At 43.6% G+C, this 57,671-nt stretch carries 52 protein-coding genes (2 of these 52 only partly in view); 30 read left to right on the top strand and 22 right to left on the bottom strand.

Annotated elements, in window-relative coordinates:
- From cydB to NST85_RS26960, 4 genes are all read left to right on the top strand, one after another.
- On the top strand, window positions 1-531 hold the 3' portion of the coding sequence (gene cydB, locus NST85_RS26975; protein ID WP_341190884.1) for a cytochrome d ubiquinol oxidase subunit II. 486 nt of this gene lie to the left of the window's left edge; the window shows 531 of its 1,017 coding nt (coding positions 487-1,017); its start codon lies off the left edge, out of view; its stop codon occupies window positions 529-531.
- Window positions 531-2,252: a thiol reductant ABC exporter subunit CydD gene (cydD, locus tag NST85_RS26970; RefSeq protein WP_341190883.1), complete on the top strand. Its 1,722-nt coding sequence runs from the start codon at window positions 531-533 to the stop codon at window positions 2,250-2,252. Before cydB ends, cydD begins: the two co-directional genes overlap by 1 nt.
- On the top strand, window positions 2,249-4,042 hold the full coding sequence (gene cydC, locus NST85_RS26965) for a thiol reductant ABC exporter subunit CydC (protein ID WP_341190882.1): 1,794 nt from the start codon (window positions 2,249-2,251) through the stop codon (window positions 4,040-4,042). The genes cydD and cydC overlap by 4 nt, the downstream gene beginning before the upstream one ends.
- 706 nt (window positions 4,043-4,748) lie before the next feature.
- Window positions 4,749-5,672, top strand: coding sequence for a LysR family transcriptional regulator (locus tag NST85_RS26960; protein ID WP_127193657.1), 924 nt, complete (start codon window positions 4,749-4,751; stop codon window positions 5,670-5,672).
- A 42-nt stretch (window positions 5,673-5,714) separates the two neighbouring features.
- Here NST85_RS26960 and gdhA read toward each other — a convergent pair whose 3' ends face one another.
- Complete coding sequence (gene gdhA / locus NST85_RS26955) at window positions 5,715-7,094, bottom strand: NADP-specific glutamate dehydrogenase (RefSeq protein ID WP_127193656.1); 1,380 nt, start codon at window positions 7,092-7,094, stop codon at window positions 5,715-5,717.
- Between the two features lie 265 nt (window positions 7,095-7,359).
- Between gdhA and NST85_RS26950 the strand changes: the two genes are divergently transcribed.
- A complete protein-coding gene (locus NST85_RS26950; RefSeq protein WP_341190881.1) occupies window positions 7,360-8,331 on the top strand; it encodes a GGDEF domain-containing protein in 972 nt (323 codons plus the stop codon).
- Between the two features lie 65 nt (window positions 8,332-8,396).
- Here NST85_RS26950 and NST85_RS26945 read toward each other — a convergent pair whose 3' ends face one another.
- The gene (locus tag NST85_RS26945) at window positions 8,397-9,044 is read right to left on the bottom strand and encodes a nitroreductase family protein (protein ID WP_127193654.1); all 648 of its coding nucleotides are present in this window, start codon (window positions 9,042-9,044) and stop codon (window positions 8,397-8,399) included.
- A gap of 443 nt (window positions 9,045-9,487) precedes the next feature.
- On the opposite strand from NST85_RS26945, the gene NST85_RS26940 reads away from it, so the two are divergent.
- On the top strand, window positions 9,488-10,465 hold the full coding sequence (locus tag NST85_RS26940; protein WP_341190880.1) for a Gfo/Idh/MocA family protein: 978 nt from the start codon (window positions 9,488-9,490) through the stop codon (window positions 10,463-10,465).
- 200 nt (window positions 10,466-10,665) lie between these two features.
- Here the strand turns inward: NST85_RS26940 and NST85_RS26935 are convergent, their stop codons facing one another.
- Entirely contained in the window at window positions 10,666-11,349 is a 684-nt protein-coding gene (locus NST85_RS26935; RefSeq protein WP_127193652.1) for a CidB/LrgB family autolysis modulator, read from the bottom strand.
- Window positions 11,349-11,717, bottom strand: coding sequence for a CidA/LrgA family holin-like protein (locus NST85_RS26930; RefSeq protein WP_370877700.1), 369 nt, complete (start codon window positions 11,715-11,717; stop codon window positions 11,349-11,351). The genes NST85_RS26935 and NST85_RS26930 overlap by 1 nt, the downstream gene beginning before the upstream one ends.
- A 138-nt stretch (window positions 11,718-11,855) precedes the next feature.
- Between NST85_RS26930 and cidR the strand changes: the two genes are divergently transcribed.
- The 6 genes from cidR (at window position 11,856) to NST85_RS26900 (ending at window position 19,491) form a co-directional block, all read left to right on the top strand.
- Window positions 11,856-12,746 carry a cidABC operon transcriptional activator CidR gene (gene cidR / locus NST85_RS26925; RefSeq protein ID WP_211350204.1) on the top strand — a complete coding sequence of 297 codons (891 nt, stop codon included), beginning with the start codon at window positions 11,856-11,858 and terminating at the stop codon, window positions 12,744-12,746.
- Between the two features lie 119 nt (window positions 12,747-12,865).
- Window positions 12,866-14,278 carry an amino acid permease gene (locus NST85_RS26920; RefSeq protein ID WP_127193649.1) on the top strand — a complete coding sequence of 471 codons (1,413 nt, stop codon included), beginning with the start codon at window positions 12,866-12,868 and terminating at the stop codon, window positions 14,276-14,278.
- Between the two features lie 121 nt (window positions 14,279-14,399).
- On the top strand, window positions 14,400-15,224 hold the full coding sequence (pdaA, locus tag NST85_RS26915) for a delta-lactam-biosynthetic de-N-acetylase (protein WP_341190879.1): 825 nt from the start codon (window positions 14,400-14,402) through the stop codon (window positions 15,222-15,224).
- 156 nt (window positions 15,225-15,380) lie between these two features.
- Window positions 15,381-15,854, top strand: a complete 474-nt coding sequence (locus tag NST85_RS26910; protein WP_246054277.1) for a MarR family winged helix-turn-helix transcriptional regulator — start codon at window positions 15,381-15,383, stop codon at window positions 15,852-15,854.
- 26 nt (window positions 15,855-15,880) lie between these two features.
- The gene (locus NST85_RS26905; RefSeq protein WP_127193647.1) at window positions 15,881-17,608 is read left to right on the top strand and encodes an ABC transporter ATP-binding protein; all 1,728 of its coding nucleotides are present in this window, start codon (window positions 15,881-15,883) and stop codon (window positions 17,606-17,608) included.
- The gene (locus NST85_RS26900; RefSeq protein WP_127193646.1) at window positions 17,605-19,491 is read left to right on the top strand and encodes an ABC transporter ATP-binding protein; all 1,887 of its coding nucleotides are present in this window, start codon (window positions 17,605-17,607) and stop codon (window positions 19,489-19,491) included. Before NST85_RS26905 ends, NST85_RS26900 begins: the two co-directional genes overlap by 4 nt.
- Window positions 19,492-19,556: 65 nt before the next feature.
- On the opposite strand, the gene NST85_RS26895 is transcribed toward NST85_RS26900, so the two are convergent.
- From NST85_RS26895 to NST85_RS29415, 6 genes are all read right to left on the bottom strand, one after another.
- Window positions 19,557-19,901 carry an EamA family transporter gene (locus NST85_RS26895; RefSeq protein WP_127193645.1) on the bottom strand — a complete coding sequence of 115 codons (345 nt, stop codon included), beginning with the start codon at window positions 19,899-19,901 and terminating at the stop codon, window positions 19,557-19,559.
- Window positions 19,885-20,232: a DUF2304 domain-containing protein gene (locus NST85_RS26890; protein WP_307398571.1), complete on the bottom strand. Its 348-nt coding sequence runs from the start codon at window positions 20,230-20,232 to the stop codon at window positions 19,885-19,887. The genes NST85_RS26895 and NST85_RS26890 overlap by 17 nt, the downstream gene beginning before the upstream one ends.
- Complete coding sequence (locus NST85_RS26885; RefSeq protein ID WP_127193643.1) at window positions 20,233-20,937, bottom strand: glycosyltransferase family 2 protein; 705 nt, start codon at window positions 20,935-20,937, stop codon at window positions 20,233-20,235.
- Window positions 20,934-22,226, bottom strand: coding sequence for an ArnT family glycosyltransferase (locus tag NST85_RS26880; RefSeq protein ID WP_127193642.1), 1,293 nt, complete (start codon window positions 22,224-22,226; stop codon window positions 20,934-20,936). The genes NST85_RS26885 and NST85_RS26880 overlap by 4 nt, the downstream gene beginning before the upstream one ends.
- Before the next feature lie 189 nt (window positions 22,227-22,415).
- Window positions 22,416-24,410, bottom strand: coding sequence for a ribosomal protection-like ABC-F family protein (gene abc-f / locus NST85_RS26875; RefSeq protein WP_341190878.1), 1,995 nt, complete (start codon window positions 24,408-24,410; stop codon window positions 22,416-22,418).
- 97 nt (window positions 24,411-24,507) lie between these two features.
- Window positions 24,508-24,672 carry an RAxF-45 family protein gene (locus NST85_RS29415; protein WP_425464355.1) on the bottom strand — a complete coding sequence of 55 codons (165 nt, stop codon included), beginning with the start codon at window positions 24,670-24,672 and terminating at the stop codon, window positions 24,508-24,510.
- Window positions 24,673-24,800: 128 nt separating this feature from the next.
- Between NST85_RS29415 and NST85_RS26870 the strand changes: the two genes are divergently transcribed.
- Both NST85_RS26870 and NST85_RS26865 read left to right on the top strand, forming a co-directional pair.
- Window positions 24,801-25,589, top strand: a complete 789-nt coding sequence (locus tag NST85_RS26870) for an amino acid ABC transporter substrate-binding protein (RefSeq protein WP_341190877.1) — start codon at window positions 24,801-24,803, stop codon at window positions 25,587-25,589.
- Between the two features lies 1 nt (window position 25,590).
- Window positions 25,591-26,262, top strand: coding sequence for an amino acid ABC transporter permease (locus NST85_RS26865; protein ID WP_127193639.1), 672 nt, complete (start codon window positions 25,591-25,593; stop codon window positions 26,260-26,262).
- An 82-nt stretch (window positions 26,263-26,344) separates the two neighbouring features.
- Here NST85_RS26865 and NST85_RS26860 read toward each other — a convergent pair whose 3' ends face one another.
- From NST85_RS26860 to NST85_RS26825, 8 genes are all read right to left on the bottom strand, one after another.
- Window positions 26,345-27,352, bottom strand: a complete 1,008-nt coding sequence (locus NST85_RS26860; RefSeq protein ID WP_341190876.1) for a DUF4097 family beta strand repeat-containing protein — start codon at window positions 27,350-27,352, stop codon at window positions 26,345-26,347.
- Complete coding sequence (locus tag NST85_RS26855; RefSeq protein WP_341190875.1) at window positions 27,345-27,968, bottom strand: DUF1700 domain-containing protein; 624 nt, start codon at window positions 27,966-27,968, stop codon at window positions 27,345-27,347. Before NST85_RS26855 ends, NST85_RS26860 begins: the two co-directional genes overlap by 8 nt.
- Window positions 27,961-28,293 (bottom strand): PadR family transcriptional regulator, encoded by a 333-nt coding sequence (locus NST85_RS26850; protein ID WP_127193636.1) that lies wholly within the window; start codon window positions 28,291-28,293, stop codon window positions 27,961-27,963. Before NST85_RS26850 ends, NST85_RS26855 begins: the two co-directional genes overlap by 8 nt.
- A 197-nt stretch (window positions 28,294-28,490) precedes the next feature.
- Window positions 28,491-29,453, bottom strand: a complete 963-nt coding sequence (locus tag NST85_RS26845; protein WP_127193635.1) for an ABC transporter permease — start codon at window positions 29,451-29,453, stop codon at window positions 28,491-28,493.
- A complete protein-coding gene (locus NST85_RS26840) occupies window positions 29,454-30,530 on the bottom strand; it encodes an ABC transporter permease (RefSeq protein ID WP_127193634.1) in 1,077 nt (358 codons plus the stop codon).
- Window positions 30,523-32,061, bottom strand: a complete 1,539-nt coding sequence (locus NST85_RS26835; RefSeq protein WP_341190874.1) for an ABC transporter ATP-binding protein — start codon at window positions 32,059-32,061, stop codon at window positions 30,523-30,525. The genes NST85_RS26840 and NST85_RS26835 overlap by 8 nt, the downstream gene beginning before the upstream one ends.
- 116 nt (window positions 32,062-32,177) lie before the next feature.
- Window positions 32,178-33,215, bottom strand: coding sequence for a BMP family lipoprotein (locus NST85_RS26830; protein WP_341190873.1), 1,038 nt, complete (start codon window positions 33,213-33,215; stop codon window positions 32,178-32,180).
- A 268-nt stretch (window positions 33,216-33,483) separates the two neighbouring features.
- A complete protein-coding gene (locus NST85_RS26825; RefSeq protein ID WP_341190872.1) occupies window positions 33,484-35,055 on the bottom strand; it encodes an FAD-dependent oxidoreductase in 1,572 nt (523 codons plus the stop codon).
- A gap of 223 nt (window positions 35,056-35,278) precedes the next feature.
- On the opposite strand from NST85_RS26825, the gene NST85_RS26820 reads away from it, so the two are divergent.
- The 4 genes from NST85_RS26820 to NST85_RS26805 all read left to right on the top strand — a co-directional run bounded on the left by NST85_RS26820 (window position 35,279) and on the right by NST85_RS26805 (window position 38,143).
- On the top strand, window positions 35,279-35,668 hold the full coding sequence (locus tag NST85_RS26820; RefSeq protein WP_307398796.1) for a Fur family transcriptional regulator: 390 nt from the start codon (window positions 35,279-35,281) through the stop codon (window positions 35,666-35,668).
- Window positions 35,650-36,477, top strand: coding sequence for a response regulator transcription factor (locus NST85_RS26815; protein WP_341190871.1), 828 nt, complete (start codon window positions 35,650-35,652; stop codon window positions 36,475-36,477). Before NST85_RS26820 ends, NST85_RS26815 begins: the two co-directional genes overlap by 19 nt.
- Window positions 36,478-36,620: 143 nt before the next feature.
- A complete protein-coding gene (locus tag NST85_RS26810; RefSeq protein ID WP_341190870.1) occupies window positions 36,621-37,472 on the top strand; it encodes a uroporphyrinogen-III synthase in 852 nt (283 codons plus the stop codon).
- 32 nt (window positions 37,473-37,504) lie between these two features.
- Entirely contained in the window at window positions 37,505-38,143 is a 639-nt protein-coding gene (locus tag NST85_RS26805; protein ID WP_127193719.1) for a ThuA domain-containing protein, read from the top strand.
- 30 nt (window positions 38,144-38,173) lie between these two features.
- Here NST85_RS26805 and NST85_RS26800 read toward each other — a convergent pair whose 3' ends face one another.
- Complete coding sequence (locus NST85_RS26800) at window positions 38,174-38,350, bottom strand: hypothetical protein (RefSeq protein ID WP_341190869.1); 177 nt, start codon at window positions 38,348-38,350, stop codon at window positions 38,174-38,176.
- Window positions 38,351-38,403: 53 nt separating this feature from the next.
- Here NST85_RS26800 and NST85_RS26795 point away from each other — a divergent pair, with 53 nt between their 5' ends.
- From NST85_RS26795 to NST85_RS26755, 9 genes are all read left to right on the top strand, one after another.
- Window positions 38,404-39,948: a DEAD/DEAH box helicase gene (locus NST85_RS26795; protein ID WP_341190868.1), complete on the top strand. Its 1,545-nt coding sequence runs from the start codon at window positions 38,404-38,406 to the stop codon at window positions 39,946-39,948.
- A 200-nt stretch (window positions 39,949-40,148) separates the two neighbouring features.
- Window positions 40,149-40,991 (top strand): M15 family metallopeptidase, encoded by an 843-nt coding sequence (locus tag NST85_RS26790; protein WP_341190867.1) that lies wholly within the window; start codon window positions 40,149-40,151, stop codon window positions 40,989-40,991.
- Between the two features lie 252 nt (window positions 40,992-41,243).
- A complete protein-coding gene (locus NST85_RS26785; RefSeq protein ID WP_127193628.1) occupies window positions 41,244-42,605 on the top strand; it encodes an FAD-dependent oxidoreductase in 1,362 nt (453 codons plus the stop codon).
- Window positions 42,606-42,864: 259 nt separating this feature from the next.
- A complete protein-coding gene (locus tag NST85_RS26780; RefSeq protein ID WP_341190866.1) occupies window positions 42,865-43,695 on the top strand; it encodes a formate/nitrite transporter family protein in 831 nt (276 codons plus the stop codon).
- A gap of 164 nt (window positions 43,696-43,859) precedes the next feature.
- Window positions 43,860-45,080 (top strand): MFS transporter, encoded by a 1,221-nt coding sequence (locus NST85_RS26775; protein WP_341190865.1) that lies wholly within the window; start codon window positions 43,860-43,862, stop codon window positions 45,078-45,080.
- A gap of 73 nt (window positions 45,081-45,153) precedes the next feature.
- Complete coding sequence (locus tag NST85_RS26770; RefSeq protein ID WP_341190864.1) at window positions 45,154-45,651, top strand: GNAT family N-acetyltransferase; 498 nt, start codon at window positions 45,154-45,156, stop codon at window positions 45,649-45,651.
- Between the two features lie 103 nt (window positions 45,652-45,754).
- Window positions 45,755-47,440, top strand: coding sequence for a glutamine--tRNA ligase/YqeY domain fusion protein (locus tag NST85_RS26765; RefSeq protein WP_341190863.1), 1,686 nt, complete (start codon window positions 45,755-45,757; stop codon window positions 47,438-47,440).
- 144 nt (window positions 47,441-47,584) lie between these two features.
- Complete coding sequence (locus NST85_RS26760; protein ID WP_307398589.1) at window positions 47,585-47,896, top strand: PadR family transcriptional regulator; 312 nt, start codon at window positions 47,585-47,587, stop codon at window positions 47,894-47,896.
- A 17-nt stretch (window positions 47,897-47,913) separates the two neighbouring features.
- The gene (locus NST85_RS26755; RefSeq protein WP_341190862.1) at window positions 47,914-48,531 is read left to right on the top strand and encodes a DUF2812 domain-containing protein; all 618 of its coding nucleotides are present in this window, start codon (window positions 47,914-47,916) and stop codon (window positions 48,529-48,531) included.
- A 142-nt stretch (window positions 48,532-48,673) separates the two neighbouring features.
- Here NST85_RS26755 and NST85_RS26750 read toward each other — a convergent pair whose 3' ends face one another.
- Entirely contained in the window at window positions 48,674-49,870 is a 1,197-nt protein-coding gene (locus tag NST85_RS26750; RefSeq protein WP_341190861.1) for an MFS transporter, read from the bottom strand.
- A gap of 398 nt (window positions 49,871-50,268) precedes the next feature.
- On the opposite strand from NST85_RS26750, the gene NST85_RS26745 reads away from it, so the two are divergent.
- On the top strand, window positions 50,269-50,991 hold the full coding sequence (locus tag NST85_RS26745; protein WP_341190860.1) for a TorD/DmsD family molecular chaperone: 723 nt from the start codon (window positions 50,269-50,271) through the stop codon (window positions 50,989-50,991).
- Between the two features lie 88 nt (window positions 50,992-51,079).
- Here the strand turns inward: NST85_RS26745 and NST85_RS26740 are convergent, their stop codons facing one another.
- On the bottom strand, window positions 51,080-54,223 hold the full coding sequence (locus NST85_RS26740) for an efflux RND transporter permease subunit (RefSeq protein WP_341190859.1): 3,144 nt from the start codon (window positions 54,221-54,223) through the stop codon (window positions 51,080-51,082).
- 78 nt (window positions 54,224-54,301) lie between these two features.
- On the bottom strand, window positions 54,302-55,222 hold the full coding sequence (locus tag NST85_RS26735; protein ID WP_341190858.1) for a TetR/AcrR family transcriptional regulator: 921 nt from the start codon (window positions 55,220-55,222) through the stop codon (window positions 54,302-54,304).
- Window positions 55,223-55,393: 171 nt separating this feature from the next.
- On the opposite strand from NST85_RS26735, the gene cls reads away from it, so the two are divergent.
- Together cls and fni are read left to right on the top strand one after the other, a co-directional pair.
- Window positions 55,394-56,902 carry a cardiolipin synthase gene (gene cls, locus NST85_RS26730; RefSeq protein WP_127194362.1) on the top strand — a complete coding sequence of 503 codons (1,509 nt, stop codon included), beginning with the start codon at window positions 55,394-55,396 and terminating at the stop codon, window positions 56,900-56,902.
- 52 nt (window positions 56,903-56,954) lie between these two features.
- On the top strand, window positions 56,955-57,671 hold the 5' portion of the coding sequence (gene fni / locus NST85_RS26725; RefSeq protein WP_341190857.1) for a type 2 isopentenyl-diphosphate Delta-isomerase. The gene runs 312 nt beyond the window's last position; the window shows 717 of its 1,029 coding nt (coding positions 1-717); the start codon lies at window positions 56,955-56,957; its stop codon lies beyond the right edge, outside the window.

The raw sequence follows: 57,671 nt of genomic DNA, 5'->3' as shown, positions 1-57,671 counted from the left end.
TTAGTAGGCGGCATTACTGTTGTTGTATTATGTCTTGTGCATGGCTTAATGTACACATCTTTGCGGACTACAGGAAGTTTGCAAGAGCGTGCTCGTAAATTAGCTCACAAATTACTTATTCCACTTGCGGCACTGTTTGTAGTGCTAGGTGTAATGACGTACTTCCAGACAGATATCTTTGAAGCTCGCGGTTTACTTCTAAGCATAATTGCTGTTATTGGTGTGGTAGTGTTCCTACTTGCCGGTCGGTTTATTTCTAAGAAGAGAGACGGATGGGCATTTGGTATGACTGGAGGGCTTATCGCATTGGGATTCTCCTCCATCTTTATTGGTATGTTCCCACGTGTTATGGTCAGTTCGATTAGCGATGCTTTCTCATTGACGATTCATAACGCGGCTTCAGGTCAGTATTCCCTTAAGGTTATGACCATTGTTTCACTGACCCTATTACCGTTTGTATTGGGATACCAGATATGGAGCTATTTTGTCTTCCATAAACGGGTTCATGAGAAGGAGCATCTGGAATACTAATGGGTCGCGGTTTAATGAAATGGGCAGGTATCAAATCGGTTCTTGTGGTCATGGCCGGTTTGACACTGATCCAAAGTGTTGCGATCATTATGCAGGCCAAATGGTTGGCGGAGGTTCTCTCCGCCCTGTTTGCCGGCGCTAAGCTGCAGGCGCAACTCGGGGGAATCGGGTTGTTCCTGCTTTCTTTTATAGTGAGGCAGTTATGCAGTTTAATTCAACAGAAGGTAGCTTACCGATTCGCGGAGCATACAGGAAGAGATTTACGTAAGCAGGTTATGGAGAAGCTATTTCAGTTAGGGCCTCGTTTTGCGGGAAAAGAAGGGACAGGAAATTTAGTTACGTTAGTCATTGAAGGCGTGATTAAATTCCGTAATTACCTGGAGTTATTCCTACCGCGGATGCTGGCAACGGGAATGACCCCGATACTTATTCTGGCTTATGTATTTATGCAGGACGTGGAGTCTGGTGTTATCCTGACGATCACGATGCCGATCCTAATTATCTTTATGATCTTGATCGGAATGACAGCCCGTAAACACATTGATCGACAGTTTGAGTCTTACCGGATGTTATCTAATCATTTCGTAGATTCATTGCGTGGATTGGAGACGCTAAAGTTTCTAGGACGAAGTAAGCAACATAGTGAATCCATCGACAGGGTCAGCGACTCTTATCGTTCTGCGACGATGCGAACGCTCCGTGTTGCGTTTTTATCTTCATTTGCCCTGGACTTCTTCACGATGTTATCCGTGGCTTCAGTAGCTGTTAGTTTAGGACTTCGACTTGTTGATGGTGAAATGACGCTGCTTACAGGTCTGACTGTGCTGATTTTGGCACCGGAGTATTTCCTCCCTGTACGAATGGTTGGAGCAGATTTCCATGCCACCTTGGATGGAAAAGAAGCAGGCGAAGCGATGGAAGCGATCATCAGCGCTGCGGAGAAAGAAACTACGGAGAAATCGACGCTCCCTGGCTGGACACAGGAGAGTACCTTGACCTTGTCCTCCATTGGTGTGTGCCATGAAGTGGACGGCAAACCTTCGCTTGATGGTGTTAAATTGCAATTTGGGGCTGTAGGGAAGATTGGTATCATCGGTGAGAGTGGGGCTGGCAAATCAACCCTGATTGATGTGCTTGGAGGCTTTTTGCGCCCGACTTCCGGAAATTTTGAAATAAATGGTGTTTCAGTAGGTGACTTGACTCAATCAGCTTGGCGAGAGCAAATTACTTACATTCCGCAAAATCCATATATTTTCAGTGGTTCTCTCCGTGATAATATCAGCTTCTATTCACCAGATGCGTCAAATGATGCGATAGAGAAGGCTGCTGCGGCAGCGGGATTGGACCAAGTAGTCCGTGGTTTACCTAGCGGGTATGATGAGCTTATCGGTGGTGGTGGTCGAGATCTAAGTGGTGGACAGGAGCAACGTGTGGCGTTAGCCCGTGCTCTACTCAGTGAGCGCCCGATTATTTTGTTAGATGAGCCGACTGCACATCTCGATATTGAAACAGAGTATGAACTGAAAGATACGATGCTGCCATTGTTCGAGGGTAAGCTTATACTTCTAGCCACTCATCGGTTGCACTGGATGCGAGATATGGATTACATCATCGTTATGGAACAAGGGCGAGTGGCGGAGATGGGAACGCATCAACAATTGATAAGCAGTAAAGGGGTTTATCATCAGTTGGTAGCATTACAACAGGAGGGGATACAATGAAGCAGGAGCAATGGATAAGACCGTACTTCCGGATGTATAGCGGACGCTTTGCACTCTATTTGATCTTGGGTGCACTTACACTGCTCTCCGCGTCAATGCTCATGTTCACCTCCGGTTTCTTGATCTCCAAGTCGTCCCTGCAGCCATACAATATTCTCATGGTATATGTGCCGATTGTCGGAGTAAGAACGTTTGGTATCGGTCGGGCTGTACTCCATTATGTAGAGCGGTTAGTTGGTCATGACACGGTGCTACGTATTTTGTCTAAAATGCGGGTGAAGTTATATAAAATTCTAGAACCACAAGCGCTATTCATTTCTTCGCGTTATCGGACTGGAGATATCCTAAGCGTACTGGCTGATGATATTGAGCAGTTACAAAACGTATATATCCGTACGGTGTTTCCGAGCTTAGTAGCTTTGATTCTTTATGCGGCAGCAGTTATTGGGTTGGGCGGATTTGATATTATGTTCGCGGCTTTGGTTGCACTGTACATTTTTATTTTGGTGGCGGTGCTTCCTTACATTTCCCTCATGCTGACTAGAGCTACGAATATCGAAGTGAAACGTGAGCGCAATGGTCTATATCAGAAGTTGACTGATGCCGTTATGGGCATTAGCGATTGGGTCATTAGTGGTCGACATGCAGAATTTCTAGAATCATATGAGCGGGATGAAGCGGTTGTAGCCCGGAAAGAGCGTAGACTACGGACTTGGGCCAGATGGAGAAGTTTAATCGGGCAACTGGTTGTAGCTGCGATTGTAGTTTCGATGGTGTATTGGTCTGCAGGGCAAGTGGCTATTGGAAGTATCGATCCCGTATTAATCGTAGCTTTCGTATTGGTCGTGTTTCCACTTGCAGATGCATTCCTCCCTGTATCTGAAGCGATGGAGCGGGTTCCTCAGTATGGTGAATCACTGAGTAGGTTGGACCGTATTTCGGGTACTACTTTAGAGGGTGGGCTGAATGCGGATAAAAATGGACAAGCGGATCTGTCCGTGACTATAGATGGTTCAATTTCTAGTGTTAGTAAGGATGCACTTAGCGCAGCATCTCGTAGCGCTGTACTGGAGCTCCGAGATGTAAAGTTTGCCTATAGTGCTGGTGACATTAATTCCGTTGACGGCGTTTCACTGGATATCCCACAGGGCAAGCGAATCGCAATTATTGGTCGAAGCGGTGCGGGCAAATCAACTTTGCTGAAGCTAATACAAGGTGCTATTGCACCTGGAGTAGGATCCGTTACGATCAATGGTCTTCCTGCTACGGATTTCGGGGATGATATCTCGAAGGTGGTTTCCGTACTGAATCAACGACCACATCTATTTGACACGACGATAGCTAATAATATTCGACTGGGTAGCCCAGAGGCTTCAGATGAAGACATTACTGAGGCGAGTAAGTTGGCACAGCTAGATGAGTTAGTGAAGTCACTCCCTGAGGGGCTTGACACCCCTATGCGTGAGACGGGACAACGTTTCTCTGGCGGAGAACGGCAGCGTGTCGCCTTAGCGCGCATCTTATTGCAGAATAACCCCGTACTTATCCTTGATGAGCCAACAGTGGGGTTAGATCCTCGTACAGAACGGGAACTGCTATCAACGATTTTCAGCGCAACGAAAGGGAAGTCGCTGATTTGGGTTACGCACCATTTGGTTGGGGCGGAGTGCATGGATGAAGTTATCTTCATGGAGAACGGAGTTGTTCTCATGCGCGGTACACATACCGAATTGATGGAACGAGAACCAAGGTACCGTAATCTGTATCATCTGGATCGACCAGAGATTTAAGGTTAGGAATACGTGTAAGTAGAGTTATCGGATATTTAACAAATTAGTTGAAGACACTTTCGGACCCACGTAAGAATGAAGTGGAGCCGAAGGTGTTTTTTTGTTTACTGGACAGTCAATTTCACGAAAGGTACTTATAAATGTTAGTTGAGAACTTGTGCGTGCGGACACTGAGTCCGTTATTTGCTGAAAATACCGCTGTTTTGTGATCTATGCGGACACTGGTTCCGCTATTCGCTCAATTATCTCTGATTATGACTCCAATTGGAGACGAATAACGGATCTCAGGTCCGCAAAACTCAAAAAAGACCTGAAAAGGGCATAATAGCGGATCCTATGTCCTCTCACCTTGAATCTTAGCTTATGGATTCGACTTAACGACATATCTCAGTCTCACATCTCTATCAGCGATTGATCTCCCCTTTTTTGGGTATAGGAATCTTGGGTTATTTTTTCTATGCCACTATTTTTCGACAAGAACTTTTGACTGTCTAGTAGTTTAAAAGTAGGCCCCATTAGTTAACCATAGTAAGATAAGATTTTTACTAATCGAAATCTAGATGCTTCTCTTCCTGCCAGTTAGCCTATATAATGGGGAATAAACCTATATAACATGACATGGAAGTTTTTTGATAAAGCGTGAGTTCCTAACTATTACATGAAATAGGAGCAGAGTCAGGCATGGTAAGAAGACGGAGGTGGCAAGGTGGAACTGAGGCAGATTCAATATTTTATTGAAGTGGCGAAGCTGGAGCATGTAACGGAAGCCTCTTATGTTCTGCATGTGTCACAATCGGCAGTCAGTAGACAAATATTCAAGCTTGAGTCAGAACTTGGCGTGGATTTGTTTATTCACGAAGGGCGTAAAGTTAGGCTGACCCCGATTGGGCGACTATTTCTGGCACATATGGAACACTTAATGAAAGTAATGGAGAATGCACAGCAGGAAATAAGTGAATTTCTCGATCCGGAACAAGGTATGGTGCGGATTGGATTTCCTAGTAGTTTGGCAGCACAGATGATTCCGAAAGTTGTTTCCGCTTTTCGTGAACAGTATCCGAAGGTACTATTTCAATTACAGCATGGATCCTATAAAGAATTAATCGAATGGGTTGTAAAGGGAGATATGAATCTGGCGATTATGGGGCCAGTACCTCTGCATGAAGCACATATAAAAGGCGAGGTATTGTTTCAGGAGAAATTTACGGCTCTACTGCCATCTAGCCATAAGCTGGCGGGTCAATCCTCCGTGAAATTGAGTGAGCTCAAGGATGATTTATTTGTATTGTTCCCTGAAGGTTTTGTACTACGGGAGATTGTTGTGAACGCTTGTGCCAATCTGGGCTTTAAGCCGAAGGTGACATTTGAGGGGGACGATTTGGATGCAATTAAGGGATTGGTTGCGGCCGGTCTCGGACTAACGGTTCTCCCTGAGATTGCTATAGGAGAGCATATACCATCTTCCATGGTAAGTTTGCCAATTGCAGAATCGAATGTAACTCGTGACGTCGGTGTTATTATTCCGACCAACCGTGAGTTACCTCCTACGGAGAAGTTGTTCTATGATTTCCTGAAGGATATGTCGCCGATGTTCGGCATGCCAAATGAAGAAGAAGCCGGGCCATTATAGGCCCGGCTTCTTTTATTCATTTTACTGATCAATTTGTCTGATTTAGATGACGCCGTGAGCGATCATTGTGTCAGCAACCTTCAGGAAGCCAGCGATGTTGGAACCAACAACGAGATTTCCAGGATGGCCGTATTGTTCAGCTGCATTTACTGAGTTGTTGTAGATGTTTTGCATGATTTGAACCAACTTAGCATCTACTTCTTCAAACGTCCAAGCAAGTCTCGCACTGTTTTGCGCCATTTCTAATGCAGATACTGCAACTCCACCAGCGTTAGCAGCTTTGGCTGGTCCGAAGTATACCCCGTTGTTCAAGTAAACGTCTATAGCTTCCAAAGTGGAAGGCATGTTAGCACCTTCGGCAACATACTTAACGCCATTGGCTACTAGGATCTTAGCGGATTCTTCATTAATTTCATTTTGCGTTGCGCATGGTAATGCGATATCACAAGGAATAGTCCAAATGTTCTCGCAGCCCTCAAAGTATTGTGCAGACGGATGAATATTTACATATTCTTTGATCCGTTTTCTTTCTACTTCTTTTAGAGTCTTAACTGTATCAAGGTTGATGCCATCCTTGTCATAAATGTATCCATTGGAGTCACTGCATGCAACGATAGTAGCACCGAGTTGTTGTGCTTTCTCAATAGCATAGATCGATACATTTCCTGAACCGGAAACAACAACGGTTTTACCTTCAAAGCTTTCGCCTTTCGTTTTAAGCATTTCTGCTGTGAAGTAAACGAGGCCGTAACCTGTAGCTTCAGTACGTGTCAAACTACCGCCGTAAGTAAGTCCTTTACCTGTCAGTACGCCTGCTTCGTTACCGCCGCGAAGACGTTTGTATTGGCCGAACATGTAGCCGATTTCTCTTGCGCCTACACCGATGTCGCCAGCTGGTACGTCTGTATCAGGACCGATATATTTGGATAATTCAGTCATGAAGCTTTGTGTAAATTTCATAACTTCATTATCGGATTTTCCTTTTGGATCAAAGTCAGATCCACCTTTACCGCCACCAATAGGCTGTCCAGTGAGGGAGTTCTTGAAGATTTGCTCGAAACCTAGGAATTTGATGATGCTGGCATTAACAGACGGATGGAAGCGTAGTCCACCTTTATATGGTCCGATAGCACTGTTAAACTGAACGCGGAATCCGCGGTTTACTCTAACATTTCCTTGGTCATCGACCCAAGGTACCCGGAAAGTAATTAAGCGCTCAGGCTCAACGATTCTTTCCAAGATGGCATTGTTTTGATATTTAGGTTGTTTAGCGAACACGGGAACGAGGGAATCAAGGATTTCTTTTACAGCTTGGTGGAACTCGCTCTCACCAGGGTTACGTTTCTTAACTGTCTCATATACCTCGTTAACATATTGTTTGGCCGTATCTAGAGTTGAACCTGTCTGTTGGGTAATTGCCATGATTAAGACTCCACCTTTCATTTGTCAGAAATTAGTTTGTTCTATTTTTCACGATTTCTCTAATCTAATTGTAATGTTTATGTGAGATATAAACAAAACTTTATTTAGATGAACTTGATGACCAAATGAGATGAACTTAACGAAGGATGTAAGGTTATTCTCCAGTAATAGCAGAGAAAAGTTAAGAAATAATCCAAATATTTAATATTCTCATAATACAGATTTAGTACTTTTGGTCTATAGTGGTACAAAGGGGGGGATTCGAATGATTTCACAGATCGGTGAGATTGCCGAGGTGATTCCGTATGTGTCTCAAGATACTAAATGTGAACAGGTGAATCAGGTTTTCAAAGATAACCCTCATTTGCAAGGTGTTGTTGTCATCCATAACGATTATCCTGTGGCCTTGGTGATGAGAGTGCAATTTTACCAGCAGATGGGCACACTTTATGGCTACAATATATATATGGGGCGCCCTATTGGATTGATTATGAAACAGGAACCACTGGTTGTTGATTATGGAGAATCTGTTGCTGAGGTCAGTAAACTAGCGATGGACAGGCCAGAAGAGGAGCTCTACGATTACGTGATCGTGGCGAAGAATAGTCAGTTCTACGGAGTCGTAAGCATCCGTAAATTGCTGCTAAGTTTCGCGGAGATTCAGACTAAGATTGCCACCTTTCTAAATCCACTCATAGGTCTTCCGGGTAATCTGTCGATTAAGGAGAAGCTGAAGCAGATTCTGGAGTGGGAACACTTTTGTGTGCTCTACATAGATCTTGATAATTTCAAGGTATACAACGATACTTATGGATTTACAGCAGGGGATAAGTTGACTCAGGCTACTGCCACGATCCTTAAAGGATTTATTTATCAGCCGGATAGTTTTGTAGGTCATATTGGGGGGGATGACTTCATTGCTATATTAAACCATCATGATTATCGGCAACTTAACCAATCGATTATAGAACAATTTGACGATATGATAGGGTCATTTTATAGTGATAGTCATTTGCGGCAACACTACGTGCTAGCTGAGAATCGAGCAGGTAGAATAGAGGAAATTCCGCTTGTGGGTATTTCAATCGCCATCGTAACTAATGAGTGGAGACGTTATGATCACGAAGACGAAATTGTGAATGAATCTACCCGGATTAAGAAAAGATGTAAAGCGGATAAGCATAGTTGTTACTATACTAATGATTGCGTCCCGGATGTGCTTGTTCCGTTGGCTTAGAAAAGGCTTTTTTGAAAAAACAGTGAGTAGCCCCAGGGAGCTACTCACTGTTTTGCTTATAACGCTTATTTAAAAGTGTTCCAATATGTCACTTGCTCCACTGGAAGGCGAGGAGTAGAATGAGCAGGTTTAGCCGCCTTGCCAATGGCCAACAGAAGGATAGGTTTTAGTGTTTCTGGCAACTCGAAGGCTTCTGCGAACTTCTCCGCATTGTAACCCCCCATAGGCACGGTGTCATATCCTTTAGCCTTGGCCACGAGCATGAGTTGCATGGTTATTAAACCAGCATCAAATGTATTGATAAGGTGCAGCCGTTCAGGAGGTAATCCACCATATGTCTTTTGCAAACGTTCGACAAAGCCTTGTTTGATCTCCTCTGTCATAAATCCGCCTTCAACTGATTTGCTATAGATGGCTTCGGCTTGTTCAAAGGATCTTAAATCACCGAGCACAGCAATAACAGCCGAAGCTTCAATAACTTGCTGCTGGTTATTGGCAATCGGAAGCAGCTTTTGTTTCAAGTCTGCATCATCAATGACAAGAAAACGCCAAGGTTGTAAGTTGGAAGAAGAGGGTGCGGTTGCGGACAACTCGAGCATTTCTGTCATTTCTTCCCGCGATATTTTGACCGTAGGGTCGTAAGATCGTACAGAGTGTCTCTCATTCATTAAAGTATAAATATCTTGCAGTTGTAATTCCTCTACATGACTCATCCAATACATTCCTCTCTGTAATAAAAATTAGACTCATAATTTAAGGAAAAATAAACCAGTTAAATGATAACCACAGTATATATCCAAACTGTAATTTTTGCAACCACAGTTATGGAGAGAAGAGATAACCATGAATTAGGTACATAGTTCAATGAAAACAGATGCCAATATAGGGTGTAATACTCTTGCAGTTTTTACTTGTAAGCGCTACGCTTAGAACAAAACAACATAACATACAGGCATCTTTGAGCAAGTTTTGTACGAACCGTAATCACCGAAGTAATGCTCACAAAACTAGGCATATGCTTACGATGTAAGTTTTGTACGGACCGTAATCATGGAAGTAATGCTCACAAAACTAGGCATATGCTTACGATGTAAGTTTTGTACGAACCTTATTCACTGAAGTAACGCTCACAAAACTTTTAGGAGGAATACATATTATGTCCTTGAATGTTGGGATTATCGGTACAGGTTGGTTTAGTAAGGTTCACGGGGATATCCTGGCAGGAACAGAAGGTGTACAGGTTGCTGCTATATGTGGGACGAGCCTTGAGAAGGCACAGGAGATGGCCTCACGTTATTCCGGAGCTCGGAGTTTTGCTGTATTAAGCGATATGTTGGATGCCCTGAAATTGGATGCTGTCTACATTTGCGTGCCGCCGATGTCGCATGGGGAGATTGAGGGAGAATTGATTGAAAGGGGAATTCCTTTTTTTGTCGAGAAGCCGCTGGGGATGAATTTAGATGTTCCTGTGGGGATTTTGGACAAATTGAGCAAGAAGCCACTGATTAATTCAGTGGGGTATCATTTTAGATACCAAGAGTCGATCCAATGGTTACGTGAATTGCTTCAGGGTCGTACGATTGGTATGGCACTTGGGACCTGGATGGGAGATATGCCTGGCGTAGCTTGGTGGAGAAGACAGGAGGGGTCGGGCGGTCAATTTATCGAACAGACGACTCATGTTGTCGATTTGCTTCGATATACGGCTGGTGAAGTTACAGAAGTGTATGCTGCCTATGGTAATCGAGTCGTTCAAGATAAATACGAGAAAGTAAATGTACCTGATATTGGTACAGTTACTTTGAAGCTGAAGAGTGGTGCTGTGGCGAATATTTCTAACACCTGTATTCTTCCAAGCGGTGTCGGTTCGGCCGGATTAAGTCTTTATACGGATAGTGGAATTCTGGATTGGAATTCAAATCGACTGGAAGTAGTAGAACAAGGAGTCAAAACAGCTTATACAAATGGAAACAATGCTTACGCTGCAGAGACAGAGGCATTTATCCACGCACTACGCTCTGGAGACACCTCGCGGATACTTTCTGATTATGCAGATGCGGTGAAAACACAGAGAGTAACTTTTGCTGCATTGGAATCAGCATTGTCCGGAAAACCAGTCCAAATCGGCGAGTAAGTTAATTAACTTTATACTATTTAAAGCCTCGGATTAGCCGGGGCTTTTTTTGTTTGCTGATCAGGACTTGCGGAGAGAGCGAAATGATTTTGAAGGAATGTCAGTTCTCCTAACTTATCAAAAAATGACCCTGCCCATGAGACTAAGGGCAAGGTCCAAACGGAGAATCTATATAAACAAGAGGAACCACATAGTAAGTTTTAATGCATTAAGAGCGAAATAATCATCGGGGCAACGCCCAAGGTGAATAAAGCAGCTAGTATCATTGAAATACTGGAAATAGTTCCGGTTAATGAACTAAGTTCGAAGGCCTTTGAAGTTCCTGTCCCATGTGCACTTGTTCCAAAGAGAACACCACGGGCGACTTCATTATCGATGTGAAACCACTTCATCACGAGCGGACCGATGACGGTTCCTAATAAACCAGTGATGATGACAAATACAGCGGTAATATTCGGAACACCCCCGATAATCTGAGAGACATTCATGGCGATAGGTGTTGTTACAGAACGCGGAATTAGACTGCTTACTAGCTCAGAATCAAGATGCATCCATTCTGCAATGAAAGCCGAAGAGAACATGGCGACGATGGAACCTGTAAGTACACTGACTAGAATTTCTATCGCATGCTTCTTTAGCACGTTGTAATACTTATACAGTGGTATGGCAAAAGCAATTGTTGCGGGTTGGAGCATCGAACTGAGCCATTGTCCACCTAAGTTATATGTCTCGTAAGGAACTTGTGTCCACATCAGAACAATGATTAGAAAGAGTGGAGTAATTAACAGTGGTGATAAGTAAACTTTCGGATGTACACGATATAATCGTTTGGATAACCCGTAAATCACAAGGGTGAAGAGGAGATATAGCAATCCAGTGATCATCAGATCCACCGCTCCTTTCGCTTAGCAATTCTAACGGCGATTAGACCTGAGGAAATCATGACGATCAAGGTACTAGAAACGACTACGATAAGTATACGAACCCCATCGCTTTCAAGCATCGGTATATATTTCATCACGCCGACAGCAGAAGGAATAAAGAAGAGTAGCAACTCAGCTAACAGCCAGTTAGCTCCTTGCTCAATCCAGGCCAGCTTGATCAAATTTGTTTTCAATAAAGTAAATATGACGATGATTCCAAGAATCGATCCGGGAATCGGTAAATGGAGCAGCTGAGATATTTTGTTCATAGCTATGGATATAAAGAACAGAACCGTAACTTGCAAAACACCTGTACTTATTTTTTTGATTGTATTCACGTTGGTTCACTTCTTCCTTGCTACGTTTGTTTGTAATGAAAACAATACAGCATTTGTTTTCATGAGTAAAATGAATATACTGAATGTATATCATTCCGTTTATCTATGATGTGGCCAGGGGGAATTTATATCGATATAAGGCAATTGCAATATCTAATAGAAGTAGCTCGCCTCAAAAGTTTCACCAAGGCAGCCGATGCGCTCTTTATTACACAGCCTACAATTAGTAAGACGATCAAAGGTATGGAGGAAGAGCTAGGGGTTATTTTATTTGAACGAACAGGCAAACGGATACAGCTAACGGATGCTGGGCAAATTATTGTGAATCAGGCTGGGCAAATCGTTACGGCCTTTCATAACCTAAATGCAGAGTTAGATGATTTACGAAATCTTAAACAGGGTCATATTCGAATTGGCTTACCTCCAATGGTTGGCGCTAGCTTCTTTCCCAAGGTAATAGGGCAATTCCATAATCAATATCCGGATATCAAAATTCAATTATTTGAAGACGGGGCGAAAAAGGTGGAACTCGATGTTGCCAATGGATTACTCGATGTAGGAGTTGCCGTGTTACCAACTGGACAAGAAGGATTAAGTAGTATCCCGTTTGTAGAGGAGAAGCTAAATTTAGTTGTACACCCTACCCATCGTCTTGCAGAACAGAGTGAGGTCAAGTTGTCTGAGTTATCCGAGGATGGATTCGTTCTGTTCCGAGAGGATTTCACACTTCATGATCGGATTATTGCCGAATGTGTCCGTGTGGGCTTTCAACCACATGTGATCTATGAGAGCTCACAATGGGATCTCATTAGTCAAATGGTAGCTGTGGGTCTAGGTATTACATTGTTACCGGAGACAATTTGCCGAGAGATTGATGAAGAGCAGGTGCGGGTCATTCCACTGGTAGAACCCGTGATTCCATGGGAGCTTGGTATTATATGGCGGGATGAAAGGTACCAGTCCTTTGCAACACGAGAATGGATCCGATTTGCTGAGCGGGTATTGGCAGATAAAGGTTGATTTAGCGTGATGCTTCGTACTTTTCATGGGCTTGTAGTATATTTTACAATGCTGAAAAAATCGGATAAGTCGTTAAAGTCCGATTGATATTACCACAACTAGGGCAGGGGACAACATAGATGAGTCTTTTCAGAAGGAAATCAATTACTGCTATGCTTCAGGAGAAAAACAACGCAAGCGTAGGATCTTTAAAAAAAGAACTGGGCGTATTTGATTTGACAATGCTTGGTGTTGGTTGTGTTGTCGGAACGGGGATTTTTGTACTCACAGGAGTTGCAGCCGCCGAACACGCCGGACCAGGACTTATATTATCTTTTATACTTGCAGGTATCGTGTGTGCTTTCTGTGCATTGTGCTATGCTGAATTCGCCTCGATGGTTCCGGTATCAGGTAGTGCGTACGCCTATAGTTATGCCACCTTTGGTGAATTAATTGCTTGGATACTTGGCTGGGATCTCATCTTGGAATATGGTTTTGCTGCTTCCATGGTAGCCAGTGGATGGTCAGGTTATTTTCAAGGGTTGATGTCTGGATTTGGTGTGGATATACCTAAGGCACTCAGCAGTGCATTTGATCCAGCAGCAGGTACTTACATTGATGTGCCAGCTGTATTAATCATATTACTTTTAACCTTTGTTGTGTCTCGTGGGGCCAAGGAATCGACCCGACTTAATTCGATCATGGTCATAATTAAGGTTGCCGTCATTGTTTTATTCCTCATTGTAGGTGCCTTTTATGTGAAACCATCTAACTGGACTCCCTTTATGCCGTTTGGCTTTAGTGGTGTCGTAACCGGAGCTGCTTCAGCATTCCTAGCCTATATTGGGTTTGACGTGGTGGCTACGGCCGCTGAAGAGGTTAAAAACCCGCAGAAGGATTTGCCTAGGGGGATCATCTGGTCATTGGTTATTTGTTCTTTGCTCTATGTACTGGTAACGGCGGTATTAACGGGTATGGTGCCTTATGAACTACTAAATGTTAAGAATCCTGTAGCCTTCGGTCTGCAGTATATTAATCAGAATTGGGTTGCTGGCTTTATCTCTCTGGGGGCAATCGTTGGTATTACTACGGTGTTGTTCGTACTTCTCTTCGGTCAAACCCGGTTATTATATGCCATTGGCCGTGATGGGCTTCTGCCAAAGAGACTAGCGAAGCTTCATCCTAAGACGGAAACTCCAGCGACAAGTACTTGGATTACCGGCATTATTGTTGCCGTGTTTGCAGGATTAATTCCACTCGGTAAACTGGCTGACCTGGTTAGTATAGGTACACTATTTGCCTTTGTTTCGGTATCGCTTGGAGTTGTTATTCTGCGGAAGACGCGTCCTGATTTAGAAAGATCCTTTAGGGTTCCACTCGTTCCACTCATTCCATTAATTGCCGTGGTAAGCTGTGGGTATTTGCTCATTAGTTTACCAGGGATAACTTGGATTGCCTTCATGATCTGGATGGCCATTGGCTTATGTATCTATTTCTTTTATGGACATAAGCATAGTGAGTTGGGAAAGCAAAATAACTCTAAAAAATCATAAAGTTAATAATTGATATCTAGCCGTCGCAGCGAATGCGGCGGCTTTTATGTATATTACAGGTCAAAGAGGCAGAAATTAAGCACAGTACGAACACTATAAGACCTTAAGGAGAGTATGCAGTATGAAACATGCCTTGATATCGGTGGTGATGGTCTGTCTCCTCTTTGCACTGAGTCCAGTAGTAGCAATGGCTGGGGACAGCGGGGTGGTTTCCGCGGCCGATGGCGCTTTTCATTTTGGCTTTAAACGTAGCGTAGATGGTAAGCTTCCTTCTATTAACGAAGAGGGATTTAAATCGATCGTGGATAAACACGGCGCTGTTTTCCTAGGGGACACTACTCGTAAGGAGATGTTCCTAACATTTGATAACGGATATGAGAATGGATATACACCTGCGATCCTAGATACGCTTAAGGCGAAGAAGGTACCGGCCATATTTTTCGTAACAGGGCATTATGTTAAAGATCAGCCAGCGCTTGTTAAAAGAATGGCGATCGAAGGACACTTGATAGGAAACCACTCTTGGAGTCACCCAGATATGACCACGATATCGGACGCCAAAATTAAGGAAGAGTTAGAGTCCGTCAAGCAAGGTGTTACCGCTATAACGGGCAATTCTGAGATGACGTATCTTCGTCCACCTCGGGGTATTTTCAATGAACGGACTCTCCGGGTAACGAAGGAGCTTGGCTATACAAACGTCTTCTGGTCGGCTGCTTATAAAGATTGGGACGTAAAGGCGCAGAAGGGCTCTTCTTATGCTTTCCAAAAGGTGGTCTCTCAGTTTCATCCGGGCGCTGTTCTCCTGCTTCACTCCATCTCCGCAGACAATACCGAAGCCCTAGGAGCAATTATCGACGAGGCACGCCGTCAAGGGTATCAGTTTAAGAGTTTGAATCAGCTTCACGGTGACGTATTACCTTTTCTGACTAATGGAAATTATTGAGTAATCTCAGAACCTGACGGAACTTCCGCCAGGTTCTTTTAACTCTATACCTCCTCTCTTTAGCTCAACTTGACTTTGTATTTATACGCTTTTATAATTAGGCTTACGAATAAATAGGTGAGCTAATTATTAAACTGTTTAAATAAATGAGGGGGAGTGAAAGTTGTGATCATGGGCGACGATACGAAAGCCCAGAGACTTCTAAAGGCATTTAATCGCTTGCACCGTTCAGAATGGAACAGGATGCCTTTGGCAAACTGTAAAGGAAATGAGATTAGGGTATTATTCTATATTAAGAGGGGTTGTGCTCAAGATAAAAGGGGTGTAACTATCTCTGCGCTCAGCTCAATGATGGAGGTTACTTCACCAACAGTAACACCGTTGATCAAAGGTCTTGAATCCAGTGGTTTAGTATTGCGCTATAACGATCAAGAGGACCGGAGGGTCGTACGCGTCCAATTGACAGAGTCAGGCGAGGAAGTTACACAGAAGGCCATGAAGAATTTTGAGAGCAGATTTACAGGTCTATTTGACTTTTTGGGCGAAGAGAAAAGTGATCAACTCGCGGACCTGTTGGAACAAGTGCATCAATATAAAGAAATGATGCTAAAAGCGGAGCAGGAGAAATAAGAAAGAGAAAGTGGAGATGATAGGGAATGTTAAAGCTTTTCCGAAATTTAAAACCATACCGTTTACTAGTCATCGCGGTGCTTGTACTGGTATTCTTCCAGTCACTCTCCGAATTGTATTTACCGACGCTGATGTCCGATATTATCGACACGGGTGTCGTGAAGGGTGATACTGCTTATATATGGAATATCGGTATATTCATGTTACTTGTGGCTCTGGGTGGGATGGTCTGCTCGATTGGAGCGAGTTATTTCTCCTCCAAAGCAGCATCCGGGTTCGGTAAATCATTACGTGCCAAGGTGTTTAACCATGTTGAGAACTTCTCACTTGAAGAATTTGATAAATTGGGAACAGCATCACTAATTACACGGACGACGAATGATATTACTCAAATTCAACAGGTGCTTATTATGATTCTACGGATGATGATTATGGCCCCAATGTTATGTATTGGTGGAATTATTATGGCCGTATCGAAGGATGCAACCTTATCCCTAGTATTCATTGTCGTTATTCCAGGACTTGCATTGGCGATCTTACTTATTGCCCGTAAAGGGATGCCATATTTCAAAGCGATTCAGCTGAAAATTGATAAGTTAAATCTCGTTATGCGTGAAGGATTGACGGGCATCCGGGTTATTCGCTCGTTTAATCGAATTGACCATGAGAAGAAACGTTTTCAAGCGGCGAACTTAGACTTGACCGAAACATCGATCAAAGTAAATAAAATAATGGCGCTGATGATGCCGATCATGATGCTCGTCATGAACTTTTCTTCTGTAGCTATTATTTGGTTCGGTGGATTACGCATTGACTCAGGTCATATGCAAGTCGGCGATCTAATGGCCTTTTTACAATATGCTATGCAAATTATGTTCTCGCTCGTTATGGTATCGATGATGTTCGTACTTATTCCTCGGGCATCGGCTTCAGCCATACGGATTAACGAAGTGCTGGATATGGTTCCTATTATTAAGGATGCCGAAGTACTGAAACCAGCTACTGGTAAGAAAGGGTACGTCGAATTCCAGAACGTAACCTTCAGTTATCCTGGGGCGGAGCAACCTGCCATTCAAGATATTTCCTTTGCAGCTAATCCGGGTGAAGTAACGGCGATCATTGGCGGTACGGGTTCGGGTAAATCCACGCTGATTAGTCTCATTCCGAGATTCTATGAGGTGGATAGTGGTCGTGTGCTGGTGGATGGTACTGATGTTCGAGACATGTCACAGGAGGAACTCCGTAAGAAGATCGGTCTTGTTCCCCAAAAATCAGTCTTGTTCACTGGTACTATCAACGATAATATTCGTTATGGTAAAGAGGATGCGACGGATGAGGAAATCCGGCATGCTGCTCAAATTGCGCAAGCGTCGAATTTTATCTCTGAAATGGAGGATGGCTACGATTCTGTTATTGCTCAAGGGGGATCAAATGTCTCCGGCGGACAGAAGCAACGCCTTTCGATCGCACGGGCCTTGGTTCGGCAAGCTGAAGTTTATATTTTTGATGATAGTTTCTCGGCACTGGATTTCAAGACAGATGCTAAACTTCGTGCTGCACTGAAGCAGGAGACACAGGAATCTACGGTTATTATTGTGGCACAGCGGGTTAGTACTGTACTGGATGCAGATCGTATCATCGTGATGAACGATAGCCAAATTGCTGGTATCGGCAATCATCGTGAACTGATGGAGACCTGCGATGTTTATAGAGAAATTGTGTATTCACAGCTTTCAGAGGAGGAGATCGCATGAGCCAGAAGAATACGAAAGGCGGAGGCGCTCCTGTTGGACCAGGTGTTGGACCAGGCGGTCCGGGTGGTATGGGCAGACCTGTAGAGAAGGCTAAGGATTTCAAGGGTACGCTAAGACGATTGATCCGATATTTGAGTCCTCATAAACTGCTATTATTAGCAGTGCTGTTCATGGCAGTTCTGAGTACTTATTTCAGTGTTTTAAGCCCAGAAGTTATGGGGAGAGCAACCACCAAATTATTCGAAGGTATTATTGGGAAGATGAATGGCGTCCCGGGAGCAGAAATCGACTTCCAGTACGTGGGACAAATCATTATGCAATTACTCGGTCTGTATTTATTAAGTGCATTGTTCAGTTATTTTCAACAATACATTATGGCCAGTGTTGCTCAGAAGACGGTATTTGATTTGCGTCGTGATGTGAACGATAAGTTAACACGTCTGCCGCTGAAATATTACGACGCACGTACGCACGGTGAAACGCTGAGTCGGGTAACCAATGATGTCGATAATATAAGCAGCACATTGCAGCAGAGTTTAACCCAACTCATCACGGCAGTACTAACAATTATCGGTGTTATCATTATGATGCTGAGAATTAGCCCACTGATGACGTTGATTGCCGTTCTGACTCTGCCGTTAAGCGTAGTTGCGATTACTTCGATTGCTAAACGATCACAGAAACAGTTCATCAGACAGCAAAAGGAATTGGGACAGCTTAATGGACATGTAGAAGAGATGTATACAGGACACAAAGTCATTAAAGCTTTTGGACGTGAACGCAAATCATTGCAACAGTTCGAAGAAATTAATGAACGGTTATATGAGGCTGGTTGGAAAGCACAATTTATTTCCGGCGTAATCATGCCTATTATGAGCTTTATCGGGAATATCGGTTATGTGCTCGTTGCAGTTGTTGGTGGTATTCTGGTGACCAAAGGAACAATTAAAGTCGGAGAAATCCAGGCGTTTATCCAATACTCCAGACAATTCACAATGCCAATTACTCAGACGGCCAATATTGCTAATATTATTCAATCCACTGTTGCTTCGGCGGAACGTGTCTTCGAAATTCTCGATGAAGAGGAAGAAGTCGCTGAAGAGAAAAAGCCGGTTGTTCTGGAACAACCGCAAGGTAATGTCGTCTTTGATCATGTGAAGTTCGGATACGATGACAAGAACATCCTGATTGAGGATATGAACATCACAGCTAAACAGGGAGAGACGATCGCTATTGTAGGACCGACTGGTGCCGGTAAGACGACACTGATCAACCTGCTGATGCGTTTCTATGAAGTAACAGATGGAGCTATCACTGTTGATGGTGTTAACATTGCTCATATGAAACGTGGAGATTTACGGAGCCTGTTTGGAATGGTGCTGCAGGATACGTGGCTGTTTAACGGTACAATCCGTGATAATATCGCCTATGGACATGAAGGTGCGACAGAAGAAGAGGTTATCCGTGCAGCCAAAACGGCACATGCCGACCACTTTATCCGTACCCTTCCACATGGCTATGACACCATTTTGAACGAGGAAGCTTCGAATATATCGCAAGGACAGAAGCAACTTCTTACCATCGCACGCGCTATTCTTGCTGATCCAGCCATTCTTATTCTGGATGAAGCGACGAGTAGTGTAGATACACGGACAGAAGTTTATATCCAAAAGGCGATGAATGAACTAATGAAGGGCAGAACAAGCTTCGTCATTGCCCATCGACTGTCGACAATCAAGGATGCCAATCTTATCCTCGTGATGAATCACGGTTCTGTTATTGAAAAAGGGACTCATGAAGAGTTGTTGGCTCAAGGCGGGTTCTATGCGGACCTGTACAACAGTCAGTTCTCTAAAGGTGGATTCGATCTTGAAGTTGGATAATCTAATGTAACATCTAGTATTCAAAAAGGGTGCCCCCATTAACGGGGGCACCCTTTTATCTTTGATTATCTTGCAAGCAGATAAACACCGCACATAATTACGGCGACACCAGCTAATTTGGTTGCAGTGATATCTTCGCCAAATAAGAAATAGGCGGGAACCATGGAAAGAACATATGCGAAAGCCTGCATAGGGTACGCAACGCTAAGCGGCAATCGAGTTAGAACTGCAAACCAGAGCAGGGTGGCGATACCGTATAGAAACAAACCGCCAATAATAGTAGGGGATGTTATTATTTTATCCCAATGAAGTCCACCGGATTTCCCAAGCCCAATCTTGAATAGAACTTGTCCTGTCACGAGCAGCAGAATATTACCTATTAGTAGAAGATAACTAATCATTTTGTCCATGAGAGACCTCACGTTCCTTTAGAATGGTCACTTCCTGAGCCAGTCGCAATACATGACTTGTCAGCTTAGTAATCACAATCGTCAGATGAAGTATAAATGCGAAACAGAATAGGAGTCCGAATAGGAAGAGAATGGCGGGAGCGTACTTCACTCCAAGTTGATCCGCAACCCACTCAATAATAGACACGTTAAACGAAATGATGAGCAGTGTCACACTAAATAGGATCCAGAGCAAGGAATACTGCTCTTTTAATTTCTGCCTCCGTACAAGTTCAAGAACGATCAATAGAAATGCAAATGCAATTGAGACAGAGAGAACATAAATGGCCATTTATTTAGACACCACCGTTCTATCATAGCGCATAGCGCTCATGAGGACGGATAACGTCACCTTTACCATATAATATATGGATTTAAGCGGTGTAATAGATGATTTGCCAGTTTCGCGTTTGCGCATTTCTGTCGCTACTTCTGTTATTCGACAACCCTTACGTTTTAGGTAAATGAGTGCCTCAACTTCAGGATAATCTATCGGATAGTATTGTGAGTACAAGTCGATGACCTTGGGTCCTGCGGCACGGAAGCCACTAGTCGTATCGGTGAAGCGTTGGCCCGTGACCATACTAACTAGACCTGAGAAGAAGATCATGCCAATACGTCTCAAATGTGAAGAACGATAGGATGTGCTCTCTACATATCTTGAACCAATTACAAGGTCATAGTGCTCTGCCTTGGCGATCAACTTAGGGAGTTCTTCGGCAAGATGCTGTCCGTCGGCATCCATTTGTATGGCAATATCATAATTATGTTGCTTGGCATACATATAACCAGTTTGCATGCCTCCACCAATGCCGACATTGTAAGGCAGCGTTAGTACACGCGCACCTGCATTTATCGCACATTGTTCGGTTCGATCCGAGGAGCCGTCATTAATGACGATGACGTCGACAGACGGAGCATGCTGGTGAATATCCCTAATGACAGCAGCAATGCTGCCTTCTTCATTGTAAGCGGGGATAATAATAAGGGTCTTCATGAAGCAGATGTCCTCCTTCCCTCTAAACGGTCCGAGGGATATTTGATGAAGTGATTTAGAACCTGGTCAATGGCATAGGCACCGAACATAATCAATAAGACCATGTTAGGGTATCCGTAACGGTTAAATGCTACAAACGGTACATAAATAACAGTGAAGTACCCTAGTGCTAGAAGCAATGGGAGCAGGCGAGTGAATTGATGTTTCAAGAGTGCCCACACGATACCAACCATATTAATTAACATAAGAATAACTTGTAGTACATTCATGAGAGGACGCGTCACTGGCCATATGGGACGAGAATAGAAAGGATGGAAGTAGAGCTCAACCCATCTTCCAAGCGTGAACCAATACAAATATTTCAGTGGTTCATGACGGAAACCATAGGATATAATATCCAGTCCCTTTTGAATCGCCGTACTGTCCGATCCTTGGAACAAAGTCTGTGGATCGTATTGAGGATATTCCTCGAAGAATCCGGCGGGCGGAAGCTGGCCATAAATTCGAGTGCCTAGCAGGAATGGGCTTCCTCCTGAGTTGGTGAACAGAATAAACTCATGGAAGGTTATCCAGTTACGAATCCACCAGGGAGTCAGCAATGCCACATAAGTAGCGGCCATAATAATTGTATATTTCAGCATGACCCTTAAGGGGATCTTCTGTTTCCACCATAACACAAGAAATACAGCAGGATAGAGTGATGCATGTGGCTTGAAATAAGCCGCAGCAGCTGTCAAGACACCAATCAGCAGATACAGCGCAGATCTGTTTTGTTCTATAGCAAGAATCGTTACACAGACCAGCAGCAGGATTATTGTTCGAAACGTTGTCTCAGATAGGATAACTCCTGAGGAGAAATAATCGGGTAGATATATGGTGCTTATGGCACAAGCAATCAGTGCGACTCGCGTATTAAAGATTCGCCTGCCAATCCAGAAGATCAAATAAATACAGAATGCTTGCTGAAGACACTGGAATATCCGGTAGGCGATCACGCCTCCCTGATCTTGCCCAAATATCGCCATGAATCCGGCTAGAATAAACGGTAGCCCGGGCATGATGAATGCTGAAGGCTTGTCCTTGGTATTATACGCCAGCACCCCCTCATTTAAGAGGAGGCGGGACGTTTGAATATATTTGACATCGTCATTGTTCGGTTTGATCGGATCTCCAAGGAAGAAATAGTCGTTATAAGCAAGGACAATAATACAAGAGACTATTCCCACAAAGGCTATCATCCCGAGCAATGCCAACTTGGTAGGACGATTAAGTCCTGATAATGAGAACAATTAGCTCAACTCCGTTCTTTATTTTCGGATCCCTATTTATATAGTCAACTTAAAGACCCTATTTTAAAACGGTAGGCATCATTTTTTTGATTTTCAAGGGAATTCACGTACCTAAAAATTACCTATTATCCTATCTTAGCGTAAAAGTTTAGAAACAGCCATGCTAGATTTAAACGTTTCTAAAGGTTATTATGTTACATTGTTTTCCATTGTTTGAAAATACGCCTCCATCATCTCATCAAGTTGAAATTGAATCTCATTCCGCTGATTCTGTAGGTCGATCAACCGCTGTGCGTCGTAAGCGGCCTCCGGCTCTGCCATTGCTAGATCAATTGCTGAAATCCATTGTTCCGCCTCTGTGATATCGCGTTCTAGCTTCAAGATGGAAGCTGGATTGGTCATCTTGGATGGACTCGTTTGCGATTTAACCTTCAAGGGCTTCAGGGATGTAGCTGAGGCTGAGGGACTGTTAACTGAAGTAGCCCTGTTACTAGTGTCACTCGGCGCTTTGGCGCTGTAATTTTGTATGCTTGATGTGTTTGAACTTTGTTTCTTCTCTTGTTCAGCATGATAGCTCTCAAAGTTACCTAGGGTTACATACATTTTCCCATCCTCAAGCGACCAGACCTGCCCGGCGATTTTATTAATGAAATAGCGATCATGAGAAATGGCCAATAACGAGCCTGGATACTCTTCGAGCGCTTCTTCAAGTGCCTCACGTGAATCAATATCCAAATGATTGGTTGGCTCATCAAGCAGTAGTAAGTTCGGCTTTTGATACATTAAAATAGCCAGTCTTAACCGAGTCCATTCGCCACCTGAGAGGCTGCGGACCTTCTTGAAGACATCAGCGCCGAAGAAGAGAAACCGGGCAAGCTGGTTTCGAGCTTCGCCACTTTCCATTCCGATCTCATCTCGGAAATATTGTAATACGGTCTCCTTATGATCGGAAGGTGCCGATTCCTGGGCCAGATAACCGATCTCTACTCGGGAGCCAAGTCGAATTTCGCCCTCATCAGGGGGCTCTAACCCAATAATGCTTTTGAGCAAGGTGGTTTTACCTGTTCCGTTAGCACCGATTAATACAGCCATTTCGCCGTAGCGCAGTGTATGGCTTACATCACGATATAGACGTCGTGCGCCCATAGATTTTCCAACCTCTGTAAGTACGAGAGCGTCCTTTCCTGAACGGTCCGACTGTTGAAGTTGCAGGTCAATGGCTTTGCGCTCCAGAATAGGTCGCTTTAGCTTTACCATTCGATCAAGAGCTTTCTGCATCGATGCAGCACGACGATGAAATCCTGGATTCGGTGGGTTAGAGCGATTACCCCAATCTATTAGTTGTTTGATCGACTCCTGCATCTTCTTGATCTTCTTCTGCTGCTCTTGGTAATGCGCAAACTGTAGAAGTAGTTTTTGTTCCTTCTCAATTTTATAGGCGCTGTAATTACATGAGTAAGTGAACGCCTCACCGTCCTCGATTTCGATAATCTTTCCAGCCACGGTATCCAGGAAATAACGGTCATGCGAAATGACCACTATAGTACCTTCGAATGAATGCAGGAAGGATTCTAGCCATTGGATTGCTGTCATATCCAAATGATTAGTTGGTTCATCGAGTAATAGGATATCCGGGTTTTGCAGCAGGATTACAGCGAGTCCAACCTTAGTTTTCTCTCCGCCAGATAAAGAAGAGAAGGGACGATCATATTGAATCGAAGGAATACCAAGTCCGCTAGAGATTCGCAAGATGGAAGGCTCAATCTCATACCCTCCGCCGCGCTCGAAGGCTTCCTGCAAGCGGCCGTATTGTTTGAGTAATGATTCCAGCAGAGTTCCCTCACCGTCAGTAGGGCAAGCAGCCATCTCTATTTCAAGCCGCTGCATCTCATCTTTGGTATCTAGTAAGTGCTTAAAGGCAGACTCCAGTACGCCATAAACGGTACTTTGATTGCTGTAATTTGGTATTTGCGCTAGAGCACCAATCCGAGCATCTTTGGAAATGGAAATAGAGCCTTGATCAGGATTGTCACTACCGGTGAGTAGTGACATCATTGTCGACTTGCCGGTACCATTACGCCCGATAAGTCCAACCTTTTCTCCCTTTTTAATTTCGAACGATACATCGCTTAGTACCAACTCGGCACCGTAATATTTCTGTATATTTTGACACTGAATCATCATGATTAGTTTCTCCTTCGGCCTATACCGCTACACCGAAGCACCCACAATAACAAAAGAAGACTGCAGGAAAACCTGCAGCCTTCTTTCACACAAACAACTAGTCCGTGAGGGTAAGGTAGGAGCGGCATTTCGCAATTTTTAATGGATATCGAATTGTAAAAATGGACAGACTTATCCCGTAAAGGACAACATCATAAAATATTCCAAACATTGCCATTGGAAGTTGGCTTATTCGATTCCACGAATTATTACGATGATCCACTCTACCCACCTCCTTTTACTAAAGATATACAAATTATATGCTCCGTAAGTGGAAAGATCAAGCGAAATGACGAAACACATTGCTTATTGGAATGATCAGATCAGCAAATAGAAGGGAGTATGATCACAATGAAGAGAATAAGCTTGTTGCTGTTAATCCTAGTTCTAACTACAATGCTTGCTGCTTGCGGAGGCAACTCGAATAACAACAAGAGCAACTCTTTGGAAGCTGTTAAGGCGAGTGGGAAGCTGAGGATCGGAACGGAAGGCACCTATGCTCCCTTTACCTATCACGATGCAGATGGTAAGTTGATTGGCTTTGATATTGAGATTGCTGAAGGAATATCACAGCGTCTGGGAGTAGAAACGGAATTCATTGAGACACAGTGGGATGGAATCTTTGCTGGTCTGGATGCGAATCGCTTTGATGCGGTGTTTAATGAAGTGAAGATTCGTGAGGATAGGAAGGAAAAGTATGATTTTTCCGATCCTTATATCGTTTCACGGGCAGCGCTTATTGTTCGAAACGATAATACAGATATCACGAAGTTTGCCGATCTGAAAGGGAAGAAGGCAGGACAATCACTCACAAGTAATCTAACGGATATCGCCAAAGAGAATGGCGCGGAGATCGTGGCAATAGAGGGATTTAATCAAGCCATCGATTTGTTACTCTCCAAACGGATTGATGCTACTGTCAATGAAAAGTTGTCCTATTTGGATTTGATGAAACAGAGACCTGATGTGGCTTTGAAAGTGGTTGATGAATTACCGGAGGCTGATGAGAGTGCAGCTTTGTTTAAAAAAGGAAATGTTGAATTAATTGATGCAGTTAACCAAGCGCTAGCGGATATGAAGAGCGATGGAACTTATTTAGAAATCTCGAAGAAATACTTTGGTGAGGATGTATCAAAATAATATGGATGATAGAAAAATTCAGATTTTTATCGATTCATTGCTACCTTTGCTCCAGGCAGGGGTGGCTTTTACCATCCCATTGACCTTGATTTCTTTTGTACTAGGTCTAACCTTAGCAGTGCTTACTGCCATTGCACGGTTATCGGGCTGGAGCGTGCTACGATTAACTGCACGTTTGTATGTCTGGATCATCAGGGGAACTCCGTTACTGGTGCAATTATTTATTATTTTCTACGGTCTCCCCGCCGTTGGAGTAACGCTAGAACCCTTTCCGGCAGCTGTAATCGGCTTTACACTTAGTGTGGGAGCATATGGATCAGAAATTATCCGCGCAGCTATTCTATCTATAGATGAGGGGCAGTGGGAGTCAGCATATTCTTTAGGTATGACACGTATTCAAGCCCTTCGGCACATCATTCTGCCTCAAGCTGCCCGCGTATCCGTGCCCTCGCTAGGGAATTCTTTTATTAGTCTTGTAAAAGATACCTCACTTGCGGCGATGGTAACATACTCGGAAATGTTCCGCAAAGCCCAGGAAATCACCGCGACAACCTATGAGCCACTGCTTGTATATTCCGAAGCGGGTCTCATTTATCTATTGTTCAGTACTGTATTATCGGCGCTTCAGAATCATTTGGAGAAACGATTCGATCGTTTCACTGCAAAGTCATGAGATAGCATTAGACAAGAAAGAGGCTAAACGCGGTAAAGTATGCTACCCGGATTAGCCTCTTTGACTTTGATGATTATGACGATCAATCTTTAATTTTTATGTTTCCCGAGGTGGCGCGGATTTTGATAATATCCTTTGTAATTTGGGGTGATTCAGGAGAACTGATATTACCTGAGGTTGTCTTGAGATCATAGAAACCTTGGAATTCCGGATCTTTTGACAATGTTACATTACCCGAACTAACTGAAATATCTAAAGAGTCAGAACGTTGATCCATTAGAGTGATGTTACCCGAAGTTAATTTGAATTTACCAGATCCGGTGAAATCGATGAACTTGAGATTACCGGAAGACCCCGATGCATCTACGTTTCCTTGAACTTTATTCACGGTAATGTTACCTGAAGTTGCATGGGTGGAAAGAGGGCCTGTAAGATCATTCACTTTAATGTCACCAGATGTTGTACGAGCAGTAAGAGAACCTGTAAGAGTATTTACTTTAATATTGCCCGATGTGACTTTGGCATCTGTATCTCCTTGGATTTGATTAGCCGTAATATTGCCTGATGATGCATGAAGTTTTACTACTTCTGCTTGTATTGAATCAGCCTCGATATTACCGGAAGATGTAGTGATCTCAACGTTCTGACTGCGTAGGTTCTGGAAATCTCCATTATTAGCACTTAGATCTATTAAGATGGAATCTAAAGATTTCGCTTTGTAAAGTGCTACCGTTATATGTTGTCTCTCGGATTGAAAGTTAATGCTTAGAAAACTCATCCTGAATTTTTTCTCCAGTGGCAGGTTTAAAGTTCCATTAGAAAGGGTTATTTGTTGCAGCTTATCGATGTTCTCCTGCTCCATATTTCCGCTCATTTCAATGTAGTCCGTTCCATCGGGACTATCAATAAACTTTAGGTCGATGTCGTAGTCACTATCTGCAACTAGTGATTTAAATTCTCCCTCGTCAAATACCCATTTGTGATTATAGGATGGCAGTTCATCGCCAAACTCGAATTCTTGATAGGCCATCCCCACAAAACCGAGCACGATGAAGATGATGGCAATGAATGACCAATTTCTTTTATTCATACTGCTGTTCCCCTCTCACAGTGCGAGCATGCCAAGCCCAAAAACGCTTAGTTAAATTCTTAAAGTTGATAAATGTACGTTTTGATAGGATAACGAATAATATTCCAATACCTACGAATGCCAATGTGGCAAATGCTTTAGCTTGGTATAATTCACCATACCACAAATACTCTAAACCTAATAAGAGTGGGCTAATGAGTCCAACAAACGCCGTGATGGCCAAGCTGAACCAAACGGACCATAAAGCTAGCAACAAAGGACCGATAATGATATCTACAAAAAAGAGTCCTGTGTAGACCATAGCAGTTGCAAAACTCCCCCGATGCGGGGTAACTGGTGTTACGGGTGGTACGGGACCGGGGTCAGGTACGTGATTAGAACTAGGACTTCCTGGTCCAAACCAATAGATAGGTTCTTGAGGAAGTCGATTACCAAGGGCCTCCTTAGCTAGCTCAGCAGGGTGACCTAATTCTAGTATGACATCTGCTTCGCTTCTACCGTTCTGGAGAGCAAAAGCAAAATGGGCCTGATAGTCTTCCATTAACTCATTACGTTCCTCAGGTGGAAGATCTGATAAGTGGCTATGAAGGAGCGCTAAATATTCGCTTTTATTCATCACTAGATGTTCCTTTCTCAATCAGGGTTGATACATTTCTGACAAATTGTTTCCACTCGATCACTAGTTTGTTCATATGAATCTCTCCAGCAGGCGTCAGTTTGTAATATTTGCGTGGTGGACCGCCTGTGGACTCCTGTAAGTAAGTCGTACAGTAGCCCTCGATCACTAGCCTTCTCAGCAGTGGATAAAGTGCACCTTCGGCTACCTCAATATGCTCAGAGACGGATTGGGCCAATTCATATCCATAACGATCCCGTTCATGAATAAGTACCAGTACGCAAAGCTCCAAGGCGCCTTTTTTGAATTGGATACTTATATCCAAAAGTCATCGCCTCATTTTCTTTGTTTGATAATTAACAGTACTGAACATTGATTAGTATCGGTAAATGGATAGTACCATACAGTACTGATTAATGCAAGATAGTGTGTCATAAATAATGGAAAATAAAAAGCCGCTTGAACAGCAACGTAGAAATTACGTCCTGATCAAGCGGCGAACATTATTCATGGAAATGTTATTTATCTCTTTCCTGGATCGTAATGCTGTCCTAGTGCAGAAGGTGCAGCGGATCGACCAACTGCAGCAACTAGCACGATAATGGTTAATACGTACGGAAGCATATAGATAAATTCTGTAGGGATGCTCTTAGACCAGTCAAATAGTGTGACATAACTACGAATAGCTTGAGAGAATCCGAAGAAAGCTGCAGCCCCAAAGGCGCCAAGGGGATTCCATTTACCAAAGATCATTGCAGCAATGGCAATGAAACCTTGTCCAGAAATCGTATTATGCGCAAATGTACTCGTTGTTGTCAGTGTTACTGTAGCTCCCCCGAGGGCTGCCAACGCTCCACTGATCATAACGCCAATATACCGCATACGCTTAACATTCACGCCTGCTGTATCAGCGGCACTTGGATGCTCACCTACCGCACGAAGTCGCAGACCAAAGGAAGTTTTAAACAGAACGAAGTATGCAACGAATACGAGTATGATCGCCAAATAGGTGGTCGGATAATTGTTGAAAAGACCCTCACCGATAATTGGGATTTTTGAAAGCCAAGGAATTGCTACTTTATTGAACACATTTTTAAGTAAAGCAGTCTCACCATCTCCATGAAAGATAAGTTTGACCATATAAAGGGTACTTCCTGTGGCCAGGAAGTTTATGACGATACCACTGACAACCTGATCCGCCTTGAATGTAATGGAGGCCAGTGCATGAATAAGAGAAGCTAGAACTCCCATAATCAAAGCAGAGATAATCCCTATCCATGGAGAAGCGGCTCCCATACCAGCTTCTTGTGCGAAATAAGTACTGACCGCAGCTGCAAAGGCTCCGAAGGTCATTAATCCTTCAATACCGATATTCGTAACCCCGGAACGTTCCGAGAAGATGCCTCCCAAGGCTCCGAAGATGAGAGCTGTTGAGAATACCAGCGTCGTATTCATTAGTTGACCGAGCGTAGTTACCCAATCCATTTACAACACCTTCTCTTTCTTGCGTTTGGCGTAGAGGGGCTTTAGAACATAACGAACGATACCAGGTGTAGCTATAAAGAAAATGATCGAGCCAATAACTATTCGGATCAGTTCTGGAGGAACCCCAGCTCCGAAGCTCATTCCAGCAGAACCGTACGTAAGTGAACCGAACAAGAAGCCACCTAACAAAACCCCGAAAGGATGATTCATACCAATTAGCGCTACAGCAATCCCATCAAATCCTATACCTGGTGTTCCGGACATCACAGATTGATAATGGAATACGCCGAGGATCTGAACAGCACCTGCGAGTCCAGCGAACATCCCACTAATGAACATAGACTTTATAATATTTCGGCCCACATTCATACCTGCGTATTCGGCAGCATGAGGGTTCAAACCAACAGCTCGAAGTTCGAAACCTTGTTTTGTTTTCCATAATAAAATATAGAAGAATACGGCAGCTAACACAGCAATTAATGTTCCCCAGTGCATTCGGGCATTCCCCAGTAACTCGGAAAGCCACTGAATGGATATGGATGCGCTATCCTGAAGATTCTCAGAACGTTGTTGACCTTTGAGGAGTAGAAAATGCCTAACAATATAGTTAGCCAAGTATAAAGCTGTCCAGTTTAACATAATGGTCGTGATAACCTCATTAACTCCGCGCTTTGCTTTGAAGTATCCAGCAATCGCAGCCCATAAACCTCCACAAATCCCACCAACAATGAGAGCTAGTGGAGCATGGATAATCATTGGAAGCCCAGTGATCTTGATGCCGACAAATGTAGCGGCAGTCATCCCGATAATAAACTGTCCTTCACCACCGATATTGAACAGACCTGCTCGGAAGGCGAATGCTACAGCTAGTCCCGTTAGCACCAAAGGTGTAATTTCCCGGAATGTTTCTCCGAGATCATATAGATTTCCAAACACTTGGCTGAACAGAGATTGGTACGCTAGTAATGGATCGTACCCTCCAAGTAACATGATGAGAGCTCCGACAAGAAGCCCCATCACAATAGCTGTTAAAGGGACGATAATGCTGCCAGAGAAAATCTTAACTATTTTATTCATGCCCATGACCTCCAGCAGCCAAGCTACCCGCCATCATCAGACCCAATTCCTGGTCATTCGTATGCTCCGGCAGGACTTCTCCTACAATTTTGCCCTCATAGATAACTATAATTCGATCTGCAACGTTCATTATTTCATCAAGTTCAAAGGAAATAAGTAGTACGGCTTTTCCTTGATCACGTTGTGCTATCAATTGTTTCTGTACAAATTCGATAGCGCCTACATCAAGTCCTCGTGTAGGCTGTGCCGCGATCAGAACATCAGGGTTCTTATCGATCTCCCGTGCTATGATAGCCTTCTGCTGATTTCCGCCCGATAAAGAGCGAGCTAAGGTACCGATTCCCGGGGTTCTAATATCAAACTCTTCAATAAGGCGTTGTGCTTGTTTCTTAATAGTATCGAAGTTTAAAAATCCACGCTTGCTAAAGGGTTCCTTATAATAGGTTTCAAGTACAAGGTTCTCACTCATAGAGAAGTCAAGTACAAGACCATGCTTATGACGATCCTCTGGAATATGAGCGATACCACTTTCGGCGAAAGCACGAGGCGTAGAGCCTGCAATTTCTTTCCCGTGGATTTTGATGGAGCCTTGATCCGCCTTACGTAATCCGGTAATAACTTCGATTAGCTCCGTCTGACCATTACCATCTACACCAGCGACTCCTAATATTTCTCCTGCTTTAATATCAAAGTTCAGGCCATTTAAGACGGATACTCCGTCTTTTCTCATTAACCTTATATCGTTCAACGACAGTACGGTTTCTCCCGGGGCTGCCGGCTGCTTGTCCACTTTAAATGTAACATTCCGTCCAACCATTTTCTCTGCGAGTAAATTTGGATTGGATTCTGAAGTCTTTACTGTGTCAATAACCTTGCCTCGGCGGATGATCGTTACCGTATCCGAAATATGCATGATTTCTTTCAACTTGTGAGTAATGAGAATAATTGATTTACCTTCGGCTACTAAGCGCCGCATAATTTCCATTAATTCAGTAATCTCTTGGGGGGTAAGCACTGCAGTTGGCTCATCAAAAATAAGGATTTGTGCTCCGCGGTATAAAGTTTTTAATATTTCCACCCGCTGCTGCATACCAACGGATATGTTTTGAATCTTGGCATTTGGATCAACCTTCAATCCATACTGCTCCGATAATTCCTTGATTTTGTTAGCCGCTGTTTTTTGATCTAAACTGAGGCCCTTTTTAGGTTCCATCCCAAGAATGATATTCTCAGTTACAGTAAAAGGCTGAACCAGCTTGAAATGCTGGTGGACCATTCCGATTCCGTATTCAATTGCTTTATTTGGATTGTCGATATTAACGGGTTTGCCATCGATTTCAATGCTACCCTCGTCCGGCTGGTATAATCCAAACAGGATGTTCATTAACGTGGATTTTCCAGCTCCATTCTCACCAAGCAAGGCGTGAATTTCGCCTTTGTGTAACTTTAAGCTGATGGAGTCATTAGCAACAACACCTGGAAAGCGTTTCGTAATGGATTTTAATTCGACGATAGGGTTGGCTGCAATCATGAGGAACCCCCTTCTATTATTTTACCTAACTGTCTGTTAACAAACGACAAGGCTAGTTGTAATAACCAGCCTTGTCATTAATTATATTTGATTATTCTTGTACTGTGAATAGAAGATTATTCAGCTAAAGCACTAGGAACTACGATCTCACCACTAATGATTTTTGCTTTGAACTCTTCTACTTTAGCAAGAATTTCAGCAGAGACATTTTTGCTTGAAGTTTCAGCAATACCTACACCATTGTCTTTCAAACTAAGAGTTTCAACTCCACCTTTAAATGTACCGTCAACAACTTCTTTGCTGACACGTTTAACAGCTTCATCTACACGTTTGATCATGGAAGTCAAAGTGATTTCGTCACCGAATTCAAGAGATTGGTCCTTGTCGACCCCAATAACCCATACATCTTCGCCTTTTTGCTTACGTGCTGTACCTTCATTGAAGACACCAGTTCCTGTTGCACCAGCGGCTGGGAACAAAATGTCTGCTCCATCATTATAATAAGTTGCTGCTTGTGTTTTACCTAGGTCCGGTTTGTCGAATGCGCCTGTATAGCTGATCATAACTTGGGCATTCGGGTTAACAGCTTCGATACCAGCTTTAAATCCAACTGCAAAGTTTTCAATAACCGGGTTTTCTGCTCCGCCGATGAAGCCGATTTTATTTGTCTTAGTAGTAAGACCTGCTACCACACCAACAAGGAAAGATCCTTCATTTTCCGCGAAAGTAATAGATTTAACGTTTGGAGCATCTACAACTGCGTCGATAATAGCTAGATTAGCATCTTTATTTTGGTCAGCGACTGTTTTGATCGCTTCTCCCAAATCCATACCAATACCCCAAGTTAGGTTATATCCACCTTTTACGAATTTATTGAGGTTGGTTATATAATCATCAGGCTTAGTGCTTTGCAAGTAATCAACACTAATTCCATCCGAATCTTTAACAGCTTGAAGGCCTTCCCATGCTGATTGGTTGAATGATTTGTCATTAACTCCACCTACGTCTGTAACCATTCCCACTTTAACATCAGATTTTGTACCATTTCCTTCAGCAGCACCGCCATTGTTCGCTTCGTTCTTCTTGCCACATGCGGACAAGACTAGGGTTAATGCAAGTAGCATTACCATAGTTAGTTTGATTGATTTCTTCATCTATACTTTTCCCCCTTTAGAGTATAAGCCATACTTTTGGATGGCTCTAAGCACAATGAAGTGCTTGTCTGACAAATCTGATTATACAATTAAAAAAACGCAAAATCCAGATGTTATTGACCGTGGTTAAATAAATGTTCGGGATATTTATTGAGTAAGCGTTTTATTAGGAAAACCCTAACATTCAATGTTCGATTACAGGAAGTTTTAACCTAAATATTAATTAAATAAATCTGCCCTGAAAACTGAGGATTACGTATTTTTTTTGTTAAGGCTCAGGTTGTACGGTTAGTGGTTTCAGATCTTTTGTGGCCGGGCCCTCTAAGACATGCCCTTTATAATTAAATCTCGATCCATGGCAGGGACAATCCCAAGAACGTTCGCCGTCATTCCATTCCAACTCACAACCTAGATGTGTACATGTCGTATCCACCAGAAAAATTTTCCCGTCACTATCTCTGTATGCTCCGGCCCGTTTTCCGCAATGCTTCACAACAGAGCCCTCGTCAGTGCCTAGATCCTCTAGCTTCATATATACGTTTTCTATCTTTCCTGAGACCAACTCTTTCGCAACTATGGTGTTTTGCACTGCAAAGTTCTTGATGCTAGGATTCATTTTGAATCGTGAGGGGCTAAACAACTCCGTATAACGGTTCTCTTTACCAAGGATAAGGTCTCTGATCAAGAGTGCAGCGAGTGTTCCGGTAGTCATTCCCCATTTGCCATAACCAGTTGCTACGAATATGTTGGGGTGACGTGTGTTAAGGGCTCCGATATAGGGCACATCATCTAGTGTGATGAGATCTTGGGTAGACCAACGGTATGGAACTTTTGTGGCTTCAAACATCGCCCCGCCAAACTTTTCAAGTTCTTGATAATGACAGAGGGTACACTCGTTTGAACCTGTTCTATGAGATTCTCCTCCTATTAGAATAACCTCTTTACCGTTCATTTTGGCAGATCGTAGTGATCGTTTTGGTTTTTCACAGTTGATATACATTCCACCAGCATAAGAAAAATGGTTCTTCGGTTCCAGTGCTATGGCATAGGAGCGTTCCGCATGTAATCTTGTGAAGTACAACGAACCTCCATCAAAGAAAGGGAAGTGAGATGCCGATACAGCGTGATTACAAGTGATGATATGACCTGACATTGTTTTTAATGCGATGGAACCATCTTCACCTTGCTTGGCATAATCCTCCATCATCGTATTTTCGTATAGGATCCCACCATGCTCAGTAATGTAGTTAGTTAATGATCGTAAATAGAGAAGGGGATGGAATTGTGCCTGATTCCCCAGGCGGATCGCCCCCTTGGTTACTAGTGGAATAGGGAGGGTTTCAGTCCATTCTCCAGGAAGTTCAAGCTGCTCATAAGCCTGCCATTCCTTATGTAGTTGTTCAGCTTGTTCATCTGAGTCGGCGTACAGATAGGCATCCTCCTGTTGTAAATGGCAATCAATGTTCTCTTCTTGAACCGTATTTTTAATGAATTGAAGTGCTTCTTCATTGGCCTCGTAATACAATCTGGCGGACTCTTCCCCGAAATGATGAATCAATTTACTATAAATCATTCCATGTTGGGAAGTAATTTTGGCGGTTGTATATCCAGTTGCCCCATCAAGAATCGTAGCAGCATCAAGAACTACGACTTTTAGTCCGGCTTTGGTTAGTACATAAGCCGTAGTAATACCTGTAATACCTGCACCAACAACAGCGACATCAGCTTTGATATCCTTATTTAGTTGGGGGAAGGAAGGTAAGGACGAAGTTTCTCTCCAGAGAGATTCCGGGAATTTAGGCAAGGCAGGTAAATTTTGCAGTAAATCATCATTGTTCAAGTTATGTTCCTCCTTATTTTTAAAAGTAACTCATCTTAAAAACCGTATTGATGAAAAACTTCGCTCACTAGTGAGTTCACTTACTTTTCATAGTATGAGGAAAATGTGCATGGAACATACGGCCGTGGAGACAAACTAAGCGAGGATCAACCCATTGACGACGCATGCAATAAGACTTATACTAATTCTAAATTAAAATAAAATTACAGGGATGATATATAAGATGAGAGCATTGAATCTAACAACACAACGTAAGGCCGTATTTGATGTGATTCGTAATGCTCATGACCATCCGACTGCGGCAGAGGTAATGAATCGTTTGGTAGAGCAGGGTTTCAATTTTGCCTATGGAACGGTTTATAACTCACTGAGGTATTTGGTTGATAAAGAGATGATTCGCGAATTAAACTTGGGCGAAGCTGCTAGTCGTTACGATGCTAAGCTCGACGATCACCAGCACATTCTTTGTGAGGTGTGTGGGCGCGTTGATGAGGTGATGACCCAAATTCCTGAGGAATGGAACAATGAAGTTTCCAAAGAGACGGGATATGATGTGCATCATGCTCATGTCGTTTTCGGGGGGGTGTGTTCGGAGTGTCAGCAGAGGAAGTAAAGAGTACAGGACATCATTCTGGGAACATTACTCCGTTCCAGCGGCGTCCGATAGATATGGATGGAGCAACTTTAGACTCGGAACAATTTATGGAGATGCCGGATGCTTGTCCGATTACCCAACGGGTCATTATCGTCAGCTCATTTCCGAGTGGAATTCATGAGTTGGTTCGGGACCTTTCTGATGGTTGTTTCGATGTGCTTGTATTCCATCATTGGGAGCAGGGGATACGGAACGCCTTAGGAGCAGACTTGTTGATTTTTGATTTAACACCTTACGTTAACAACGAAGAGATGTTTGCGATCAAATCATTAGTACTGCAGGAAACAGAGGACATCCCTTCTTTGATCCTTGTGAAAGAATCTATGCTGTCCCGATTGGATCAAGGGCTGCAAAATCAGGAACTGTTAGTATGGCCTGCTCGTCCTCAGGAAGTTCTCTATCATGCTCAGCGTATTATCCGTAATGGTGAGAAGCGCAAATCAGCTTCAAGGCTACTGGTAGGAACATCGCCGGCTATCTACAAAGATCTGTGGATTGACCGTAAGAAGATGTCAGTGTACCGTAGTGGGTCCAAGATTGAGTTGACGAAGACCGAATACGAGTTATTGGTCAAACTTTTGGAACAAGAAGGTGCGGTTCTATCACGTGAGGAACTGCTGGAACAAGTTTGGGGCACCTCTTTCCTGGGTGGAAGTAACGTTGTTGATGTGCATATTAAGAGCTTGCGTAAAAAACTAGGTGATCGTGCCGCAAATTCAGTCTATATCACGACCGTTCGCGGCGTGGGATACCGATTGGCCGATTGATGGGATATTACAATCATGATCTTCGTTAAATGGCCGTCCATCTCAATTGATGGACGGTCTTTCTATATTTACTTCACATCCCGTGTCGTTTAAGCTGGAATTAGGGTAAGTTGCTTTTAGTAGCTGAAGCGGGGGGAGTATTTATGTCACGAAGATTAGAAGGTAAAAGGATAGCATTGACAGGGCCACGTCGAGCGGAGGAATTGGGTAAGCTAGTAGAGAACCTGGGCGGGGTTCCGTTGTATCGACCAGCACAGGGGACAGTACTCCTAAAGGACATTGATTTACGAAATGCTATTCTCTCCTGGGTAAATGATCCACCAGATTGGTCTATATTTACTACAGGTGTGGGACTGGACGCTATGTTTGATATGGCGGAAGATATGGATGTAGCACAGCAACTTTGGGACAACCTAAAGGTAACGTCTATCGCTGCTCGAGGATATAAGACGGCTAATACATTGAAGAAACGTCAACTTACACCGCTGGTCCGTGATGATGACGGTAGTACGGAAGGGTTAATTCGTGAACTTGGCGCACATGATCTGCGAGATAAATCAATCATGTTACAGCTTCATGGGGATCCTGCTCCACGCCTAGTGAGTTGGTTAGAAGAACAGGGCGGTAGATGTACTCCAATTCTCCCTTATCGTCATATTGCACCCCCTGAAGGTGCACTCGAGCAGCTTCTATGTGATATTATGGAGGGCAAGGTTGATGCTGTAACCTTTACAAGTGGTCCACAAGTTAAGTTTCTATTGGAGTATGCAGACAAACAGGGGTGTTTACAAGGGTTGATTGAAATGCTGCATGGCCCGGTTATTGCCGTAGCGGTCGGCAAGGTAACAGCACGTGGGCTTTACGAGGCTGGAGTTCCCCGAGTAGTAGCACCCAAGGAAGAACGAATGGGCAGCATGATGATTGAGCTAGCCCGTTATTACGCCGGTGAAGTCGCACCCTTATCCATGGAAGGGTCGCATGAATCGGACAATTAGCAGGTCTAGGGTTATAGGAGGACATACACATGATGAACAAGAAAAAAGCACTTTTGATTGGCGATTACACTCATCCCAAATTTCATCCTCTTCAGGGAGTAGATGAAGAAATTACGCGTATTTTGCAAGAGAGTCTTACAGTGCAATGTAGTGAGAATAAGCAATTATTGGAGAAAGAGAATATAGAAGCCTTCGACTTATGTATTTCCTATCATGATAGTTGGGCAGAAAAGGTTTCCTCTAAGCAAGCGGCAGGGCTGCTGTCTTTTGTTAGTGGCGGTGGTGGTTTACTCGTTCTTCATAACGGCATTGTACTTCAGAAGAAGTATGAGCTCGCTCAATTGATTGGGGCTAAGAATACAATACATCCAGCTTTTTGTGATTTGGAAATGAGGATCACCGCTCCAGAGCATGATATTATGCTGAATATAGAACCATTTGAAATTAAAGATGAACCTTACCGGTTTGAGTTTGATCCTTTTAATGAAACAACGATTCTGATGGAATATAATTTGGATGGAGAATGGCATCCAGCGGCCTGGGCTCATCGTTATGGCTTAGGCCGGGTTGTATATCTTCTACCTGGACGTGATCAGGCGGCATTTCAGCATCCAGAATACCGTAAGTTGGTTCTTCAGAGTGCGAAATGGGCAGCAAGATGTCCGGGTTAGAACCCAACACTATATTGGGAATTAAATCAATTAAAATGCTTCAGTAACAGATAATAGGCAGTTTTGTCCGGCATTCCGGCCGTTATCGGAAATTGCCATGGCGCTAGTCGCCATGGCTTTGGTTATTAAGGAAAAGTATTTCGGGTCAATCTCTGTTACAATAAAAAGGTCCCGAAGTCCAAGCGTTCCTTTCTGAATAATGGACAAAGGTGCACGAAGATGCGAACAATCGCATCTATCAAAATATGAGGTGAGTACTTTTGACAACATTTAAACAATGGGGCATCACCCCCGCCCTTCTTGATATATTAGATAAACAAGGCATCGTAAAGCCTACACCGGTCCAGGAGGCCGCAATTCCGGCCCTACTATCGGGAGAGGATGTTATTGCTCAAGCCCAGACGGGTACGGGGAAGACATTGGCATTTTTGCTGCCAATCATAGAGAAAATTCGTGTAGATCGCAGTGATGCACAAGCGCTGATTATTACACCTACACGTGAGTTAGCGATTCAAATAACTGCCGAGGCGCGTAAATTAACAAATGCCAAGGAAGGACTGTCTATTCTAGCGGCTTACGGAGGACAGGATGTAGAGCGTCAACTCCGCAAATTGAAAAGTGGAACCCAATTAGTTATTGGTACACCAGGTCGATTGCTGGATCATTTACGTCGTGGCTCACTCAAGTTAGGATCCATTAAAATGTTGGTATTGGATGAAGCAGATCAAATGCTTCACATGGGTTTTCTAGCAGAAGTAGAAAGTATTATTCGTATGATACCGAGAAGTCGCCAAACCATGTTATTCTCTGCGACAATGCCTGACAATGTGAAGAGACTGGCCAAAACATATATGGACCAACCCAAGGATATCCGGATCACTGAAACTTCACGTGTAACACTGGATAGTATTCAGCAAATTGTGGTGGAAGTTACAGATCGGGGGAAACAACAAGCCCTGATTGAAATGATTCGTACTAATCGTCCATACTTAGCGGTTATTTTCTGCCGGACGAAACGACGGGCTAGTATGCTTAATGAGGCATTACAAGAGGCGGGATTCGCTTCGGACGAGTTGCATGGCGATTTGTCGCAGTCCAAGCGTGAGCAAGTTATGCGTGCTTTCCGCGAGGCGAAGTTGGAACTGTTGGTTGCGACGGATGTTGCTGCCAGAGGCATCGATGTTGAAGGTGTGACTCATGTCTTCAATTACGATATCCCACAGGATGCAGATAGCTATATCCACCGGATCGGCCGGACGGGGCGTGCTGGAGAGAAGGGGATCGCTGTTACATTTGCTTCCCCGAGAGATATTGAATCGTTGCGGCTTATTGAGAAGGGGATCTCCGCTCGGTTGGAGCGACCAGGTGGTAGTAGCAGTAGCAAGACAGTGGATCGGGCAAGAAATGTCTCTGCGAGTCGGGATGCAAGTAGATCTGAACGTGGCCGGACAAAGAGCGAAGCTGGAGGCCGGGATAAATTCCGCCGTGGAGAAAGTAAAGACAGTTCTCGCGGAAGACGCAATTCGACTAGTGGATCGCGTGATGATCGTAGTGGAGGTCAGGGTGGAGAGAGCCGTGTAGCACGTGGTGGGGAAGGAAGAGGCCCTGCTGGACCAAATGATACTAAACGTGGCCCGGGTGGTCAAAGCAAACCGGATGGTTATAAACGTGGACCAGGAGGTCAAGGCAGACCTGATAGTGTGAAGCGGGGATCAGGAGGTCAAAGTAGACCTGATGGCGCTAAGCGTGGACAGGGTGGTAACCGGAACAGTGGTAGTGATCGTGGAGCCCGCAAAGGACGTTAATGCTAAATAGCTTACGATAATTACCCCAGTGTAAATTTTTCTTGAGTGTAACCTAATAGTGCATGAATACGTCTGAATTAATCAGATGGAACTAAAGTCTTTACTAACAGAATCCCATCGGGATGAAGGAGCCTCTTTCTTTAGTTCATTCTATATTGATAACTAACCTGGGATTGCAGGGTATATAGGGGGAACCAACTTTGAATAAATGGATCACAACCGTCGTCGTTCTTTTTGTAGCAGCTGTATTGGTGGTAGGCTGCGGATCGAAGAACTCGGCGCTGCCAGTTACCGGGACAAACACAGGTCAATCCGGGATTACAGACGGAAACGCTGTGTCTCCTGATAATGAGGAAAGTGATACCGTAGACAAGCCTACAGATAATGGTGACTCTTCTACAGAGGGGCAAACTCCATCGGACTCTCAGGATAAGGGACCAGATCTCGCGGCGGCTGCGGATGCTGAGAGTGTTGCAGTGCTAGTTAATAAGGAATTCGCGTTGCCAGAAGATTATAAGCCAGAAGACTTAGTATATCCCGATGTTCGGTTTACTTTTAAAGAAAAGATCGAAAAGCGAATGATGCGTAAAGAGGCTGCACAGGCATTAGAGGAACTTTTTGCTGCTGCGGAGAACGATGGCGTGTATTTAGCTGGGGTTTCTGCCTATCGCTCTCATAGCACCCAGACCTCCTTGTTTAATCGGTATGTAGCGAAGGACGGGGAAGAAAAGGCCAAAACTTATAGCGCTGTTCCAGGTCATAGTGAGCACGAAACAGGTCTTGCTATCGATGTGTCTGGTAGTGACGGTAAGTGTGCTGCTGACGATTGCTTTGGTGGCACAAAGGAAGCCAATTGGCTCGATGAACATGCTACTGAACATGGTTTTATTATCCGTTATCCAGATGGCAAGGAATCCATTACGGGCTACAAGTATGAACCATGGCATCTGCGCTTTGTCGGTAAGGAAATTGCGGCAGAAATTGCTGAAAGGGATATTACTCTCGAAGAATATTATGATGCTGTACCCGTGACTGGGAATTAATAATCTGTCTAATATGATATATGGCTAAGGCTGCCCCCAAGTTAGATTGTATCTACTTGGGAGGCGGCCTTTTTTTGTGAACAATGGTAAAACGATACTCAATAATTTGCATTGTGACAAATATCACACTATAATAGGTATGTAAGGTGAATTAATTCACAAAAGCACGTGGTTACAAGTGACACTTTTCACAATATATACCCTAATGGGTGGAAACCTTAAAAATTAGGGAACTTGGAGGAGGAAGAAATCATGAAAGTAGCAGTTATCGGATGTACACACGCGGGCACAGCAGCCATTGTTAATACGGCTAAGTTATATCCAGAAGCAGAAATTACGGTGTATGAGAGAAATGATAATATCTCTTTCCTATCATGTGGGATTGCTTTATATGTTGGTGGAGTAGTGGAAGACGCTGGAGGCTTGTTCTACTCTTCACCAGAGCAACTTGCTGAGTTGGGAGTAACAACCAAGATGCAACATGAAGTGACTTTTGTAGATACAGCATTGAAAACCCTTCGAGCTCGCAATCTACAAACAGGAGAAGAGTTTGAGGAGTCTTTTGATAAGCTTATTGTGACGACAGGATCCTGGCCGATCATACCAAAGTTTGAGGGAATTGAACTCGAGAACATTGTGCTCTCAAAGAATTTCAATCACTCTAACACGATCATTGAGAAGGCAAAGAAGGCGCGTAATATCGTCGTGGTGGGTGCAGGATATATCGGTGTAGAGTTGGTTGAGGCATTTGAAATGAATGGTAAACAAGTTACTTTAATTGATGCAGAGGATCGAATTCTTAGCAAGTACTTGGATCCTGAGTATACAGATAAGATTGAACAATCCTTAAGCGAGCATGGTATTAAACTGGCCCTTGGAGAGAAAGTAACACGGTTTGTAGGGGAAGACGGGAAGGTAGGCAAAGTCGTTACAGATCAGGGTGAACATGAAGCTGACCTTGTTATCCTATGTATCGGTTTCCGTCCGAATACAGAATTATTGAAGGGTCAAGTTGAGATGATGGACAATGGGGCAATTATCGTCGACGAATACATGCGCACTAGTACGCGTGATGTATACGCAGCAGGTGATAGCTGCGCTATACTGTACAATCCTACGGGTAAGCATTCGTACATTCCACTTGCTACGAACGCAGTACGTATGGGGACACTCGTAGCTCGGAACCTTGTGACTCCGACAGTGAAATATATGGGTACTCAAGGCACTTCAGGGATTAAAATTTATGAAGATAACATCGCAGGAACTGGAATGACGGAAACAGCGGCGAAGCATGCTGGGATACAGGCGGAAGCAGTACTTATTAACGATAATTATCGTCCTGAGTTTATGCCAACACATGAATCTCTTATGCTGAAGGTCGTATATGAAAAAGATACAAGAGTAATCCTTGGTGCTCAAATCATGTCGAAGGTGGATCTGACACAATCCATTAACACCATTTCAGTTTGTATTCAGAACAAAATGAAGATGGAAGAGCTTGCGTTCATCGATTTCTTCTTCCAACCGCATTATAACAAGCCTTGGAATTTCCTGAACAGCGCAGGTCTTGGGGCATTACCAGAGGTTCCAGCTAGAGAAGTTACTCGTGTATGATCGATAATTTGAATGAATAATAGAATGCCTCACAACGGCCATCTATGGGGAGAGATCCCTGAGGTGGTCTTTTGTATGAAGAGTGTGCAAAGGATGTCTTGGCTAGCTACATGAAGTCTTGTTTGAATGAAATGTGAAATATTTCACCCTAATGAAAGCGCTAACGTGATCTTTGTTACTTTTCGGGCGATGACCGAAGCTATACAATTATAGTAGAATTCATAATAACGAGATATGAAGCATAAAAGGAGATTAAACCATGGCATATTACAAACCTCAGCAGATTGCGGCGATCACTGTAGAGAACGGTGTAAAAAAAGCGCACAATCCTTTGCTTACGGTGTTGATTTTAGGATTTCTGGGTGGAGCGTTCATTGCTCTTGGGTTTCTGCTAGATATTCGCGTGATTAGCACTGCTCCCAAAGAATGGGGCAGTCTAGTTAACTTTGTTGGAGCTGCTGTGTTCCCGGTTGGCTTGATTCTAGTTCTACTCGCTGGTGGCGAGCTGTTGACAGGTAATATGATGGCTGTTCCACTGGCGCGAATGAGTAAGAAGATTTCGACGGGTGAAATGTTCAAAAATCTCGTGCTTATTACAATCAGTAATTTTGTTGGAGCTTTATTCGTAGCGTATTTTTTTGGTCACGTTGTCGGATTGACTTCAAGTGGAGCATATCTAGATAAGCTTGTTGATATGGCGGGTCACAAGATCGATGATAGCTTTCTTCAAGCTTTCGTTTCAGGTATAGGATGTAACTGGTTAGTGGCTTTGGCTGTATGGCTGTCCTATGGAGCGGACAACATGAGTGGCAAAATTATGGGGATATGGTTCCCGACCATGGCTTTCGTTGCTATTGGCTTTCAGCACGTCGTGGCTAACATGTTCCTTATTCCAGCAGCAATTTTTGAAGGATATTTCACTTGGGGAGATTATATAAGAAATTTCGTTCCCGTATGGCTCGGTAACTTGACCGGTGGCGCGATATTTGTGGCTGCAGCATACTGGGTAGCCTATCTGAAAGATCCTGCGGGTGAGAAGGTAGCTACTGACCAACATGGTCAAAGCTCCAAGTCCGTAGCAAGCAAGTAGTTAAGAAGTGGTACTAAAAGTACTTGCCTAGACTTACGTTTTAAGCGATACTATCATAATCTGGTCAGCGACGGTTATATGCATGAAAAGGGGGCCTCACAAGGGGTCCCCTTTTTGATATTATTTAAGGTTTTGCCGTTAGGGTTAATGGGGGAGAGATAGGGATGAAATGGTTACAGAATTATCCGCGTGAAGTTAAAGTGTTTCTGGTTGCGAGTCTGGTCAATTCAATCGGTGGCTCTTTGATGTGGCCTCTGATTACGATGTTTGTATTCAGGCAGCTAGGACGGAGTGTAACGGATGCAGGATTGGTTATTTTGGTAATGTCGCTGGGTGGCATTGCCGGACAGTTATTAGGTGGAGCACTTTATCACCGGGTAGGTGTAAAGCGACTGATCGTCGGTGGATTGGGTATGAATGCCTTATCTTTGCTATTTCTGCCGTACGTTAGCGGGCATTGGTATATATTCATGTTCGTTATGGGATTAGTTGGGTTCTTCAATGCGTTGTCGATGCCTGCGATTCAAGCATTCATTGGATTTCGCTTCGCCGATCGGCGAGGGGAATTGTTCAATGTTATATACGTGGCCAACAATATTGGTGTAGCTATCGGTACGGCACTCAGCGGATTTCTGGCCAGTATTTCATATGATATGAGTTTTATTATGAACGGTTTGACCTCGGCTGTATTTGCTCTTTTCTTCTGGAGATATTTGAGCAAGGTCCAGAGCGACTCCGGAGGGCTACAGCTGGAAAAGCGCAAAAATACTATTGAGAAAGTGCAGACATGGAAACTGCTTGGCCACTATAGATTATATTTGTTTATGGGCATAGGTTCTTTCTGTCTATGGCTAAGTAATTGTATCTGGAACAACGGGGTGGCTCCTTTTACGATGATGAAGGGGATGCCAGAGTGGAATTACAGTATACTGTGGACGCTTAATGGAGTACTTATTTTTGTAGGCCAGCCATTCATCTTGTGGTTGAAGCGTACCTTTGCAGGGTCCCCTGAGGCACAAATGACTGCTAGCGGGATATTTTATTTGCTAGGATATATTGCAATTCTAAGTTTTCATACATATCCTAGTTTAGTACTAGCCATGGTACTCACTACATTTGGTGAAATGCTCATTTCTCCGGCGATTCCTTCCTTCATATCGGATCGGACGGGTAAATCGGCGCCGTTTTACCTAGGAGTTGTGGGGGGAATGGGCGCAGCAGGCAAGGTGGTTGGTCCCTATGCAATGGGTTTATTGTTTGACTGGAATGGGCTTGTCCCGGTAGCTGGACTTTCTGTTTTGATAGCTGTGTTTTCGGTTGGGGCATTTTTTGTTCATTCTTTGATTCATCGGCAGAACAGGGGAGATATGCCTCTTTCGATGTAACCCTGATTTATGACGGAATCAATCCAGTGTATAATGGCAGTAGGTGAAGTTAGGAAGGATGGTGGAAAGCATCATGTCACACCAAATTTGGATTAGGTTATCGGAAATTCGTGATGCGGCTGCACTGATGGAGCTTGACGCACTCGTATGGGACAAGGACTCGACACCCGCACAGATTGTCTGGACTTCACGGGAGCAGTATTTGCAGAAATGCCCACCGGGGAGCCAACTTGTAGCCGGGATTGGAGACGAAATTTGTGGGTATTTGGGCTTTGACTCCCCGACACCGTTACCAAGCAATGGACATGTCTATGATCTGAACATAGCCATTCATCCTTCGTGTCAAAGGCAGGGCGTCGGTCGCAAATTGATGGAGTCGATTAAAATCATCGCATCTGAGCAAGGAATACGCAAACTGTCTCTGCGCGTTTTAGCTACTAATCCAGGCGCGAAAGCTTTTTACGAGAGCTGTGGTTTTTTGGAGCAAGGACGACTTGTAGATGAGTTTTACTTGGATGGTCAATATGTTGATGATATTCTAATGTGGTGTCCGATTGTTCCATCTGAATGATTATAGAAGTAGCAGTAAGTTGGTATACTGGCATTGAACTATTGCCAAGATATCGGTATATTTATAAGAAGAAAAATCGGGAAATATAGCATAAATTCAGTGAATGGAAAGGTTGATACCTGTGGAGCATAACACTACCCCTCCCAATTTTATTAAAAATATTATGGCTGAGGACCTTGAAAGTGGCAAAGTTAAGTCCGTTGTTACTCGTTTTCCACCAGAACCTAACGGCTATTTACACATCGGTCATGCCAAGGCGATCTGGATTGATTTTACGCTAGCTGATGAGTTTGGCGGCAAAACAATCTTACGGTTCGACGATACAAATCCGGCAAAAGAAGACGTAGAATACGTTAATTCCATCAAGGAAGATGTTAAATGGCTTGGATTTGAGTGGGAAGAGCTACGATTCGCTTCAGATTATTTTGATGAAATGTATGAGCGTGCTATTTTGCTAATTAAGAAGGGCAAAGCTTTTGTCGATGATCTTAGTGCAGATCAAATTCGCGAGACGCGGGGAACTTTGACCGAACCGGGACAAAACAGCCCTTATCGTGATCGTTCGGTAGAAGAGAACTTGAATCTATTTGCCCGGATGCGTGCAGGAGAATTTAAGGACGGAGAGAAAGTACTTCGTGCCAAAATTGACATGTCGGCACCAAATATTAACTTCCGTGATCCTGTTATTTACCGGATACTACATGCTACGCATCATAATACCGGTGACAAATGGTGTATCTACCCTCTGTATGCGTTCGCGCATCCCTTGGAGGATGCAATCGAAGGCGTGACCCATTCACTTTGTTCACTGGAGTTTGAAGATCAACGTCCATTTTACGACTGGGTGATTGCTGAGACAGAAATGCCAAATGTTCCACGTCAATATGAGTTCGGAAGATTAAATCTGCTACAAACGATCACGAGTAAGCGGAAGCTGAAGATGCTCGTTGATGATGGTGTTGTGGATGGCTGGGACGATCCTCGCATGCCTACATTATCAGGTCTGCGTCGCCGCGGTTATACGCCGGACGCCCTAAAGGCGTTTGTGTTTGAAACGGGTATTTCCAAGGCTTACGGTTCCATCGACTTGAAGACACTTGAGCACTTTATTCGTGAAGATCTCAAATTAAAAGCTCCACGTACAATGGCAGTTCTTGATCCGCTTAAGGTGGTCATCACGAACTATCCTGAGGGGCAAACCGAGCTACTTGAAGCGGAGAACAACAGCGAAAATCCAGAAATGGGTAACCGCCAAATTCCTTTCTCGCGTGAAATCTACATCGAACGTGAAGACTTCATGGAAAACCCACCGAATAAATATTTCCGGTTGTTCCCTGGTAATGAAGTACGTCTGAAGCATGCTTATTTCATTAAGTGCAACGATGTGATTAAGGATGCTGATGGGAATGTGGTTGAGATTCACTGTACCTATGACCCTGAAACGAAGAGTGGTAGCGGATTTACAGGTCGCAAGGTGAAGGGAACGATCCACTGGGTCGAGGCGAGTCAAGCGGTACCTGCTGAGTTCCGGTTGTATGAGCCACTGATCTTGGAGGAAACGGAAGAGGATAGTCTGGAAGAGAAGACATTTATGGATATGATCAACCCTAATTCTCTGAAAATAGTTCAAGGGTATGTTGAACCTGGGATGAAGGACGTTGTGCCACAAGATAAGTTCCAATTTTTCCGGCACGGATACTTCAATGTCGATCCTAAATTCTCGGCTCCGGGACATCCAGTGTTTAACTTGGTTGTGTCGTTGAAGAGTTCATATCAGCCTGGGAAATAAATAAGTTATCGTCTATAAGAGCCGTAAAGCAAATCTTTTTTGCTTTATGGCTTTTTATTGTTGCATTACTCAGTTGAACTGTATATAGTGTAACTATATAGTATGGCTGTATACAGCGAAACTGAATAGAATGGAGGAAAAAACATGAGTAGAGATAAGAACTTACCACTTACGGAAACTGTTTATTATATTCTTCTGGCTTTGATGGAACCAGCACATGGATATTTAATTATTCAAAAGGTGGAGGAGCTAAGTGGTGGACAGGTAAGAATGGCGGCAGGCACACTATACGGAGCGGTTGAAAACTTGGTTAAGCTGAAGCTAATCCAGCCTGTCAAAAGTGAGGACAGCAGGCGTAAAGTTTATGTTATTACTGAAAAGGGCATAGAAACCCTGCGACTCGACTTTGCAAGAATGAATCATATGATTGAAGTCACGAAAAAAATCCTAGGATAACGAACGGGGGAGATAAAATGAGAAAGTGTAAGTTTTTTATCAATTTCGATAAAGAAGAACAATGGCTGAATGACATGGCTAAACAAGGGCATCGATTTATAAATAAATCGAGCAGGTATGAATTCCAACCTGCAAAGCCGGAGAATAGGCTGATAAAAATTGATTTCCGTACGTTTAAAAAACAAGCAGACTTCGAAGATTACCGCGCCCTGTTTGAAGACAGTGGTTGGAAGCATATCGCAGGATCAAAGAAATCAGGATCTCAGTATTTCGAAAAAATAGATGAACACGGAAATGAGGATATCTTCTCAGATGCTGATTCCAAAGCTGGTCGATATCAAAGACTGTCTAAAATGTGGCTTACGCTGGCCGTGTTCTACATTCCTATTTTAGTTGTACTCATTTTAACTAACACCGTTGATCCAACTGCCCTTCTGAATCCGAAATTACTATATTTTACACCGGGATTATGGGAAAGAACCGGAGCATATTTTTGGAGATCGTTTCTCTTTGAGACCCCATTTGTTTTTTTTAGAGGATTTTTCTGGTTTTTCTTTCCGGTCATGATCATTTTATATTTTGCATTTGGTATTAAAGCGAACATGCATTATCAGAAAACACTGGGAAAGTTGTAGTATCTTTGCGCTATTCTTGAGAGACCAAGGCGATTGTAGAAACGGTCCGTTCGCGCTACGTTTTCCCAACAACAAAAGGGGATGACCTTAGCCATTTAAATGGCATCTGGGTCATCCCCTTTTATAGGGTCAAGATATACAGTTAAGGTTCTTTATGAATCATGCCTGGTGAGTAGCCATTCTTATGGATGCGATACCACATCGCACCGAATCCAGCAGCTCCACACAAGGTCAGAATGCTTCCTGCTTTGTACATAATAATCGCACCTAGGTTCTGGAATATCCAGCCACCAAGGAATCCAGCAAGGATCGCTGCTACTCCACTGAGAGCAAAAGCGAATACAGCTTGTCCAGAGGAGCGAGATGGTCGCGGTAGGAACAAAGCAGTCAATTGAGTGCCTACATAGAAGAAACCACCAAACGTGACGGCATGAAGCACTTGAATAAGGATGATCTCCTTGGGAGTTGTAGCCAAAGCCATTAGATACCACCGTAGAGCAAATAGCAAACTGACCAAGGTAATGCAGGCCATGAGATAAGTGATCTTGTGTTTCAGGTAACGCTTTAACAACCAGAACACTCCAACTTCGAATAGTGTGGAGACAAAAATCGCCCCACCAACTTGTAACCTGGAACCACCTAAATCACTTATGAATAGCGGCATGAAGGTAGTGTTGATCGAGTTGGGGATCGCAACTAACAGTCCAAAGATGATGAAGGATATGAAATACCTGTTATGTAATGTCCGGCTGATATCCGCAGTTTTCAACCAAGGAGTGATTGTTGCATGTTTGACTTTGGGTAGAACTAGGGTAGAGCCAATCGCCATGAGCAACATGATACTGAATAGTAGAGAGAGCCCGTTATGTCCAACAGAATCGATGATCGGGCCAGCAGCAAGAGCAACAAAACTCCAACCCAATGAACCCCAGAAACGGTACTTTCTAAACTTCTTCTCAGTTCCATCAACATAGCCTAGGATCAAACTGTTAGTCTGCGAGAGCAGCGGACTTTGGAAAAAATAAAGCAAGATCATGCTGAAGTACAGCATGTGGTATGTGTTTACCTTGAATACTAATTGAATCATGATAAGCAGGCCGATCATGATAAATAATAGCGTGTTTTTAAGATTGCCTTCCCGGTCGCTCCAAAATCTCCAGAACGGATGGGCCAGTAACGAGACGAAGGGACCAATCGCCATAAGACTCCCGATCTCCAACTTGTCCAAACCGATGTCCTGCAAATATAATTGAAAATAGGCTGTAAATATGACCATTGTGCCGTAAATGAAAAAGTTAAGCAGCCCTAAAGGCAGTAAAGAAGAGGAAGACTTCTTCATATTATTCCGCAAACGCTCCATTCCTTTCCGACCATGTCCATGTCATCATGCAGTGATTCTGTTCCAAATGTAACACAGACATGAAAGGGGATACAAACGATCTTTTTTTGAAATTAGCAACATTTCTGTGAAAAGAGACAAATTTGGTGGAGATTAAAGGTATAATTTTGGTTTTCCAAATTATAGATAACATTGTTTGTAAATTTGTCAAATAGTTCACGTAAAGCGCTTACATTTTGCGATATAATACAAGTAGCGATACTTGGTTCCCCTTAATCATGTATCGGGTATATGTTCTTTAGATGATTTCCGACATTTAAGGAAGTCATCTTTTTTTACCAAAGTGAAGTAATATTGTTTCAATATACATGATATAAATAGTCAGGGAGATGACGAAGATGACCATGTTGATCAAGAATCCTGTTAAGATAGCGGCGGAAGAAGTTCGTTGGCTGGAACTTAGAGGGTGGGTATACCAATTGCTGATGGATTTTTTAAGCCGTCCGCCACGTATGTCTTTGATTGCACAATGGCGTGGCGTAGTCGAGCTGAAGAATTCAATTCCAGCCACCCTAGGTGGGACCATATTGAAGGATTATCTGGCGAGCATTGCTGAAGAGGATTTCCGCAAAGTATGTTACGCGGAAGCAGAGGAGTATGAACGTCTCTTTATGGGTCATAATGCGAAGATAGCAACGTGTGAGGCGGCGTACCGCGCAAGAGCAGAAGGTGCGAATGCATTTGACTGTATTTCAGAGATCGGAACCATTTATGCGCAGAGCGGTGTAGCTTTTAACAAATTAAATGGTGAACGCGATGATCATATTGCTCTAGAGTTGGAATTTATGGCTGTATTGGCTGAAGGTATGTTGAATAAGAATAATTTGCGTCAGAGCTGTCTTGAACTGGTAGATACACAAATCGCGTTTCTTGAATCTCACTTACTGAAATGGACACCGCAATTTTCAGCAGATTTGGCTGGGGCGACAACTAGCCCATTATATACTGGATTGTCTGTATTAATGAGGGAGTTTCTGGCGGAGGATTTGGAGCAACTTCAAACTTGGCGAGAAAATGAACTGTTATTCGGAGAAGTAAATACATCCAGTGATGACTGGTAGAACTAACTATAATCATAACAAAAGGGACTATCCCCTGAGGTCATATAAGACCCGGTGGATAGTCCCTTTCTTCTACTTGGAAGTATAGTTAGTTGGCTTCTTTAACGGTTTTTCCTCTTCCGCGATGACTGATCTTCATCAAGAATTCGTAAACAATCGGTACAATGACGAGCGTCAAGAGGGTGGAACTAATCAGTCCCCCGATAACGGTGATACCGAGTCCACGTGAAATGATTCCTGCACTATTTTCAAATCCCAGAACAAGTGGTAACAGTGCACCGATGGTGGCAAGCGCCGTCATGAGGATCGGGCGAAGTCTCGTTGCACCAGCCTCAAGTAAGGCCTCACGCGTGGACAATCCTTCACGTTCCTTATGAATAACGCGGTCGATAAGCACGATCGCATTGGTGACTACGATCCCGATGAGCATGAGAACACCCATCAGTGCCGATACATTTAATGTTTCCCCGGATATCAATAGTGCTACCATGGCACCGATAACGATGAACGGTAGTGAGAAAAGAATAGCGAATGGAGCTAGACCACCACCAAAGGTGACAACAAGAACAAAGTAGACAACTGCAATGGCGGCAGCCATAGCGAGCCCCAACTGTCCAAATGTATCGTTGATTTGTTCGGTTACACCACCAAATTTAATGGTTACACCGTCGGGTTTATCTATTTTGTCGATCTTATCTTGTAAACTGCTAGAGGCGCTATTCACATCGCTGGATATGATTTTTGCGCTTACTTCAACGACCATTTTACCGTCGATACGCATGATAGAGTCTGGTGAGCTACCTTTCTCTACCTTAGCAATATCTTTAATGGGCACTTGTATGCCTAAAGGAGAAGTTAAGGTCTCATTCTCAATATCTGCGATACTGGTATAGGTGTTGGTATCCGTTTCAATATATACCTTATAGTCCTTCCCATCGATTGCGATTTCCGTCAGGACGGGACGTTCATGTAATGGACTTAGCTTCATAGCAAGCTGTCCAGCCGTGAGACCAAGAGAACTCAGTTTCTGCTGATCCGCTACGAGTGTATACTGACCATAAGCTTCGGAAAGGCTGGTGCTTGCTTTCTCAAATTGTTTAGTGTCAGCTTCGATCAACTTGAGGATTTGTTCAGTAACGGGCTTAATATCCTCCAAGCTATCGCCAAACACGTTGACGCTAAGGGAGCCACCGCCTAATCCTCCCATCATCATTTCGGACATGTCAGACCAAGTCCCCTTGTCAACTTGCTCTTTCAAACCATTAATGAGTTCTTCTTTGACCGTTTCAAACTTCTTAGTGTCTTCATTATAAGCAACATAGAAGAGTGCTGAGTTAGAAGAACCGATCCCCATAGGAGTGCTTCCCCCAACGGAGTATTGCATTTTCTCAACGTCAGGTTGATCTAGAATATATTTTTCTGCTGTAAGCATTTTTTGCTCCACATCGGTTAGACGATCGCCAGGCGCTGGAGAATAAGTAAGCATGACGTACTTATCACTTTGTTCGGGTAGGAAGCTGACACCAACTAGTGGGTAAAGGAATAAGCTTCCGACTAGTAGAACCACGGCAGACCCGAAGGTGATTAGTTTATGGGATAATGACCAGTTAAGTGCACGTTGGTATACACGGGCGAGTCCTTGTGGTTTCTCTTCGTGATCATGTTTTTTCTTGAGTCCATTACGGAAAAGTGTATGCGCTAGTGCAGGGACGAGAGTAATAGCTACGACTAGGGAAGCGAGTAGTGAGAATACCATCGTCAGTGCAAATGGCTTGAATAATTCGCCTACCATGCCGCTAACGAATGCTAACGGTAAGAACACCGCAATCGTGACAATCGTTGAAGCCATGATCGGCAAGAACATTTCGCGAGTAGCATCTACTATAAGCTTACTTCCACTTAGCTTCTCACCCGTAAGAGACATACGGCGATATATGTTCTCTATGACGACAATGGAGTCGTCGACAACCCGACCAATCGCTACTGTCATAGCGCCAAGAGTCATCATATTTAAGGTAATATCCATCTGCTCAAGGCAAAGAACAGCAATCAGTAGCGATAAGGGAATGGAAATAATGGAGATAATAGTAGAACGTAAATTGCGTAGAAAGATCATGATGATCAGGACCGCAAATAACGCACCGAATACGGCCTTTGACAACATCGTATTAACGGAATCCGTGATCGGTTTTCCTTGATCCATCAGGACTGTCAAATCAATATGAGGATAGTCTTTCTTTAATTGTTCTGCTTTGTCCTTAACTAGGTTCACGACGTCTACTGTGTTGGCATCGTTAGATTTCACAATTTGGATACCTATAGATTCTTTACCGTTTGTACGGGATATGGATTCTGCTTCACCAACTACTTCGATTGTAGCGATGTCACTGAGTTTTACAGTAGGAATCCCCATCGCCATTTCTGTCGGTGCTCCAGGTACAGCTGTATTATTCGCAATACCTGGTACTGCGTTAGAACTTGCATTAGGTATAACTGGGATTGCAATGTTCTGTAGGTCCTCGACGTTCGTTATGTTCCCATCGACGACAATAGCCTTTTGAGATTCCTCCATCTCAAACAGGCCGAGTGGTACGCGAAGTGCCGATGCCTGCACAATCCCTTTCACTGTATCTTCGTTAAGACCTAGCTCCTGCATCTTTACTTGATTAAACTTAAGGGTAATTTCCTTGGCAAATTGACCAGAGACTTGCACAGAGGCAACGCCGTCCAGATCTTCTAGAACTGGCTTGATATCGTTCTCCACGGTGCGGGTTAAATTTTCTAAATCCCCCGACTCGTTATCCGATAAACTGAGAGAAACAACAGGCAATGAGTTCATACTGAATCTTGTGATTTGAGGTTTTTGTGCGCCATCAGGGAGTTTAACATCATTGAGGGCTTCACGAAGTGCTGCGGTAGCATTATCGAGGTTGGTGTCGTATTTAAATTCGATGAACAACGAAGCAGCGTTCTCCATCGAGGTGGAGGTTAATGTCTTAACGCCATCGACGTTACGTAGTCGTTGCTCCAACGGCTTGGTGATATCTTTCACGACACCTTCTGGTGCTGCACCAGGATAAATAGCAGTCACACTAAGAAAAGGGACATTGATGTTCGGAATGGTCTCCTGTTTCATGGTTAACCCGCTATATATACCAACTGCGGTAACAATAATAGTCAGAAGCCAGATCGCAAACTTATTGCGAAGTGAAAATTGAATCAGGTTTTTCATACTTTAGTTTCTGCTCCTCTCTTTATACTCTCTAGGTTTTGTGGTTCAATAGATAATTCGACAAACTTTTTCCTGTAATTACTTGTTCAAATAGGGTTGTAATAAAACTTTTAATTCTAAAAGTTGATTCTCAAGCCCGCAGAAATCTGTAAGATTGCCAAGCATCCCGTTAATAATGGCATGACGAGGACGAAGTGCTGCGATTTCATCCTCTAGAATCTGTAATGATTCTAGAACGTGCTTGCGCTCTCGCGGGTCATTAAGTAAGTCTTCAGATGTTGTCTTCAATTCTTTGATCACTTGTAGTGGATGCCGACTAGGTTGCATTCTACAAGGCTGCTTATGACTTAACCCAGTTAATATTTCTTCAGAGATAAGCGGTTGCGGGCGATCCCGCAACATACTAGCAGCGGTGACATCCAATAAATCCACGAGGTGGCTTGCTAAGCGAGAGGTTTCAATGGCAACCTGCGGATGAAATAGCAATTGGGTATAAGAACTAATCATGCCATTCGCGAGCATTAGAATGTCCGCTATATACGGTGAGATATCTATACCGTACAGACTGATAAGCTTTTCCTTACCGAAAATGAACAACTGATCGTTGTGCTTCTTAATAAAATGCTGTTTATGATTAGGATCTCCATTGGTTATCCAGTCTTTTAACTGCATCATTAAAAACTCACGAAGCTCAAGGACCAAATTCAGCAAGACTTCAACTTGACGGCATAGTTTCTCGCGTGGGGGGAGTTCTGGCTGACGCTCTACCTGAAGCAGATGATCTTGAAGCATCTCGTAACAGTAGTCAAATACACTGTGTTCCAATTCTTCTTTCGACTTGAATTGCAGATAGAGACTTCCTTTGGACATCCCGCAAATATCGGCGATTTCTTGCATGGACGTGGCGGAGACTCCTTTTATAGCAAAGAGTTGCATCGCTGTTCTTAATATTAGTTTTCTCTTTTCCTCTGATTTTGTTGATAACAGATCCTTCATCATCCCTTCTGACTCCTTGGTTCTTATTATGACTCAATAGTCAGAAAGATTATATTACAAAACAAAATCAGATAGCAAATATATCCAACGTATTATAATTTGGCTAGGAAGTAGGGCGTAGTTCATGTAAGATATAATCAATTACCATTCACCAAAGTGTAGAGGAGTACAACTATGAGACGTGGGTTACAAATTATTTTAATTGCCGCAGTTTTATTTGCCTTTTATTATTTTGGTTTCGGCGTCTTCGGGCATTTTGGTGGTACGCTAATTAGTATATTTCAAACTTTGACAGTCATTACGATAGGATTCGCTATCTTTATGGAGAACCGTAATCCCTCCAGTACAGTGGCATGGATTTTAGTGCTGGCATTGTTACCGGTCGTTGGACTGGTTATATATTTCTTGCTCGGCCAAAACTACTTCAAACGGCGGAAATACGATAAAAAGGCGGAGCAGGATCGTAAAGGTTACGAAATGATCGATCACATAGGCAGTAAGCAACCGCGTGATTTATCACAATTTACCCCTGGCCAGCAACGGCTACTTCAACTGTCACAACGAATTGCTCGTACACCTTTCTCTATGGCAACAAGAACAAGGGTGCTGACTAACGGAGAAGAGACCTTTTCTTCACTCTTGAGAGAATTGAAGTTGGCTGAGCACCATATTCATATGGAATATTATATTTACCGTGCGGATGACATTGGTCGTGAAATTCAGAAGACATTAATTCAGAAGGCTCGTGCAGGTGTAGAGGTACGATTTATGTTCGACGCCGTTGGTAGTATTGGCTTACCTAAATCGTTCATTAAAGAGCTGGAGAATGCAGGTGTTAAGGTCGGTATTTATGGACAAGTACGATTCTTGGCGCTATCGAGTCGGGTGAACTACCGTAATCACCGGAAGATTGTCGTGATCGATGGTAACACGGGGTTCATCGGTGGATTAAATGTGGGTGACGAGTATTTGAGCCGGAGTAAGACATATGGATTCTGGCGGGATACCCATATGCTGGTGAAGGGAGAGGCTGTTCGATCGCTGCAAGTTATTTTTCTTCAGGATTGGCAGTATGTCACCGGTGAGAAAATTATGGATATAGAATATCTATCACCTGAGCTTGAACAAGGTTGTAGTGGGGCGATACAGATTATCCCGAGCGGCCCGGACAATGAGAGTTCGACGCTTAAGAATATTTTTTTCTCAATGATTACAACGGCCAAGAAATCGGTATGGCTTGCTACGCCATATTTCATTCCAGACGAAGATATCCTTACGGCGCTACGGGTAGCGGGGTTGTCTGGTCTTGATGTGCGGATTTTGTTTCCAGCAAAACCCGACAAATGGCTGCCCTTCCTTGCATCCCATTCGTACTTTCCTGCATTGTTGGAGGCTGGGGTTAAGATATACGAGTATGAAAAGGGCTTCCTTCATTCAAAGCTACTTATTGTAGATGGGGAGGTTGCTACGGTAGGTACGGCGAACATGGATATGCGTAGCTTTCATTTGAACTTTGAGGTGAATGCATTACTCGTACAAAGTGATAGCGTGGCCAAAGTTGTGAAGGACTTTGAACGCGATCTGATTTCAGCCACCTTAATAGATATCGAGGCTTTTGAGAAGAAGAGAATGATTGTACGTTTCATGGAATCTGCGGCACGGTTATTTTCACCGCTACTATAAGTAAGCAGAGTATTGTATTCGTATCTTGGTGTAAAGGAGGAGGAATGGCAGCGTGACTGATATAGGGGGACGAAAAACGGAACATATCCGTCTTTGCTTGGAAGAGGAAGTGGGTGCGGAAGGCATAAGTACAGGGTTTGATAAATATATGTTTCGGCATAATGCCTTACCAGAGCTGAATTTTGAGGATATTAGTTTAAAAACAACATTTTTAGGCGCCCCCGTTCGTACACCGTTTCTTATTAGTTCTATGACCGGCGGAAGTGAGCTGGCGGCGATGATTAATGATCGGCTTGCTGAGGCAGCAGAGCGACGGGGTTGGGCAATGGGTGTGGGTTCGGTTAGAGCTGCAGTGGAAAGGAATGAATTGTCCTCGACGTTTGCGGTTCGACGTAAAGCTCCCAGCATTCCGATTATTGCTAACTTAGGTGCTGTTCAGCTTAATTATGGATTTAGTACTGAGGATTGTATGCGTGCGGTAGAAATTGTAGGAGCGGACATGCTAGTGCTGCATTTGAACAGTCTGCAGGAAGTGTTCCAGCCGGAAGGCAATAATGCCTTTGGAGGCTTGTTGTCTCGTATCGAAGATATATGCCGTAGCTTGCCAATTCCAGTAGGGGTTAAGGAAGTAGGCTGGGGAATCGACGGAGTGACGGCGAAGCGGCTACGCGGGGCAGGCGTAGCTTTTATTGATGTAGCTGGCGCAGGCGGAACGTCATGGAGCCAGGTCGAGAAGTTCCGCAGCGCAGACCCTGTGCGCCGCGCGGCA

Origin of the sequence: Paenibacillus sp. FSL K6-2524 (assembly GCF_038005525.1) — a bacterium.
Classification (GTDB): Bacteria; Bacillota; Bacilli; order Paenibacillales; family Paenibacillaceae; genus Fontibacillus; species Fontibacillus anaericanus.
The sequence above is the reverse complement of the archived record's forward strand: the minus strand, read 5'-3'. Positions and strand labels throughout refer to the sequence as shown.

Coding starts and splice junctions, on each gene's coding strand:
- NST85_RS26765 (WP_341190863.1), top strand. CDS start 45,755: ATGGAAAGGTTGATACCTGTGGAGCATAACACTACCCCTCCCAATTTT.
- NST85_RS26905 (WP_127193647.1), top strand. CDS start 15,881: ATGTTAAAGCTTTTCCGAAATTTAAAACCATACCGTTTACTAGTCATC.
- NST85_RS26865 (WP_127193639.1), top strand. CDS start 25,591: ATGGATGATAGAAAAATTCAGATTTTTATCGATTCATTGCTACCTTTG.
- gdhA (WP_127193656.1), bottom strand. CDS start 7,094: ATGGCAATTACCCAACAGACAGGTTCAACTCTAGATACGGCCAAACAA.
- NST85_RS26785 (WP_127193628.1), top strand. CDS start 41,244: ATGAAAGTAGCAGTTATCGGATGTACACACGCGGGCACAGCAGCCATT.
- cls (WP_127194362.1), top strand. CDS start 55,394: ATGAGACGTGGGTTACAAATTATTTTAATTGCCGCAGTTTTATTTGCC.
- NST85_RS26735 (WP_341190858.1), bottom strand. CDS start 55,222: ATGATGAAGGATCTGTTATCAACAAAATCAGAGGAAAAGAGAAAACTA.
- NST85_RS26755 (WP_341190862.1), top strand. CDS start 47,914: ATGAGAAAGTGTAAGTTTTTTATCAATTTCGATAAAGAAGAACAATGG.
- NST85_RS26750 (WP_341190861.1), bottom strand. CDS start 49,870: ATGAAGAAGTCTTCCTCTTCTTTACTGCCTTTAGGGCTGCTTAACTTT.
- NST85_RS26780 (WP_341190866.1), top strand. CDS start 42,865: ATGGCATATTACAAACCTCAGCAGATTGCGGCGATCACTGTAGAGAAC.
- NST85_RS26945 (WP_127193654.1), bottom strand. CDS start 9,044: ATGAGTCATGTAGAGGAATTACAACTGCAAGATATTTATACTTTAATG.
- NST85_RS26835 (WP_341190874.1), bottom strand. CDS start 32,061: ATGATTGCAGCCAACCCTATCGTCGAATTAAAATCCATTACGAAACGC.
- NST85_RS26805 (WP_127193719.1), top strand. CDS start 37,505: ATGAACAAGAAAAAAGCACTTTTGATTGGCGATTACACTCATCCCAAA.
- NST85_RS26775 (WP_341190865.1), top strand. CDS start 43,860: ATGAAATGGTTACAGAATTATCCGCGTGAAGTTAAAGTGTTTCTGGTT.
- NST85_RS26840 (WP_127193634.1), bottom strand. CDS start 30,530: ATGAATAAAATAGTTAAGATTTTCTCTGGCAGCATTATCGTCCCTTTA.
- NST85_RS26935 (WP_127193652.1), bottom strand. CDS start 11,349: ATGATCACTGGATTGCTATATCTCCTCTTCACCCTTGTGATTTACGGG.
- NST85_RS26845 (WP_127193635.1), bottom strand. CDS start 29,453: ATGGATTGGGTAACTACGCTCGGTCAACTAATGAATACGACGCTGGTA.
- NST85_RS26940 (WP_341190880.1), top strand. CDS start 9,488: ATGTCCTTGAATGTTGGGATTATCGGTACAGGTTGGTTTAGTAAGGTT.
- NST85_RS26950 (WP_341190881.1), top strand. CDS start 7,360: ATGATTTCACAGATCGGTGAGATTGCCGAGGTGATTCCGTATGTGTCT.
- NST85_RS26820 (WP_307398796.1), top strand. CDS start 35,279: ATGAGAGCATTGAATCTAACAACACAACGTAAGGCCGTATTTGATGTG.
- cydC (WP_341190882.1), top strand. CDS start 2,249: ATGAAGCAGGAGCAATGGATAAGACCGTACTTCCGGATGTATAGCGGA.
- NST85_RS26885 (WP_127193643.1), bottom strand. CDS start 20,937: ATGAAGACCCTTATTATTATCCCCGCTTACAATGAAGAAGGCAGCATT.
- NST85_RS26870 (WP_341190877.1), top strand. CDS start 24,801: ATGAAGAGAATAAGCTTGTTGCTGTTAATCCTAGTTCTAACTACAATG.
- abc-f (WP_341190878.1), bottom strand. CDS start 24,410: ATGATGATTCAGTGTCAAAATATACAGAAATATTACGGTGCCGAGTTG.
- NST85_RS26830 (WP_341190873.1), bottom strand. CDS start 33,215: ATGAAGAAATCAATCAAACTAACTATGGTAATGCTACTTGCATTAACC.
- NST85_RS26745 (WP_341190860.1), top strand. CDS start 50,269: ATGACCATGTTGATCAAGAATCCTGTTAAGATAGCGGCGGAAGAAGTT.
- NST85_RS26810 (WP_341190870.1), top strand. CDS start 36,621: ATGTCACGAAGATTAGAAGGTAAAAGGATAGCATTGACAGGGCCACGT.
- NST85_RS26855 (WP_341190875.1), bottom strand. CDS start 27,968: ATGAATAAAAGCGAATATTTAGCGCTCCTTCATAGCCACTTATCAGAT.
- NST85_RS26740 (WP_341190859.1), bottom strand. CDS start 54,223: ATGAAAAACCTGATTCAATTTTCACTTCGCAATAAGTTTGCGATCTGG.
- pdaA (WP_341190879.1), top strand. CDS start 14,400: ATGAAACATGCCTTGATATCGGTGGTGATGGTCTGTCTCCTCTTTGCA.
- NST85_RS26860 (WP_341190876.1), bottom strand. CDS start 27,352: ATGAATAAAAGAAATTGGTCATTCATTGCCATCATCTTCATCGTGCTC.
- NST85_RS26920 (WP_127193649.1), top strand. CDS start 12,866: ATGAGTCTTTTCAGAAGGAAATCAATTACTGCTATGCTTCAGGAGAAA.
- NST85_RS26770 (WP_341190864.1), top strand. CDS start 45,154: ATGTCACACCAAATTTGGATTAGGTTATCGGAAATTCGTGATGCGGCT.
- NST85_RS26890 (WP_307398571.1), bottom strand. CDS start 20,232: ATGGCCATTTATGTTCTCTCTGTCTCAATTGCATTTGCATTTCTATTG.
- NST85_RS26900 (WP_127193646.1), top strand. CDS start 17,605: ATGAGCCAGAAGAATACGAAAGGCGGAGGCGCTCCTGTTGGACCAGGT.
- NST85_RS26760 (WP_307398589.1), top strand. CDS start 47,585: ATGAGTAGAGATAAGAACTTACCACTTACGGAAACTGTTTATTATATT.
- NST85_RS26895 (WP_127193645.1), bottom strand. CDS start 19,901: ATGGACAAAATGATTAGTTATCTTCTACTAATAGGTAATATTCTGCTG.
- cydD (WP_341190883.1), top strand. CDS start 531: ATGGGTCGCGGTTTAATGAAATGGGCAGGTATCAAATCGGTTCTTGTG.